Annotated in this window: 45 protein-coding genes and 1 pseudogene (1 of these 46 running past the window's edge); 22 read left to right on the forward strand and 24 right to left on the reverse strand. The window is 38.4% G+C overall.

Annotated features, from left to right (window positions below; genetic code table 11):
- Positions 1-231, reverse strand: a pseudogene (locus ACH63V_RS06835) (alpha/beta hydrolase); the annotation flags it as partial.
- A gap of 466 nt (positions 232-697) precedes the next feature.
- On the opposite strand from ACH63V_RS06835, the gene ACH63V_RS06840 reads away from it, so the two are divergent.
- The 12 genes from ACH63V_RS06840 to ACH63V_RS06895 all read left to right on the forward strand — a co-directional run bounded on the left by ACH63V_RS06840 (position 698) and on the right by ACH63V_RS06895 (position 17963).
- Positions 698-2446 carry an FAD-dependent oxidoreductase gene (locus ACH63V_RS06840; protein ID WP_396463063.1) on the forward strand — a complete coding sequence of 583 codons (1749 nt, stop codon included), beginning with the start codon at positions 698-700 and terminating at the stop codon, positions 2444-2446.
- 601 nt (positions 2447-3047) lie between these two features.
- The gene (locus ACH63V_RS06845; RefSeq protein ID WP_396463064.1) at positions 3048-7481 is read left to right on the forward strand and encodes an RHS repeat-associated core domain-containing protein; all 4434 of its coding nucleotides are present in this window, start codon (positions 3048-3050) and stop codon (positions 7479-7481) included.
- Entirely contained in the window at positions 7478-8014 is a 537-nt protein-coding gene (locus ACH63V_RS06850) for a hypothetical protein (RefSeq protein ID WP_396463065.1), read from the forward strand. Before ACH63V_RS06845 ends, ACH63V_RS06850 begins: the two co-directional genes overlap by 4 nt.
- 681 nt (positions 8015-8695) lie before the next feature.
- The gene (locus ACH63V_RS06855) at positions 8696-9574 is read left to right on the forward strand and encodes a MetQ/NlpA family ABC transporter substrate-binding protein (protein WP_396463066.1); all 879 of its coding nucleotides are present in this window, start codon (positions 8696-8698) and stop codon (positions 9572-9574) included.
- A 179-nt stretch (positions 9575-9753) separates the two neighbouring features.
- Positions 9754-10260, forward strand: a complete 507-nt coding sequence (locus ACH63V_RS06860) for a hypothetical protein (RefSeq protein WP_396463067.1) — start codon at positions 9754-9756, stop codon at positions 10258-10260.
- Positions 10261-10929: 669 nt separating this feature from the next.
- Positions 10930-11484, forward strand: coding sequence for a TetR/AcrR family transcriptional regulator (locus ACH63V_RS06865; RefSeq protein ID WP_396463068.1), 555 nt, complete (start codon positions 10930-10932; stop codon positions 11482-11484).
- 257 nt (positions 11485-11741) lie between these two features.
- Entirely contained in the window at positions 11742-14546 is a 2805-nt protein-coding gene (locus ACH63V_RS06870) for a type VI secretion system Vgr family protein (protein WP_396463069.1), read from the forward strand.
- Positions 14546-16234 carry a polymorphic toxin type 15 domain-containing protein gene (locus tag ACH63V_RS06875; protein ID WP_396463070.1) on the forward strand — a complete coding sequence of 563 codons (1689 nt, stop codon included), beginning with the start codon at positions 14546-14548 and terminating at the stop codon, positions 16232-16234. The genes ACH63V_RS06870 and ACH63V_RS06875 overlap by 1 nt, the downstream gene beginning before the upstream one ends.
- On the forward strand, positions 16234-16434 hold the full coding sequence (locus ACH63V_RS06880; RefSeq protein WP_396463071.1) for a hypothetical protein: 201 nt from the start codon (positions 16234-16236) through the stop codon (positions 16432-16434). Before ACH63V_RS06875 ends, ACH63V_RS06880 begins: the two co-directional genes overlap by 1 nt.
- Complete coding sequence (locus tag ACH63V_RS06885; protein ID WP_396463072.1) at positions 16412-16939, forward strand: T6SS immunity protein Tdi1 domain-containing protein; 528 nt, start codon at positions 16412-16414, stop codon at positions 16937-16939. The genes ACH63V_RS06880 and ACH63V_RS06885 overlap by 23 nt, the downstream gene beginning before the upstream one ends.
- 236 nt (positions 16940-17175) lie before the next feature.
- The gene (locus ACH63V_RS06890; RefSeq protein ID WP_396463073.1) at positions 17176-17529 is read left to right on the forward strand and encodes a hypothetical protein; all 354 of its coding nucleotides are present in this window, start codon (positions 17176-17178) and stop codon (positions 17527-17529) included.
- Positions 17530-17597: 68 nt separating this feature from the next.
- Positions 17598-17963, forward strand: coding sequence for a hypothetical protein (locus tag ACH63V_RS06895; protein WP_396463074.1), 366 nt, complete (start codon positions 17598-17600; stop codon positions 17961-17963).
- Positions 17964-18202: 239 nt separating this feature from the next.
- Here the strand turns inward: ACH63V_RS06895 and ACH63V_RS06900 are convergent, their stop codons facing one another.
- From ACH63V_RS06900 to ACH63V_RS06945, 10 genes are all read right to left on the reverse strand, one after another.
- Positions 18203-18673: a hypothetical protein gene (locus tag ACH63V_RS06900; RefSeq protein ID WP_396463075.1), complete on the reverse strand. Its 471-nt coding sequence runs from the start codon at positions 18671-18673 to the stop codon at positions 18203-18205.
- Between the two features lie 237 nt (positions 18674-18910).
- Positions 18911-19270: a hypothetical protein gene (locus ACH63V_RS06905; RefSeq protein WP_000416091.1), complete on the reverse strand. Its 360-nt coding sequence runs from the start codon at positions 19268-19270 to the stop codon at positions 18911-18913.
- A 387-nt stretch (positions 19271-19657) separates the two neighbouring features.
- Positions 19658-21016 carry an amino acid permease gene (locus ACH63V_RS06910; protein WP_396463076.1) on the reverse strand — a complete coding sequence of 453 codons (1359 nt, stop codon included), beginning with the start codon at positions 21014-21016 and terminating at the stop codon, positions 19658-19660.
- Between the two features lie 144 nt (positions 21017-21160).
- Positions 21161-22606 (reverse strand): NAD(P)/FAD-dependent oxidoreductase, encoded by a 1446-nt coding sequence (locus ACH63V_RS06915; protein ID WP_396463077.1) that lies wholly within the window; start codon positions 22604-22606, stop codon positions 21161-21163.
- A 19-nt stretch (positions 22607-22625) separates the two neighbouring features.
- Complete coding sequence (locus tag ACH63V_RS06920) at positions 22626-23957, reverse strand: APC family permease (protein WP_396463078.1); 1332 nt, start codon at positions 23955-23957, stop codon at positions 22626-22628.
- Positions 23958-24152: 195 nt separating this feature from the next.
- Positions 24153-24866, reverse strand: a complete 714-nt coding sequence (locus ACH63V_RS06925; protein WP_396463079.1) for a cache domain-containing protein — start codon at positions 24864-24866, stop codon at positions 24153-24155.
- A 65-nt stretch (positions 24867-24931) separates the two neighbouring features.
- Positions 24932-25651 carry a FadR/GntR family transcriptional regulator gene (locus ACH63V_RS06930; RefSeq protein ID WP_396463080.1) on the reverse strand — a complete coding sequence of 240 codons (720 nt, stop codon included), beginning with the start codon at positions 25649-25651 and terminating at the stop codon, positions 24932-24934.
- Between the two features lie 59 nt (positions 25652-25710).
- Complete coding sequence (locus ACH63V_RS06935; protein ID WP_396463081.1) at positions 25711-26481, reverse strand: nuclear transport factor 2 family protein; 771 nt, start codon at positions 26479-26481, stop codon at positions 25711-25713.
- 28 nt (positions 26482-26509) lie between these two features.
- Entirely contained in the window at positions 26510-27940 is a 1431-nt protein-coding gene (locus ACH63V_RS06940; protein ID WP_396463082.1) for a gamma-aminobutyraldehyde dehydrogenase, read from the reverse strand.
- A 319-nt stretch (positions 27941-28259) separates the two neighbouring features.
- On the reverse strand, positions 28260-28682 hold the full coding sequence (locus ACH63V_RS06945) for an Lrp/AsnC family transcriptional regulator (protein ID WP_191106786.1): 423 nt from the start codon (positions 28680-28682) through the stop codon (positions 28260-28262).
- 135 nt (positions 28683-28817) lie between these two features.
- Between ACH63V_RS06945 and ACH63V_RS06950 the strand changes: the two genes are divergently transcribed.
- The 3 genes from ACH63V_RS06950 (at position 28818) to ACH63V_RS06960 (ending at position 32941) form a co-directional block, all read left to right on the forward strand.
- A complete protein-coding gene (locus ACH63V_RS06950; protein ID WP_396463083.1) occupies positions 28818-30053 on the forward strand; it encodes an aspartate aminotransferase family protein in 1236 nt (411 codons plus the stop codon).
- Positions 30050-31144, forward strand: coding sequence for an arginine N-succinyltransferase (astA, locus tag ACH63V_RS06955; protein ID WP_311071940.1), 1095 nt, complete (start codon positions 30050-30052; stop codon positions 31142-31144). Before ACH63V_RS06950 ends, astA begins: the two co-directional genes overlap by 4 nt.
- Before the next feature lie 333 nt (positions 31145-31477).
- Positions 31478-32941 carry an amino acid permease gene (locus ACH63V_RS06960; RefSeq protein ID WP_396463084.1) on the forward strand — a complete coding sequence of 488 codons (1464 nt, stop codon included), beginning with the start codon at positions 31478-31480 and terminating at the stop codon, positions 32939-32941.
- Positions 32942-33024: 83 nt separating this feature from the next.
- Here the strand turns inward: ACH63V_RS06960 and ACH63V_RS06965 are convergent, their stop codons facing one another.
- Positions 33025-34485, reverse strand: coding sequence for a coniferyl aldehyde dehydrogenase (locus ACH63V_RS06965; protein WP_216174573.1), 1461 nt, complete (start codon positions 34483-34485; stop codon positions 33025-33027).
- Positions 34486-34614: 129 nt separating this feature from the next.
- Between ACH63V_RS06965 and ACH63V_RS06970 the strand changes: the two genes are divergently transcribed.
- Complete coding sequence (locus tag ACH63V_RS06970; protein WP_396463085.1) at positions 34615-35685, forward strand: AraC family transcriptional regulator ligand-binding domain-containing protein; 1071 nt, start codon at positions 34615-34617, stop codon at positions 35683-35685.
- Positions 35686-35700: 15 nt separating this feature from the next.
- Here ACH63V_RS06970 and ACH63V_RS06975 read toward each other — a convergent pair whose 3' ends face one another.
- The 9 genes from ACH63V_RS06975 to ACH63V_RS07015 form a co-directional block, all read right to left on the reverse strand.
- Positions 35701-36597, reverse strand: a complete 897-nt coding sequence (locus ACH63V_RS06975) for a DMT family transporter (RefSeq protein WP_013198539.1) — start codon at positions 36595-36597, stop codon at positions 35701-35703.
- 144 nt (positions 36598-36741) lie between these two features.
- Positions 36742-38493, reverse strand: coding sequence for a tannase/feruloyl esterase family alpha/beta hydrolase (locus ACH63V_RS06980; RefSeq protein ID WP_396463086.1), 1752 nt, complete (start codon positions 38491-38493; stop codon positions 36742-36744).
- A gap of 33 nt (positions 38494-38526) precedes the next feature.
- Complete coding sequence (locus tag ACH63V_RS06985) at positions 38527-38916, reverse strand: PaaI family thioesterase (RefSeq protein ID WP_396463087.1); 390 nt, start codon at positions 38914-38916, stop codon at positions 38527-38529.
- A 40-nt stretch (positions 38917-38956) separates the two neighbouring features.
- Complete coding sequence (locus ACH63V_RS06990; RefSeq protein WP_396463088.1) at positions 38957-39493, reverse strand: DUF3237 domain-containing protein; 537 nt, start codon at positions 39491-39493, stop codon at positions 38957-38959.
- A gap of 57 nt (positions 39494-39550) precedes the next feature.
- Positions 39551-40801, reverse strand: a complete 1251-nt coding sequence (locus ACH63V_RS06995) for an OprD family porin (protein WP_396463089.1) — start codon at positions 40799-40801, stop codon at positions 39551-39553.
- Between the two features lie 81 nt (positions 40802-40882).
- Positions 40883-42022, reverse strand: a complete 1140-nt coding sequence (locus ACH63V_RS07000) for an acyl-CoA dehydrogenase family protein (RefSeq protein ID WP_396463090.1) — start codon at positions 42020-42022, stop codon at positions 40883-40885.
- Between the two features lie 74 nt (positions 42023-42096).
- Positions 42097-43983, reverse strand: a complete 1887-nt coding sequence (locus ACH63V_RS07005; RefSeq protein WP_396463091.1) for a feruloyl-CoA synthase — start codon at positions 43981-43983, stop codon at positions 42097-42099.
- A gap of 83 nt (positions 43984-44066) precedes the next feature.
- Positions 44067-45518, reverse strand: a complete 1452-nt coding sequence (locus tag ACH63V_RS07010) for an aldehyde dehydrogenase (protein WP_272400590.1) — start codon at positions 45516-45518, stop codon at positions 44067-44069.
- Between the two features lie 37 nt (positions 45519-45555).
- Entirely contained in the window at positions 45556-46395 is an 840-nt protein-coding gene (locus ACH63V_RS07015) for a p-hydroxycinnamoyl CoA hydratase/lyase (protein ID WP_002040868.1), read from the reverse strand.
- Between the two features lie 248 nt (positions 46396-46643).
- On the opposite strand from ACH63V_RS07015, the gene mhpT reads away from it, so the two are divergent.
- The 3 genes from mhpT to ACH63V_RS07030 all read left to right on the forward strand — a co-directional run bounded on the left by mhpT (position 46644) and on the right by ACH63V_RS07030 (position 49217).
- A complete protein-coding gene (mhpT, locus tag ACH63V_RS07020) occupies positions 46644-47876 on the forward strand; it encodes a 3-(3-hydroxy-phenyl)propionate transporter MhpT (protein ID WP_017386392.1) in 1233 nt (410 codons plus the stop codon).
- A gap of 69 nt (positions 47877-47945) precedes the next feature.
- Positions 47946-48401 carry a MarR family winged helix-turn-helix transcriptional regulator gene (locus tag ACH63V_RS07025; RefSeq protein ID WP_396463092.1) on the forward strand — a complete coding sequence of 152 codons (456 nt, stop codon included), beginning with the start codon at positions 47946-47948 and terminating at the stop codon, positions 48399-48401.
- A gap of 123 nt (positions 48402-48524) precedes the next feature.
- On the forward strand, positions 48525-49217 hold the full coding sequence (locus ACH63V_RS07030) for a GntR family transcriptional regulator (protein WP_086376837.1): 693 nt from the start codon (positions 48525-48527) through the stop codon (positions 49215-49217).
- Positions 49218-49260: 43 nt separating this feature from the next.
- Here the strand turns inward: ACH63V_RS07030 and ACH63V_RS07035 are convergent, their stop codons facing one another.
- Positions 49261-50205: a PDR/VanB family oxidoreductase gene (locus tag ACH63V_RS07035; protein WP_396463093.1), complete on the reverse strand. Its 945-nt coding sequence runs from the start codon at positions 50203-50205 to the stop codon at positions 49261-49263.
- Positions 50206-50217: 12 nt separating this feature from the next.
- On the reverse strand, positions 50218-51294 hold the full coding sequence (locus ACH63V_RS07040; RefSeq protein WP_272308339.1) for an aromatic ring-hydroxylating dioxygenase subunit alpha: 1077 nt from the start codon (positions 51292-51294) through the stop codon (positions 50218-50220).
- Between the two features lie 518 nt (positions 51295-51812).
- On the opposite strand from ACH63V_RS07040, the gene ACH63V_RS07045 reads away from it, so the two are divergent.
- The 3 genes from ACH63V_RS07045 (at position 51813) to ACH63V_RS07055 (ending at position 56922) form a co-directional block, all read left to right on the forward strand.
- Positions 51813-53159, forward strand: a complete 1347-nt coding sequence (locus ACH63V_RS07045) for an MFS transporter (RefSeq protein WP_396463094.1) — start codon at positions 51813-51815, stop codon at positions 53157-53159.
- 31 nt (positions 53160-53190) lie between these two features.
- The gene (locus ACH63V_RS07050) at positions 53191-54471 is read left to right on the forward strand and encodes an OprD family outer membrane porin (RefSeq protein WP_396463095.1); all 1281 of its coding nucleotides are present in this window, start codon (positions 53191-53193) and stop codon (positions 54469-54471) included.
- 252 nt (positions 54472-54723) lie between these two features.
- Entirely contained in the window at positions 54724-56922 is a 2199-nt protein-coding gene (locus ACH63V_RS07055; RefSeq protein WP_396463096.1) for an OsmC domain/YcaO domain-containing protein, read from the forward strand.
- A gap of 65 nt (positions 56923-56987) precedes the next feature.
- On the opposite strand, the gene ACH63V_RS07060 is transcribed toward ACH63V_RS07055, so the two are convergent.
- Positions 56988-57671: the final stretch of a GMC family oxidoreductase gene (locus ACH63V_RS07060; protein WP_396463097.1), read on the reverse strand. The gene runs 987 nt beyond the window's last position; the window shows 684 of its 1671 coding nt (coding positions 988-1671); its start codon lies off the right edge, out of view; its stop codon occupies positions 56988-56990.

Consider the following 57671-nt stretch of genomic DNA (forward strand, 5'->3'; position numbering starts at 1 on the left):
ACTTAAATCAGAATTTCCGCCATGTATCAGTAAAGCAATTTTCTGTGGAAAACCATCGCAATAATTGAATTTAGCTTCTAATTTATAAGTACCAAAGTCATGTAGAAAGAAGAAAGAATTTTCATTTTCAGTGGGGTCGTTTTTTAGCTTATGTATTGGAAAATTTGTTAGATTAGAAATCGTATTGGAAAAATATCTATCTACAATCGATATCATGTCTTGCTTTTCCATAACTCATAATTCCTATTGATCGTGTTAATAAGATTCGTTTGTATAAAGTAAAATTGAGAACATAATGACTTCATAATTATATTTTTAAAAGTATAAATTATACTGTTTTAATAAATAAAAACCTTGTTTAAAAATAAAAATCTCTGAGAGAGATGGTACGCCGAAAAGATATATTGTGTAGGGATTTGCCAATGTCATAAACAAAACCTAAATGTTATATTTATTTTATGCTCTAGATTATTGGTTTTTTTAAACTTTACCTTATTTGTTGAAATAATAAATCTATAAAGATATAGGAGTCTGTTTTATATGTTTTATAGATTTATTGAAAATTAATATAGTAAAGACTTTGCCTTCAATTGGTCTAAAGAGTTTTTAAAGCAATATTATGTTTGAGATATTTATTTGCTTTAAATGTATGCAATAACTATTTAGCTGCTAAAAATATGTAAGTAATAGGATAAAAATGTTAGAAACTGATGTTTTAATTGTTGGGAGTGGTCCGGCTGGTTCTTCTGCTGCACTTATGTTAAGTACTTATGGAATCAGAAATATCATAATAACTAAATATAGATGGTTGGCAAACAGTCCGCGTGCCCATTATATCAGTCAAAGAACAATGGAAATTGTCCGAGACTTGGGGATCTCAGATGAAGTAATCGCAAAAGCAGCACCAAAAGAAGTTATGGGAGATGTTGTTTATTGCACATCTTTAACGGGTGATGAAATTGGACGCTTTCCTTATGGAATGAATCATCCAGAAAGAATGTCTGAGTATGCTAAAGCGAGCCCCTGTGAACAGTGCGATCTTCCTCAACATCTATTTGAACCTATTTTGCTTTCAAATGCTGCATCACGAGGTAGCCATCCAAGATTTGATACGGAATATCTATCTCATGTACAAGATGAGCATGGTGTAACAGTCACTGTTTTAGATAGATTAACTAAAGAAACATACTTAATCCGATGTAAGTATTTAATCGGAGCTGATGGTGCAAGCAGCCAAGTCGTAAAAGATTTAGATTTGCCTATGGCTGGTCAAATGGGAAAAAGTGGCAGTATCAGCATTATTTTTAAAGCCGATTTAACAAAATACGTTTCACATCGACCTGGCTACCTCTGGTGGATTATACAACCTGGGGCAAATATTGGAGGGATTGGGCTAGGGTTGTTGCGTATGGTCAGACCTTGGAATGAATGGCAGATTGTTTGGGGGTATGACATTGAAAAAGAAGAACCATCTCTTACCGATGATGAGGCAATTGCGATTTGCAAACAGCTTGTTGGCGATAACGACATTGAAATAAGCATAAGTAGTAAGTCGTTATGGACAGTCAATGAAATGTATGCAGAGCAATATTCGAAAGGACGAGTTTTCTGTATTGGCGATGCTGTCCATCGTCATCCACCTTCTAATGGACTCGGTTCAAACTCATCTATACAAGATGCTTATAATTTATGTTGGAAATTAGCATTTGTATTAAATGGCAAAGCGGGTCGTGGTTTATTAGACAGTTTTAATGAAGAAAGAGCACCCGTTGGTGAGCGAATTGTTAAACGAGCGAATCAAAGTGTTAGAGAGTTCTCTACTATATTTTCTGCTTTAGAGTTAGATGGAAAGTACAGTACAGAGACAATGCAAAAAAGCATTAATGCTTTAAGTGAGAGTAATGAGAAAGGTGCTGTTAAACGCCGTGATTTAAGATCTGCAATTGAATATAAAGCTTATGAGTTTGCTGCTTTAGGAGTAGAAACTAATGTACGGTATAATTCATCTGCAATTATTGGGGCAGAACATAATATTGAAAATGAATTAAATTCTTGTCGAGATGAAGATCTTTATTATTATCCCTCATTTACTTCTGGCCATAAACTTCCTCATGTATGGTTAGTCAAAAATCATAGAAAAATCTCAACTTTAGACTTAATTGGAAATGGAAAGTTTACGCTATTCTATTGGTTGCAAGGCGATAAATGGAAACTTGCTGTAGATAAAATTAATAAACAGCTTAACTTGGATATTAAAGTTATACAGGTAGGCCCAAAAAGAGAGGTCGAAGACTCTTATGGAGAACTTTCTCGCTCTTGGACTAATGATGAAAATGAATGCTTACTGATTAGACCAGATGGCTATATTACTTGGCAAAGTAACAAAATTGAATCGGCGAATGATGAGTTATATAGCGCAATTTCATCAATACTTAGTTTGAGTTAATTGGTTTTTATTTATATAAACTGCGAGTATTCTAGTTTTTAAAAATTATCGGAATTTTAAGAAAGCTAGAGTACTTCAAACTTACTATTCTTTTTTACCATTATCAGTTCAAATTTTTGACAGAATTGGATTAATGATTGATCTATACTTAGAGTAAATAAATCTTTCTTTATAGGTTGCTATGGAAAGATCTTTATTCTTGAAAATATGATTTCTCAGCATTGTAACACTATAGTCTATAGGTGCTATAGCGCATGGACAACTACCATACTATCTTAGAAGTTAGGGCGCTTGGAGTTATTTTTAATAATCTTAATAAGTCTTTAAAATAGATTTCTATAGTAAAGTTAATGTCATAAGAAAAATTATTTAAAAAATAATTTATAGGGCTTTTTAAAATATTTACTAAAGTTTACAATGTTGTAAATATTTCAATTTCTTCATAAAAATGAAAAAAAACCTTTTTGCGTTAATAATCTTTACTGGGGCAGTCTCTTTAAGTGATGCAGGTACATGTATGCAGAACTCAGGGACATCTGAGTGTATATCTCCAATACCACCACATTATACAGGCCCATGGAATTATTCTAGTGCGACTAATATGACGCCACCCGAAGGGCGTTCTACATTAGCTGAGGCTGTACAAGATTTTTTTAAATATCAAGCAAACTCAAATAACTGGGATTTGTCTGCAGTGGGTTCTTATTATATTAAAAGTGAGGATATTTTATCTGTTCTTGAGGTACCATTGAATGATCTTCCCTCTTTAGTTCGATTAAATACTTACGGCCCATTTGTCCATAAATCCTCGAATCCAAGTCAAACTTGGACTAATGAATGGGGGTGGGGATTTTATAAACGTAGACCGAAGGTGGGTTGGGAATGTCCTCAAGATTCAGCTAAGGTTGATATAGATTATAATAAGACGCCACCATTTTACTGTAGGCCTGTATCACCGCCTAGGCAATGTTCTCTAAGTGTTGGTAATCCTTGTTCAATTATGACTGGAAATAAATACCAGCGTGAAGTAGATTGGCAATCTCCTACAAGTGATTTTAAGTTTTATCGAACTTTTCAAAGCCTACCTAGTCGAACTGATTCTTCTCCTATTTGGACGCATAATTTCAATAGTCGGTTGGTGATGTATATGCCAAATCCTAACGATGGTGAGAAAATTGATCAATTTGAATATTTAAGAAAAGAAACTCAACCAAATATTAAATATACTTGGGGAGTGCTTGTTGGTGAAGATGGTTCTGAAACTACTTTTAATATTGAAAAAAATGCTACTGAAACTTTATTTAAAATAAATCAAAATAAAAAAATAACAATTAAACCTTTATTTAATAATTATTGGCAAGTTACTTATCTTGATGAGAAAAAAGAAATCTATAATGAGTATGGTAGACTTATCCGAGTTGAATATAATAATGGGAAAATTTATGACCTGAGCTATATAAATAATGTATTAAGCCAGGTTGTGGATAGATTTGGGCATGTACTTAAATTTAACTATAATTCCCAAGGTTCAATTGCCTCAGTTACTTTGCCTAATAATAAGCAAATTATCTATAAATATGATGATGCTAATCGCTTAACTAGTGTCACACGGCCAGGTTATGGTACAAAAATATACCACTATAGTGAAAATAGTACTGTAGCGCCCTCAGGTAATTTGAATCTGCTGACGGGAATTACGGATGAAACAGGAAAAAGATACGCTAACTATGCTTATGATGCTCGAGATCGTGGAATATTTACTGAACATGCTGACAATACTCAACGCTATACTTTAATCTATAATAACAGCTCAACTAAAGTAATAGATCCGAATAATACCGAATGGTACTATAGTTATAACTCTGCATCAGACATATCTAAAATTAATTACACGTTTAGGGGGAATGTTTTACAGCAGCAAAATACTTATGATATAGCAGGCAATGTTACCAAAAAAATTGAAAAAGGTTTAACAACTAATTATACCTATGATCTGTCTCGTAACCTTGAAATCTCTCGCATAGAAGCGGTGGGAACGCCACAAGAAAGAACAATTAATACCACATGGCATAGTGATTTTGCCAAACCAACTCAAATACAGGAAATCTCACAAGGATTGGTGATTAGAACAACTGCATATACTTATGATGCACAAGGTAATGCTTTAACTAAATCTATTATTGACTCAACTACTCAAGAAACTCGAACTTGGAGTTATGAATACAATAATTTCGGTCAGATGACTAAACAGACAATACCAAATGGGGAAATTACGACATATCAATATGATGGAAAGAATGGCAATTTGCTAAGCAGTACAGATGCTAAAGGTATTGTAACGACATATAGTCAACACAATGCAGATGGGCAGCCTACTCATATTGAAACTAGTACAGGATTAGTCACAGAACTGGTTTATGATGACGCAGGGAGAATAATTCAACAAAAACAAATAATCACTAGTGACAACTTACAACAACAAAATAGTGAAGATGGTTTGAGTTGGTGGCAAATTCTAGTGAATGCCATGTATAACTTATTTGACCAAAATATACCCTATAATGAGTCTGAGCAAAAATATATTGTTGTAGTAAACCCTGCCCCTGCACAGCAAGCAATCAAGAGTTATGAATATGACCAACGGGGGTTATTGACTGCTGCGACCATGCCAGATGGGGAACGAATTGAATATATATATGACAGTGCACACCGTTTAACAGAAGTTAAGGACCAATCTGGCAATCGTACAGTTTATACCTTGAATAATAATGGAGATATTATTCAAACCGATGCTTATGGAATCGCAGGGCAGTTAGAAGTCAAAAATCAGCAAGTCTATGACAACTTCGGACGCTTACAACAAACATTAGGTAATAACCAACAGATTCAAACCCTGTCCTATAATACCTATGACCAACAGATTAGTGATAAAAATGCCCTCAATCAAAGTTATAGTTATAATTATGATGTGTTGGGCCGCCAAATTAAAGAAACTGATCCACTGAACCAAAGCAGTCAATATGAATACGATGCTTTAGACCAACTTAAAAAAGTCATTGATGCTAAAGGTGGGACTACGACTTATCAATATAACGCCTTTGGTGAGATGACCCAACAAAATAGCCCAGATACAGGCACAAGTACTTACCAATATCAAAATGGCAAACTACTGGAAAAAGTGGATGCTAATCAGCGTAGACATCGATACCAATATGATGCCCAAGGACGAGTTACGTTACAGCAGGATCAATATAATGATGGTACAGACCAATATGAAGAGACCAGTTTTGCCTATGGGCAGACAGGTAAAGATCAAGGTAGATTAGCGCAGGCAAATAATAAACGGGCAGAAATATTTTTTAATTATAATGATTTGGGACAGGTTAGACAGAAAACGATTAAATATTTGACTACGCAGCAAAATGCCGCGCCTGAACTTAAGGTTTATTATGGTTATAGTTTGGGTGGAAAACTTAGTCAGGTAGGATTACCAAGCGGTAATATTGTCAACTATGACTATGATGACAAGGGACAAATAACTGGAATAAGGCTAAATAATCAGTCATTTATCAGTAATATTCAAACTTCAGTTAATGGTATTAAAGGTTGGAAATATAGTCAGGTAGGTGACCAAGTACAATTTCAATATGATTTGGATGGAAGAATTCAAAAGATATTCATGCCAAATGTCTATGAAAAGAACTATAGCTATGATGTTGCAGATCGAATCTTAGCTATTACTGATCCGAACAATAGTAATATTAGCAGCAGCTACAAGCATGATGCATTGAGCCGTTTAATTGAACAAAACTTAGCAACCAAAACTTTTAAATATAATTATGATGCTAATAGTAACCGTCTAGTTCGTAATCAAATCGAAAATAGTGTTAATACGACGGAAAATTATGTCATTCAGACAAGCAATAACCATATCAATAGCATTACCCAAGGAAAGAACAGTAGAGCATATACCTATTTGGCAACAGGTCAGATCATTAATGATGGGGTAAGAAGTTATACTTATAATGCACAAGGGCGAAGTGAAGAGATTAGTACTGGGACGAGTAGTAGTTTTAATATTTATGATGCTTTTGGACAACGTATTCAAAAAATTGGTAGTAATGCAGGTAACCAAACCCAAATTTTATTTGTCTATGATGAAAATGGACAGTTACTTGGCGAATACACACCACAAGGTGCAGTGATACGAGAATATATCTGGTTAGAAAATCGTTTAGTGGGCTTACGAAGTTATCAATATCCAAATGAAATCTTGAGAGTTCATACTGATCATTTAGGTACACCGAGAGCGATCTCTGATAATCACAATCAGATTGTATGGCGTTGGGAAGGTGATCAATTTGGTGATGTATTACCAACAGGAAATCTCATTTTCCCACTTAGGCATGCAGGACAGTACTATGATGCGGAAGTAGGCTTATTTTACAATTATTTCCGTGACTATGACCCGATCACTGGACGTTATATTGAAAGTGACCCGATAGGTTTAGATGGTGGATTAAATACTTATGGGTATGTTGGAGCGAATGCTTTATCTTTAGTTGATCCGGAGGGTCTGGCGGCAGCAATTCCAGTTCTTGGCTTAGGTGAAACCGTTAATTTGGGTTTGGCTATTAGTTTAATTTATAATATGCCTGATACTGGAGCTACTCCTGAAAGTAAGCCTAAAGAAGAAAAATGTGAAAAAGGAAATGATTGTGGTCCTTATAGCAGAGTACAAGCATATACTGTTGCACAGACTATGGCTCACATCTCTAGAAAGAACCGTTACAACAGACCCGTTAATGATTCTAGTTTAAATAAAACGAGTCAAGGGAAATGTTATGCAGGTCTAAAATCTGTTGGAGCTACACATTTAGGTTATGGTTGCGTATGGCAAAAGAGTTGGATAGAAGACCATCCTGATGGACATAGCCATCAGCCAGGGGTAGAGCATCATGATTGCCCCCATCTTCATGTATACAAAAATGGTATATCAGTAGGTATTGTTAAATATAAAAGGGGATCATTTTGATTAAAGCAATTTTGATAGAGGAAGAACTTTTCATAGAAGAAGAAAACAAGCCTGTTAATGCTTACAGGCTTTACTTCGAAGATAATAATGGTGAGCGAAGTATTGATAAAACATATGAGTACACAAATATAGAACTGAAAAAAGGGAAAATTTATTGTGGAAGAGAGACATTCTTTGATATTCCAAATGATATAATAACTGCTCATTTTGAATACAAATATGGTAATTATTTTAAAAATTTTTCAACATGTATAATGGGTCCAAACTTTTTTTTGAAAAATAAGATTTTAGATTTTACTACTTCAAATATGGGGAACATTCTTAGAAAAAGATATAATAGAGAACTACTCCATGTTCCTAAATTTTCATTATTTGAATTAATTGAGAATTCTGATCTAGTTTTTATTCAGGAGTTGTGCGTCATTGATTATGGAGCGACCTTTCTATTCTTTGATTCTCCTGTTTTTGATTCAAAGAAGTATATCAAAGACATATTTGAAGATTATGGGTTTAATATAATTGATAAAACATGATCTTATGTATTCAGTTATCTATTGTTAAATTAAATTTTCTTAAGGTAGGTGATCCAGTTTAATAATGCGTTGTTGATTGACTGGAATCTCATTCTCCTACATTACATGCTCATCAATATTATGAAGGAGAGGTAGGCTTATTCTACATTACTTCCGTGATTATGATCCGATCACTAAACGTTGTGTTGAACGTGACCCGATAGGTTTAGTTAGTGGGTTAAACACTTATGAGGATGTTGAGGAGAGTACTTCTCTTTGTTTGATCTGAAAGGGTTTGCAGTAACTTTTTTAACATTAGCGAATTCATTGCTGAGGGAATAATATTTAGCTTAAATATTGATAACAAATCCTGAAAATTTCATATAAATCAAATATGTATGTATTATTTGAAAAATGTTTATGTTTTCAATATGTTGCTGTGAGCATGACTATATATCAGAATTGAACAAGTTATTTGTAGAATATTCACTTGTTGATATATGATGATCCCATATTTAGAGACTGTTTCAAAACATAATTCTATTGTTTAGCGAGCAAGTTCAAGGAATGAATAGTGCTGAATTCAGGCTTCTAAACCCTATATCTGGAAATTATTTCCGGCCAAATATTGCATTTCGACCCAATGGTTGGAAATGTCTCACTCTTTTGTAGGGTAGGCGTTTCCTATTTTAGGATTTACCTATGAAAAAATTATTTAGTGTATTGTTCAGCGCATCTGTACTAACACTGACTGCATGTAATAAACAACCTGCACAAACTGAAAATACTGCACCAGCTAAAGACAAAGGTGAGTCAGTTCGAACAATTAAACTGGTTTCAACAGGTTCAGATACGGATGTATGGAAATACGTTGCAACGCTTCCAGAGACTAAAGAAGCGGGTATTAAACTTCAAGTTACCAATTTGACTGACTATGTTGTGCTCAATACATCTGTCGCAAATGGTGAACAAGATGTAAATGCGTTCCAGTCATTTAACTATTTGGCAGCTTACAATGCTTCAAATACAGCGAAAGTTGCAGCTGTTGCGACAACTTACTTGGAACCAATGGGTATTTATGCAAATAAAATTAAAACTGTTGATGAATTCCAACAAGGCGCGACCATTGCAATTCCAAATGATACTGCTAACGAAGCTCGTGCATTAATATTATTACAATCAGCTAAACTGATTAAACTTAAACCAAACTTTGATCCTGTAAAAGGGACTACGAACGACATTGCTGAAAACCCTAAAAATTTACAATTAAAACCAATTCAAATGACTACAGCAGTTCGTGTTAAAAACGACGTAGATGCAATTGTACTTGGTAATACATTGGCACTTGAGGGTGGTCTTAATGTAATGAAAGATGCTATCTTCCGTGAGCCTATTGACCAGTCTACTAAGCTTTATGTCAATTTATTGGGTGTAGCTGAAGCCAACAAAAATGACCCGATCTATACGAAACTTGGTGAACTTTACCACTTACCGAAAGTGCAAAAATTCGTAAGTGAAAAATTCGGTGGCACAAAAGTTGAAGTGAACAAACCTGTTTCTGAATTTGCAGACATCAAATAAGTAATTTTTTAATTAAAATTATTTTGCAAAGCAAAGCTAAGCTATGATAATCGGAGCTTAGCTTTGTTTTATTTAGTACATTGTATTTTAATTAAAATTTATTAAGTGAATTATTTATGGCTTTCTTTAATAATATATAATCATAATATAATTGTTGAATACATAAGAACATCAAGTTAATGAAATACTCAAGTGAACAAATTAAAAAAGCTTTATTGCTGACTCCATTGCCATTACTTTTATGGCATTTCTTTTTTAAATTTATGGATGTGGATAACGTTAGACTTAGCTTAGATATATTTTTTGCATTTTTTCTTGGTATTGTAGGTTATAGTCTTGTTTATTTAGCTTATTGTATTTTGACCGTACCCTTTAGCTTTATTTTTTCAATTCTTTTAAATCATTATAATTATCTAAACTTGTGGACCATCTGTATTAATTCGGCAATTATTATCTCGCTATTTTTCTTTTTCTTAGGATGGCTTTTTACAGGAGAAATTTCTCCAAAAATAAATTATATGGAATCTATGGAGGGAGAAGCACCTCTAAAATGGTGGATGATGTATACCGATATAACTTTTATTATATTTATATTATTTCCTGGTCTATGTTATTGGGGATTTTTAATTCTTCTTAAAAAGAAACAATCAAAGATTATTAGAGGTTGCTGTTCAAACTATTTCTAAAATCAACATAATCCTCCCTTATACAAAATACTTGTATAGTTTCAAAGCAGCCTATCACTAAGCTGCTTTATAAACCTCAAATTAACAATAACTTGTTAATTATTTATCCTTACTTTTTAATGATCTAATTTAAAACAAATGTCATTTTGTGTGCTTGACTGTGAGAAGGTTGGGAACTATTCTTTGCCTGCTGGCCACATTGCCAGTCGGTTTTGACGAACCGCAATCACACGAGTATCAGAATTATTCCTTCTGAGGGATAGTTTTGTGCAACTCCTCGTCTCCCTCTCGTAGCGGTAGGACGGAAGGGGGACACCTACGGGTGTGCTGGCCTCGTGTGACCAGTTCGTCAACCCCCTTTCGTTCTGCCACCATAATTTTAATGTTTTGGCAGAACTCCCAATAAAAAGGAGTTGGCTTTGCACATCCATCATTTCTTGGCAAACTTTGCCAAAAGCTATAACGACACAACTTAACAATTTAAAGCAGCTTGATGCCCTTTAGGGTTTTCAGGCTTTAAGTCATTACGGCTCAAAAAACTTGCATCAACAATAAAACTTGAGATGTGCCAAGCACAGTCTTTACGGCTTTGCTGTGCCTTTTTTCTCCCAGAAAGGGCACAGGCTTTTTCTCTTTTAGAAACAACAAGAATTTTATAACGGTAAAACTATGCGAAATTTAGAAACATCTTCCAAAAAATTACAGGTTATTCAAACTTCCATTCGCCTCTTTACAACCTATGGATTTCACACAGCAGGTGTAGACCTGATTGCTAAAGAGTCAGAAGTTCAAAAAGCCACGCTTTATAACTACTTTCACCCAAAAGAGGGTTTGATTGAAATGTGCATCGGCTTTCAAAAAAGTCTACTTAAAGAAGAAGTACTCGCTATTATTTATTCAAGCTATTACCGCACACCAACCGATAAACTGAAAGAAATTATAGTTTTACATGCTAACTCTAACAGCCTATACCACTTGTTACTTAAAGCCTTTTTTGAAATTAAGGTGACTTATCCTCAGGCTTACCGTATGGCACTTGAATATAGAAAATGGCTGCATCATGAAATTTTTGACTTAATTTTTAGTATTGAAACCCGTGACTTAAGGCCAAGTGCTGACATGGTTTTAAATCTAATCGATGGCTTAATGTTTAAATTTTTAAGTACAGATTGTTTAGATGAAAGAGATGCAGTGGTGGAGCGGTTTTTTATGTCAGTGTTATAACGGGAAAACTCATACTAATTATTCAGTATATGACTTTAGGGGAGATTTATTATGATTTGTTTTAATAATGATAATTTGAATTCTATGGCTAGGTCCTACTGAATTATTACTATTTACTTAAGTTTTAGCTTTATATTTTTTCTATAAAATAGTTATAAAACTAAGGTTAAAACTGAAGTTAATACAAACAAGATAGACAAATCTGTCTATTTTTAATAAAATATAGTCGATTATGACTCAAATTTATAAATAAAGTGATGTTTAATAATATTACCCAGATTTTAGAGAGTGTTGGTTTTCTCTCACAGCATCGTTCGGTGTATCTCCAGTTTTCAGATGCATCCCTGAATAGTCAGGTCTTTTTACAACGCATAGATGGGCAACATTATCTTAATCAGGGCATGACAGCAGAGTTGATTTGTTTATCAACAAATGCCCATATTCCACTCAAAACATTTATTGGAGTACAGGTTGCTGTTGACCAAGTAACAGACCGAGGAAGTTTTTTTCGTACGACTGGTATTATTACTGGAGCATCGCAGGGGCAAAGTGATGGTGCTTTAACTTTATATAAGCTCGCTGTAAGTGATCCAACTTATCTCTGGCATAACCGCAGAAATAGTCGTGTGTTTATGAACAAGAGTGTGAAAGAAATTAGTGAAATTCTATTTCAGGAATGGCAGGGAAAAAGTCCATTATTTGCTTCTAGTCTGACTCTAGATTTGAGCGGATTGAAACAGACCTACGATGTTCGCCCTTTTGTTATGCAGCTCAATGAAAGTGACTATGACTTCTTAACTCGCTTATGGCGTAGTGAAGGCATGAGCTGGCTCATTGACGAAGCTGAGCTCACTGTAGCGAGCAATACGGACCATATTCAGCCACAAAAATTACGTTTGATTGATGATAATAACCAATATCAAGCGCTGACAAGAAGAGCGATTCGTTACCACCGCAGTAGTGCAACTGAACAAACTGATAGCATGACCAGCCTAATGGCTGACCGTAGTTTACAGCCGACTTCTGTTTTTGTGCAGCGTTGGCAGCCAGATGTATTGCAACAAACTGATGGGGCGGGCAGTGTACAAAGTAAACACCAACATAGTTCAAACTATGACAATCAGAGCTTAAGCCTCGAAGAAGCATGGCACTATAGCCCGGCATGGATGCAGGATTTAAATGGCGAAGATGGGGCAACTTCAGCAAATAATCAACAATTAGAAAAGTTCAATCAGAACCTAAGTGCTTATTATGATGCTCAGTCTAAGCAGTTTATTGCTAAAACCACAGTACGAGATACCCAAGTCGGCTATTGGTTTGAACTCAATGAACATCCTGAAATAGATCAGCATGACGGTGCAGATAAAGAGTTTTTAATTGTAGGTAAGAACTACTATAACCAAAATAATTTACCTAAAGATTTAAACCAGCAAATCCAAAATTTAGTTCAACAAAGTGATTGGCAAGCGAGTAATAACGACGAGCGTCAAGCGAATCAGTTGATTTTACAACGTCGTCAAATTCCAACAACACCAGCTTATAACCCACAAACCCATAGTCCTGCCACTCATCCACAACGTGCGAAAGTAGTGGGTCCTGAAGGCGAAGAAATCTATGTAGATGAATGGGGACGTATTAAAGTTCGTTTCCTGTTTACCCGCAGTGATGATCATAGCCATGATGGGGGCGCAGGGACCAATAATAATGACACCGATTCAGCTTGGATTGACGTTCTAACGCCGTGGGCTGGAGAAGGTTACGGTGCACGTTTTTTACCGCGTATTGGTGAAATTGTTGTTATTAACTTCTTTAATGGCGATATAGACCGACCGTTTGTGATGGGTCGAGTGCATGAGGCACAGCGCCATCCAACCAAATTTGATAACAAAGGTAAACTTCCTGATACTAAAAAGCTCAGTGGTATTCGTTCCAAAGAGGTGTCGGGTGGTGGTTTTGGACAGCTCAGATTTGATGATACACCGGGACAAATTAGTACCCAACTACAAAGCAGTCATGGTGCAAGCCAGTTAAATCTGGGGAAACTGAGCCATCCTAAAGATAAAGCGGAAAGTGAAGATCGCGGAGAAGGATTTGAACTGCGCACGGACCAATGGGGAGCTTTACGTGCGGGGCAAGGTTTATTGGTAACCACCCATAAACAGGATAATGCCAAAGGTGAACACCTCGATGCCGAAGTTGCGAAAAAGCAACTTGAAGGTAGTCAAACCAACAGTAAAGCACTGAGTGACATTGCTAAAAACCAGAAAACCGATGAAATAGAATCGATTGAACAGTTAAAAGATTTTGCCTCACAAATTCAGCAGAACGTCGCTAAATTTGAAAAAGCTTTACTGCTTTTAAGTTCGCCAGATGGCATAGCCTTGAGTACGTCTGAAGATATTCATATCTCGGCTGATGCACAAATCAATCAGATTGCTGGAGACAGCATCAATATAAGTACTCAAAAGAATGTCATTGCCCATGCTCAAAATAAGATCAGCCTCTTTGCAGCGCAAAGTGGGCTAAAAGCTGTAGCAGCACAAGGCAAGGTAGAAATACAAGCTCAGGCAGATGCGCTGGATGTATTGAGCAAACTTGGAATTACAATTTCATCAACCGATGACAAGGTCATCATTAGTAGCCCGAAAGAAGTCAAAATTACGGGTGGCTCATCTCAAATTACCCTAAATGGTTCAGGAATATTTCCGAAAACTGGTGGGAAATTCCAAGTCAATGCTGGGCAGCATTTGTTTATGGGAGGAGCGAGTGTTCAGCCTAGCTTACCGTCATTACCTGTTTTTGAACCCAAGCCACAGGATTTATTTTTAGAATATTTTCATGCTGATGGCACGCCTGCAAAAGGTTCTAAATATACGGTAACACTCTCTGATGGTTCTAAAAGAACTGGATTTTTAGATGAAAAAGGGCAAGCTTTTATTCGAGATGTTCCCGTTGGAAAAGCACAAGTTCTTTATGAAACTGTATTTAATGAAAATGACAAATCAGGTGCAGTTGATGACAGTTGGTTTTCTAATTTTATTCAAACCAAAGGTGTTAAATAATGGTTGAACAAAATAAAACACCTGAAACAGGAAATGAACAGTTTTGGCAAGGTTTAAGTCGTAAATCAGGATATATACAACAAGAGTTTATCCAATCTTCTGAGTTTCTAAGCCTTGCATTAGGTGAGTCCGAATATGGTGTAGCGAAACATGCGCCTTTAGAAAAAAAAGATCAAACCCAGTATGCTTATGTATCTAGTCATTTTTCAATCGAAGCATTACCTGAATCTGCAGGGTTTCTAGATAAGTTTCAACATGCGATACAACTTGCATTTGCTGTAAAAGTACAAACAGATATTAATCTTGCAAATAATATTAATAAGATAATTGACGAAAATATAGAAGATATTCAATATATTTTTGGATTTATTAGTGGCGATTTTAATAAAGATCCTACAGTTGCCCAAGTGATTGTGGGTGGCCTCATCAGTATGATCCCTGTCGCTGATCAGATATGTGATATCCGGGATTTATTGGCCAGTGTTATTATTTTATCAGATGAAAAAGAAAGAACACCTGAAAACTGGATGAGTTTAGCCTTAGTAGGAATTGGTGTAATTCCATTCTTTGGTTCAGTTTTTAAAACGATTGCTAAGTTGATTACTAGTAAAATTATTAAAACAAAAGATGAGTTATTTAAGGCAATTGAGCAGTTGGAATCTTATTGTCGAAAGCTTGGTTATAAACCATTTTGGGGAGATAACCCTGAAAGGTGGCTGAAAACCAAACCTTGGACAGAAATAGGTACAAATGCAAAACTAGTCCTTAATCAATATCTTGCAAAACTACAATCACTTTTACAAATGTATGGTAGTCGTAATACTGCTAAAATGACTGGGTTTGATGCTCTGGCAGATAAATACGCGGCTGCACTTAAAAGTATCATGGCTCAGGTTGGACGGTATATTGATGACCTCTGTCGTCAGGTTGAGAATGCTTGTCATGAGATTATGGGGCAACCAAAATTGAGTGTTGCAGGTGGACATGGCAATGGGATGGATATCCATATTGGTGGGAGTCCAAGTCAACCGACTCGAGCTAGCCATACACAGCCATCTAATAAAATTGCTTTTGCCAAGATGAAAGAGCACAAGGTCGGATGTTTTGAGCCAGTAAATACTCCTAAAGCTCGAGCCAATGCCCGTAAAAATATTGATTTAGGGCATCCGCCACAAGCTAAGCGTGAAAATTGGTCAGAAGATCAATATTTAAAGTGGGAAACCGATCGCCAGTTAGAAATGCAACAGAATGCTTTAAATAATATGACTGCAAAAGATTACGAGAAAGGTCGGGAGCTTTTTAAACAAAATGGTCGGGGTAGTGGTGTAGATCAAGTTAAGGCTCGCACAGAATATGAAAGTGATTTACAAGAGAGATATGCTAGAGAATATTCTAAAACGATGAATCCAATTGATGCTGATATTAAGGCAACAAAAGATGCTAGAAGTGTAATGACAACTATGGCAGCCTTACATAATCCTGATCAAATTACTGGAGGGATTATGAGTGATGCAGCTATGGATATGGGTTTAAAAAATGTCAATTCTTCGATAGGGAGTGGTTGGGGAAATATAGCAAAAAATGAAAAAATCAGTCGTGTCCAATCAATTGATGATGCAGTTAGTGGTGTAGGTTTAAATACCAAAGAAACAACTAAACTTAATGTGAAATTAGAGAGATGTAAATAATGTTGCCGACAGATCAACTTAAAAAAATACAAGATTATCTTGATTATTTTAAAATTAAGTTTTCTAAGATTGAAATAGGTAAAAAACCAACGCCCGAATTTGTTGCTCAATATGAGCATACTTTTCCTGAATATCTATTTTATATTTGGGAAAAACTTGGTTTTGCATCGTTTGAAAATGGCGGTTTTTTGGTTGATTAATCCAGTGGATTATGAGGATATTTTAGAGCTTTGTTTAAAAGATACTGATTTTACGCAACATGATGATTTCTATGTAATAGCAAGAACTGCTTTTGGAAAATTATTAGTAACTAGTAAAGAAACAGATTCGAACTTGACCATTGATATTATTAATATGAGGATTTTCCCGAGTATTAATGAAAACAGAAATTTTAGCGAAGAAGATCATATGAGTTCTTTTTTATCAACAATTTTAATTAAAGGAAAAAAAGAATCGATTGATGCTTATGATCAAAATGGCAAATTACTTTTTGATCGCTGCTTAACAAATTTAGGTGAACTTACCGAAGATCAAATCTATGCCTTTGAACCACCAGCGGTTTTGGGTGGACCACAAATTATTGAGAATATGAAAAAAGTAGATTTATTCCAATACATTCCTTTTGTAGCTCAACTAGATAAGTTTCAAGTGATGTTGGATATTTCCAAAGAGGTTGATCGTTTGAGTATCAAACCGAAAAGTTAATCTTGCCTAACAAAATATATGCTGTGTAAGTAATTAGAAAAGGGAGTTAGGCTCATTTTTCTATATATAAATTCTTCAAATAAAATTTGATAGCAACCTTACATAATTCGACTATGTCATAAAAAAGTATAGTCCATATTTTTATATATTGCGGAAGCTTTACTGAGGGTTAGATGGTGATGAATAAGAAAATGGCCTTAAAATTTTTATTTAACTATTAAAAAGGAAAAATTCTAATGAAAATTAAACTTATTGCTATTTTCTCAATATTATTAATACTTACAGGTTGTGGTAAGAAATATACGATTACACCTGATGAATTACCAGTTGCTCATGTCAATCAGAAATATAATCAAGTGATTCATATTTTAGGTGGTAAAGTCGTTGATAACGATCAACCATTGAAAACAAATATTCCTAAAGATTTAGGAATAACAGTTCAACCTACTAATGATCTAGATGGTTATAATATTATTGAGGTCAAGGGCACTCCAAAGTATAAAGGTACATTTACAATTCATATTTGGGCTGGTTTTTATGCAGGAGGTAATAATGAGATCAATAAAATTTATAATTTTACAGTTCAATAAAAGAGATTTAGCTTGTAATAAGTTATATGAAATTTCTATCCATTTAACAGAAAGAAGATGGTCTAATAATGGGGAAATCTAACAATTATATTCGCTCCATTATTTTTTCAATTTTACTGACACTTACAGCTTGTGGTAAGAAATATACGATTACACCTGATCTACTTCCAACAGCTCATGTGAATCAGGAGTATAGACAGCTTATTCAGATTTCTGGAGGTAAGGTTGTAGATCAAAATGCTGAATTAACTACAGATATACCAGAGGATCTTGGCATCACAGTCAAGCCAGAAAATGATTTATCGAGATACAATATTATAGAAATTAAAGGAAAACCAAAATATGAAGGAACTTACAGTATAAGTATTTATGCTGACTTTTTTGGCGGTGGTAATAATGAAATTAAAAAAACCTATACTTTTAAAGTTGAATGAAAGAAACATCATTTAGTATCTATACTTTTATGTAAGCTTTTATAGAAAACTTAAAAATATAGTAATACATGGTATTTTAATTATGATTGATGGTACTAATTTTGTAGAACTTTCAGCAACAATAAGGACCTGATAAATAATTGAATTATGGCTTTTTATCGCTGAGTTAACTATGTATTCCTTTATTATTTTGAGCCAAACAACTTGTTTGGCTCTTATTTTCAGAATTTAATTTCTATCTATTCAGACTGAGCTAAGTCACGTTCGCGACATGATAATTCATAATAATTACCTTTTGGCAGAGAACGAATTTTAAAGCCATAGTAATCACTTGTTGACTCTATAGGGCCGACACTACATTGATTTGTTTTTGCAAATTTTTCAATCAATTTCAAATTAGAAGTTTGCTTAAATACAGCTCCCCAACCTTCACTCACACAACAGCCTATGTATTCAGACATATATTCATCCGAAATGAGTACAACGTTTTGTCCCATAAACTCATAAGGCCTTTTGAGTTTGTATATATCGTTATAGTCTGCTCGCGAAATATTAGGTTTCTTGGCTAAAAAGCCTTTTTGTTTGAGTATTTGAAACTTTAAAAAATCCTGAGGCCCAGTACCCATTCCTCTATAAACCGAATTATTATCTTCTGCAAAGCTATACGAGCTAAACATACTGACTAAACTTAAAAATAATATTTTTCTCATTTTAAATTTCAAAAGTTATATGAGGCCGCAATTCTTTCATATCTTATGAGTAGCGTAAAGTAAATGACTGATTTTTATAGTCTACACATAAAATATAGTGTCGATAAAAGATTGTTATTAAATTATTTTTCTTTGAACTAGATGAGATAAGAGGGGAAGGAAAGCAACCTAAATGATAACTTTCCTTTATTTTCAAATTATGAGAAAAGCTTTAAGACTAAGCTTAATGAAATAGGGTTATTTCTTTACTTTAAAACGGTATTTGCATTTTAGGCAGCGGTAGTCCTGAAATATATTTTTGTCGATCATTACACCTGCTTTTTTACCAAAGATATTACCCACTACACCGCCAGTAATACCTGCACTGATTGCACCGACAAATGTGCCTACAGTACCGCCAACAATTACACCTAATGGTCCAGCTACAGTACCAATCGCTGCTCCTATAGAAGCACCTGTTGCAGCACCGCCTACGGTACCCGCTGTTGTTCCCGCAGCTGTTAGTAAAACACCGCCAGTGGTTTTAAGTAGTTTGTCATGATCACGTGTTTCAATTTCTGTAGAACCACACTTTGGGCATTGCAGTGTTTTTTCCATAAAATTTTTCCTGTCTTTCATCATTAAGCGACGCAGTGAATGGAGCAAAATCAGTAAAGTGGGTAAAGAACACGACTTATGGCGAAGTGTCTCTTCCGGATTGGTGATCGCAACGATATACCTGGTCAGCCACGATTTTAGCTGAACATTGGCACAAATATTTATAGATCATGTAAACACTTGTACTTTAATAATCATCTCTTAAAAAGGTCTTAAGCACCATTTTTTAATGGATAACCTGTACCTAAAAGCGACTAAGTGATGTGTGATTGATCAGAAACAAGATAAATATTTGGCTTGATCAGATTTTCAGTAAGAGCAAGCTTGTTTATAGTTCTCTAAAATAAGAAAGGCTTATTCTGTGTTTGAATAAGCCTTTTAGGACGTTCAGAGTGATTTATCTAATCTTAAAACTTTATATAAACCAAGCATTAAAGTAATCCAGATTGGAATCAAAATTACCGATTCTTTAAAGCCTTGAGTCCACATAATGTATAAAATCATGCCGATAAAAACGAGCACAACATAGTTACTTAAAGGTGAAAATAGAGCAGGGAACTTGGCAACTTTGCCTTCAAGTTTCATAGCTTTTTTAAATTTTAAGTGGGTAAAGCTAATAATCGCCCAGTTCAAAACCAAAGCTGCAACAGCCATATACATAAGATGGCTTAAAGCTTCTTCTGGTACAAAGTAGTTGAGTAAAACACACCCAAAAATCAAAATAGAAGAGAAGACAACAGCAGCTGTGGGTACACCTTGTTTGCTTACTTGTCCAAAAACTTTAGGTGCATTGCCCTGTACTGCCAGTCCATACAGCATACGACTGTTGGCATACATGCCGCTGTTATAAACTGAAAGCGCAGCAGTTAAAATAATAAAGTTAAGTAAATGTGCTGCCCAACCAATACCAAGCTGGCTAAAAATCATGACAAATGGGCTTTTATCTAAACCACCAAGGTCCAGTTGGTTCCATGGGATAAGCGACATAATAATCGCCAGTGAAGCCACGTAAAAAATTAAGATTCGAAAAATAACTTGGTTAATGGCTTGCGGAATACTTTTTTCAGGATTTTCAGCTTCAGCAGCAGTCATTCCGATCAGTTCAATACCGCCAAATGCAAACATTAAAAAGGCGAGCATATAAAACAAACCCGAAAAGCCATGTGGGAAAAATCCGCCATGCTGCCATAGGTTTGAAAGGCTCGCTATAGAGTCGTTGCCTGCTGTAAGCAATAAATATAAGCCAAACACAATCATTGAAATGACTGCGGTAACTTTAATAATGGCTAACCAAAATTCAGATTCGCCATAAAATTTAACGTTGCCCAAGTTCAAACAAGTGACCAGTACAAAGAAAAATAAAACCGAAACCCACGCAGGTATATGAGGCCACCAATAATGTACATATTTCGCTACGGCGGTAAGCTCCGTCATAGCCACTAAAATGTACACTACCCAATAGTTCCAGCCCGATAAAAAACCGGGAAATCTTCCCCAATACTTTTGTGCAAAGTAGCTAAAAGAGCCAACCACAGGTTCTTCTACAATCATTTCACCCATTTGTCGCATAATTAAAAATGCAACCAAACCGACAATGGCATAACCTAAAATGATTGAAGGACCAGCAGATTGAATGACTTGTGCAGAGCCTAAAAAAAGTCCTGTGCCCACAGCACCACCCATAGCGATTAACTGGATGTGACGATTTTTAAGTCCACGTTTTAATTGGGAAGTTGAGTTACTCAAAATACTATGCGCTGTCTAAAAAAGCCGATGCTATTGTAATAGATTGGATAGGGATAACCTAGTTTGAAAAGTAATATTGGACTTATATAAAAGATTCGCACAAATCTGTACGAATCCTTTTTTAGAGAATGTCGTTTTTATAAATTAGAAAGACACCATTTTGCCCGGATTAATCATTGCTCCGATGCCATACATACTTTTAGCGAGTGGAATAACAACAGGGGCAAGGGTACGGCCAAAAATAATATTTTGATGGTCAATTTTAGATAACATTTCAAAGTCATTCGATTGCCCAATAAAGTCATTTGCAATGGCTTTACCAATACGTACTGTCTGTGCCACGCCGTGACCGCTCCAGCCGTGAACTGCATAAATCGGGAATTTATTGCCGAATTTACGACTGTCGACTGCACCATTTACAGTTAAATCAGTAGTGCCACTCCAGACGAAATCCATCTCTAGATTTTTAATTTGTGGGAAAACTGTATGAATTCGATGCTCTAAATAATTTAAAGTTTTCTCTGGTCCCCAGCATGTTCCAGTACCTTGTCCACCAAATAGTAAACGGTTGTTAAACACAGGACGGTAGTAATCAATCTGGAACTGAGTGTCATAAACCGGATGCCCAAATGGCAGAAGCTCTTTGGTATCCAGTTCTAATGGAGCAGTGGTCGCGACATAGGTATAAAACGGAATAGTGGTATTGTTCTGTTCAGATAAAAGTTTAAACGAGGCATGGTGTACTGCTAACACCACAGACTTTTTAGCTTTTACGACAGCATTTGCTGTTTGAACATAAATACCATCTGTTTTTTCTACTATTGAAATGACTTCAGTTTGTTCATAAACAGTACCGCCGTTTTGGCAAAAACCATAAATTAAGCCGCGGTTTAAAGCCAAGGGATGGATCTGTCCGCCTAACTCATCAATTAAACCGCCTGTATAGTAGTCAGATTTAATATAGTCCATGAGTTCGTGCTTACCTACAATACGGGTATGGTCTTCGCCTAAGTATTTTCGTGCATCAGCACCTTGTGTTAAGCCGACCAAATGTCCTTCATGAACGGCGGCAGTAATATGGCCATGTTTTCGGTCAAAGTTGAGTTGGTATTTTTCCGAGATGTCATCAATGAGTTGCATGGCTTCCGTAGAAGTAAAATGCCATAGTTTTTTTGCATCTTCATAACTTAATCGGTCAGCCATTTCTTGAGCTTCCCAGCGTGCTAAACCTGGGGTAAGTTGTCCGCCATTTCTGCCAGAAGCTGCACTACCAATGCGGTTTTTTTCTAATAAAACGGTATCTACGCCTTGTTCAGCTAAATGTAATGCACTTGATGAACCTAATAAGCCACCGCCAATAACTACCACATCGCATTCAATATCAGCTTGTAAACTGTCAAATGTATGCCAATCAGACAGTGAGCTTTCATAGTAGTTGGCTGGGTTATCTACCGATGCATCATTAACTGTGGCTGTATCAAATTTCGCATGTTTTGGATTTAACCAACTCCACTCTTTGCCCACTTGTAGAGATTTACTTGGTTTGTATTCCACATCTTTTAAAAGCTGAGGTTTAGAAATAATTTTCATAGAGAAGTTCCTTAAAAAATTAATAAGCATTACTAATCGCAATACTTTGTTTTTTAATCGTTTTATAAATAAATAGAAGAATGCCTAAAGATAACCAGAAGCATCCAAAAATGAGTGAAGATGAGTCGAGATTGAGCCATAAGCAAATAATGCTAATGACTGATAAAAGCGGTAAAAATAGGTTTAGAAATTTATTTTTAAAACCTAAGCGCTGTTTATCTTTAATATAAAATTTCATAAAAACTGAGAAGTTTACGGCCGTAAAAGCAACGAGCGCACCAAAGCTGATCAGGCTAACGACTTGAGCTAAATCTAAAAAAATAGCCGACATTGAAATAAGCCCGACAAATAAAACCGAGAAAAATGGCGTACCTAAAGAGCTATGGATGGTTCCAAAATACTTTTTAGGGAAAATATTGTCGGTGCCCATTATATACAGTAAACGTGAAGCACTGGCATGTGAGGCAAGACCTGAGGCGACTGTGTTCATAATTTGGCCGCACAAAAATATTGACTGGAATAAAGTACCACCCACATAAAGCACAATTTCTGGTAATGCTTCTGAAGGATGATGAAAGCGAACATTGTTTGGAAAATAAAGTTGAATAAACCAAGCAGCTGTGAAGAAAATAAGTCCACCCGCAAGTGTGGTTAACATGACTGCTCGGGGAATATTCTTGGTGGGTTGTTTGGTTTCATTTGAAAGGGTAGTAACTGCATCAAAACCTAAAAATGAAAAACATAAAACCGAAGCGCCAGCAACGAGCGGTAATAGCGATTGCTGACCGTGCCATAGCGGAGCCAAGGTCAGCACGTGTTCATAACCTTGAGTTGAGCCAATACCCCGAATTACTAAATATACAAAAATGACCATGAGTATGATCGGTGCAAACACAAACACGAGGCTTAGGTTGGCAAGTAACCGAATACGGAAACAGTTCACTAAGGTTACAAGGCCAGCCGATACAAGTACCCAAAACCAGTACGGTAAACTTGGAATAAGAGCGGTAAGATAAATTGCGGCCAGTAAAACATTAATAAGGGGTAATAACAGATAGTCGAGTAGAGAGCACCAACCGACAAAAAAACCACTTTTAGGCCCTAAGCTTTCAGCCGTGTAACTATAGGCTGAACCTGATCTTTCTGAGTTTTTACTAAATCTTGCATAGCTCCAAGCGGTAAGCAGCATCGCGCCTAAAGCGAGTAAGTAAGCTAGAGGAACATGACCTTGAGTAATTCCGGAAACAATACCGAAGGTATCAAAAACCGTCATGGGGGTCATATAGGCAATACCGATAATTGTGACTTGCCATAGTGATAGTTTTTTTAAGGAAGACGCTTTATTTTCCATGTCTTTTCAACCTCAAATTTCGTTGTTTTTGCTTTTCATCCAGAAAGGCGATGCTATTTTTAGGCCAAAACTTCCCCTAGACCTGAATAAACAAGTCTGATTGAAGAAAGTTTGAACAGTAGCTAGAGGCTTAAAGTGCTATTTCACCTTGGTGGCACACTAAAGCGAGAATAAAGAACCATTATTCTTTGCTTTTTAAATCACGACTAACTGGAAAGACTGACACGGGCGTGAGAAAAACTGTTGAGCAGTCTTTTCTTTAAATAATGTTCCAGTTCGGATGCTAATGTCATTTGAAGTAATGACCCGAGATGAATCATTCATAATGACTGCTTTTTGCTTGATATTTTTGAGTTTCGGCATAAGTAGCTTTTCGAGAGCCGAAACTAAAATATCGGTCGCAATGACACCAATAAACTGATCATGAATCATGACAGGGTGAGCAATGGTGATGGTGTAGGCACCGTTGCAAATATAATCAACGTAAGGGCCATGTATGCACAGGCTTTTATCTTGAGCAGGTTTATGGAACCATTCAAAAGAGCGGAAATCTAAAAAGCGCTGCGCATTTTGGTAGTTTTCAAGTTTCGCTTGGTGTAACTGGTCTTCTTTTTTATACCACCATTCGAGTGTCCAGTAGTCTTGTTCGTCTTGCGTTGCTGGACTATAACTCGCAAAACCAGTTCCTTGACTATAATGGCTCTGATTTAGGGCATTTTTAATTTCCTTCTGCAAAGCAGAGCGTTCTGAAGTTGAAAGTTTAATATCTGCATTTTTTTCAGATGTATGCTTTGACAGAATTTTGCTTGCTTTAGCCGCCAGTGTTTCCGTAATCGTTGTTGTTTCCTCAACAACACTTTTTAATAAACTTTGAAGCTCTTCTATATCTAAATCTAAGTGCTGGGTCATTCCGATAACTCCTAAAATTCCATATTTCTAACTTGATTATTGATAAGCCATCTTATTTATTATTTTTATTCACTCGATAACTTATAGCGAAGCATTTGGTCGGTGAGCATTGAAACTATTTTTCTGGCTTGAATCACAGCTTCATTTTCATTATTTTCAACAAAAGACGACAAAAGATGATGATATTGCTTTACAACTTCACGGTGAAAATCGTCGTCTTGATAAAGCACGGCAATAAGGGGAGCCCATTCCGCTTGAATGGTGAGTTCCTGATTTGCCAGTCTTGCAGATTGAGCAAATGAGGTGAGTGTCAGCAAACAACGTAAATCAAGCTGTGCGCGTGTGTCTGCCTCAATAGCTTGTTCAAATTGTTCAATCAACTCTTTTATTTTGCCTAGTTCATATTCTGTGGTTCTTTGAGCGGCCAAATATGCACTATGACTTAAAATTGAACTGTGAAACTCACCTAAATCGGCAAGATACTCATTTGATGCTTGGCGCAATGGGTGTTGGTTTAACAGTAAATCTGAAGGTAGCTCACAAACAAAACTTCCTCCATTTCTGCCGCGACGTGTATCAATTAAACCTTTTACACGTAAAGTATTTAAAGCTTCGCGAACGGTAATGGGTGAAACTCCCATTAAGCGTGCTAAGTCTGCTTCATTAGGAAGTTGTTCATTGCTTTTGAGCAAACCAGAGATAATTGCATTTTCCAAGCGTTCTACAACTTGTTCAGAACGAGTTGCTTGAGCAATAGGTGCAAAAATTATCGTATATGCTGACATGGCGAATTCTCTAAAAGCTAAGTCAAAAGACTTAGCTTAATGAAGCGGATAAATAATTATTAAAACACGCCATAACCATGGACAGCCTGTTCATCTTCAGGCACGGCTGGTATTGCATCCCAAAGTTCAACAATTTTGCCATTATCTACACGCCATAATTCAAAATAGGCATGTCGATTTCCGGCAATACTACCTTCGGAATGAGTCAATACAAATTGACCATCAGCAATGGAGCGATGTGTTTTTGAGTATACCAAACCTTGTCCTTCATTACGGATATTGTTCAAAAAATCAATGACGGCTTTAACGCCATCTCCAATATCTGGGCTATGTTGAATGAACTGATCGCCGTGGGTGTATTCTTTGAAGGCATCGTAATTTCCATCAATTAATGACTCCTTAAAGAAAGACGTCACAATCTCACGGTTTTTCTCTGGGTCATGGTGAGTTACGATTTCAGTCGGGCCATCTAATTGCGTTCTACCGCTTACATTCGGTGCAGCTTCTGCGACAAGACCATCCCAATGCTCTACAATTTTGCCGTCTTTTACTCGGTAAATATCAAAACCAACTAAAGGTTTTTCATCTAGGCCCTGAAAGCGGCCATGAATTGCAACCAAGTCGCCATCTGCCAATACACGCACAGCTTCATGTTGCATATCTGGGCAGTCTTCTACCAATTGACGCAGACCCGAAATACCATTTGCAACGAGTGGTGAGTGCTCTATAAAGTCTTCAGAAAAATAACGGTCTAGAGCAGTGGTGTCATGCAAATTAAATAACTCGTGATGGGCTTTAGTCACCAAGTCTTTCATTTCTTGCTTATTCATTTTGATCTCCTTTCAAAACTCATTGTTATTATTCGTTTGAACTCATCACATGTTTAACGCGGGTATATTCTTCAAAACCATAGCCAGATAAATCTTTACCATAACCTGATTTTTTGAAACCGCCGTGTGGCATTTCTGCGGTTAAAGGAATATGCGTGTTAATCCAAACTGTACCGAAATCAAGTTCACGAGAAAGACGAGTCGCACGGGCGTGATCTTTGGTCCACACACTTGAAGCTAGGCCATATTCAACATCGTTGGCTTTTTCAATGGCATCATTTTCATCGGTAAATTTTTGAACGGTAATGACTGGTCCAAAAATTTCTTTTTGAATGGCTTCATCATGTTGTTTTAAACCGCTAATAACAGTCGGTTCAAAATAGAAGCCCGGACGGTCTGCTTGTTTTCCGCCTGTTTCAACTTTGGCATGAGCAGGTAAGTTGTCGATAAATGCTTTAACATTCTTTAATTGGTTAGCATTGTTAAGTGGACCATAAAGAGCGTCTTGATCATCGGGATCGCCAAAACGAGTATTTTTGGCAGCTTCAACGAGTTTAGCTAAAAATTCATCATGAACAGCTTCAGCCACAATGACACGCGTCGCCGCAGTACAGTCTTGGCCTGCGTTGAAATAGCCTGTTAAAGCAATCATTTCAACGGCTTTATCAATGTCGGCATCTTCAAAAACCAGTACAGGAGCTTTACCGCCAAGTTCAAGGTGAGCTTTTGCTAAGTTCGCAGCAGCAGAAGCCGCAACTTGTAAACCTGCACGAACCGAACCTGTAATCGAAACGAGTGCAGGCGTTTTATGAGATACCACTTTTGAACCGACTTGCGCTTGGCCTAGCACTACATTAAATGCACCTTTAGGGAAAAATGGAGCAGCAATTTCTGCAAGTAAAAGGGTACTTTCAGGAGTGGTATCACTTGGTTTAAGTACTACAGTGTTACCCGCGGCCAAAGCTGGAGCAATTTTCCAAATTGCCATCATAAGTGGATAGTTCCAAGGAGTGACTTGGCCAACCACACCGATGGGTTCGCGGCGAATAGAAGAAGTTAAACCTTCTAAATATTCACCAGTTGCTGAGCCATCGAGTAAACGAGCCGCACCTGCGAAGAAACGAACTTGATCTGCCGATACACCCACTTCTTCAGATGCAATTAAGTGTTTTAACTGCCCTGTATTGCGGCTTTGAGCTTCAATCAAACGGTCAGCATTTGCTTCGATAGCATCCGCTAACTTAAGCAACGCTTTTTGACGCATTGATGGTGTACTGCGTCCCCAAATTTTAAATGCTTCTTTTGCAGCGGCATATGCTGCGTCAACTTCCGCATCGGTTGCATTGGGTGACTGTGCATAAACTTCACCAGTCACTGGGCTCACCAAGTCGAAGTAATCATTTCCGTTGCTAGCAACATATTCGCCGTTAATAAAGTGTTGTAGTTGAGTTTTAGCCATTTTTTTATACCTTGTCCTTAGGTTTTAACATATAACATATAATACTATATGTATTATGTTTTAAATTTTCTGTCAAATGCTTTGATGAGAGGAGCGAGTGAAAAAAATGGGAATTTAAATCAAATTAGATTTTAAGTTTTTGATTTTGATTATTTAAAAAAATTAAAAATTTATTGAGGATTTTTAGAATGGACTATGGTTGTGATGGTTTTTAATTTTAATAAAGGGTACTTAAGGAAATTTCTTTGTAGGAATGGGAGGGTGAGCCAAACTTTATGCTTAGCTCATCAATTCTTATTCTTTGAAGTTAAAGTGAATGTTAGGTCTTATGACTCGCAAGCAGGATGCTAGTTTCACTGTTATAAATACCTGAAATATTCCTGATTCTTTCTAGAACTTTGTCGAAGTTTTCTAAAGTATCAGAGCGTAACTCGACCAAAATGTCCCATTTGCCATTGGTTTTATGCAAACATTCCACCGCACTTTCTAGGCGTAGTTCTTTAATCACAGATTGCGCTTTGGTCCCTTCAACCATAATGCTCATCCATGCACGGATAACATTCCGTTCCGCATTCGGTTTAAAACGAACTGTATAGCCAGTAATGATGCCCGAAGTTTCAAGATACTCCATTCTCTTTTTAATGGTTGCTCTTGAGACGTGAACTTTTTCGGCTAATTCGGTAACAGACATCCGTGCGTTATCTTTAAGTAAACCTAAAATAATTTGATCAATATTGTCCATAATGTCATTGTCAATTATCAAATTGGTAAAAAATAATTCATTTTTTGCTGAATTACAAATTTTGTGAATCAATTTGATTTTGAATAATAGGGGCATTAGCTCACCCAAATAATTCAATTTAATGGACTAGATAAAATGAATAATTTTGCAGTTTCTCGTAGCGACTTTAACGAGTGGATGGTTCCAGTATTTGCACCGGCAAATTTCATTCCGGTACGTGGTGAAGGTTCACGTATTTGGGATCAAGAAAATAAAGAATATATCGATTTTGCAGGCGGGATTGCAGTAAATGCATTAGGTCATGCGCATCCAGTAGCAGTCAATGCGTTAACAGAACAAGCAAAAAAACTTTGGCATGTAGGTAACGGTTATACCAATGAACCAGTTCTACGCCTTGCTAAACAACTCACCGAAAATACATTTGCAGACAAAGTATTCTTCTGTAACTCAGGTGCAGAAGCGAATGAAGCAGCATTAAAGCTTGCTCGTAAAGTTGGGCTCGACAGCGGTGTTGCGGGTAAAAGTGGCATTGTGGCATTTAATAATGCGTTCCACGGCCGTACCTTATTTACCGTTTCAGCAGGTGGTCAGCCAAAATATTCACAAGACTTTGCACCACTTCCAAACGGGATTAGCCATGTTGCTTACAATGATTTAGAAGCTGCTAAAGCAGTCATTAATAAACAAACCTGTGCAGTGATTGTAGAGCCTGTACAAGGTGAGGGTGGGGTAATTCCTGCTGACATCGAATTTTTAAAAGGTTTACGTACGCTGTGTGATGAATTTGGTGCCTTACTTATTTTTGATGAAGTGCAAACAGGTGTTGGTCGTACAGGTGCACTTTATGCCTATATGAACTCTGGTGTTACACCAGATGTGCTTACTACTGCAAAAGCATTGGGTGGTGGTTTCCCTGTGGGTGCAATGTTAACAACTGATAAATTTGCGCCGCATTTTTCAGTGGGTACACACGGTACAACTTACGGTGGTAACCCATTAGCAAGTGCGGTTGCGGGGGCAGTCTTTGAATTTATTAATACGCCAGAAGTGCTTAACGGCGTTAAAGAACGTCATGACTACTATAAAAAAGCTTTAAATAAATTAAATGAAGAATATGAAGTTTTTGAAACAATTCGCGGTGAAGGTTTACTAATAGGTTGTGCCTTAAAAGATAAGTTTGCAGGTAAAGCAAAAGATATTAATAACCTTGCGGGTGAGGAAGGTTTACTAAGTCTGATTGCTGGACCAAATGTTGTGCGTTTTACGCCGTCTTTAATTATTCCATTTGCTGATATTGATGAAGGCTTAAAACGGTTTGAACGTGCACTTGCTCGCTTTGTCGAAATTCAAAAGGATGAACAAGCCGCATGATGATTATTCGCTACATTGAACCTAAGGATGTTAATGATCTTTACCTTTTGGCTCAAAAAGCGGGTTTTGGTTTGACATCTTTACAGCCAAATATGGAAAAGTTGGCTGCACGTATTGAACGCGCCTGTAAAACGGTTGCGGGTGAATTACCAAAAGCAGATCAGGTCTATTTATTTGTTTTAGAAGATACTGAACTCAACAAAGTTGTCGGTGTTTGCGGTATTGAAGTCGCGCTCGGTCTAAAAGAGCCTTGGTATAACTTCCATGTGGGTACTCAAGTTCACGCTTCGGAACCTTTAAGTGTTTATAACGCTTTACCGACTTTGTACTTGAGTAATGACCATACCAACTGTAGTGAGCTTTGTACGTTATTTTTAGACCCAGACTATCGTTTAAATAAAAATGGCAAGTTTTTATCTAAAGTACGCTTCTTGTTTTTGTCCGCATTTCGCCAATACTTTGAAGAAACGATTGTGGCTGAAATGCGTGGCTATTCCGATGTAAATGGACAGTCTCCATTTTGGAATGCGGTAGGTCATAAATTTTTTAATATTGAATTTACCAAAGCGGACTATTTAAGCGGCATAGGGCAAAAAGCTTTTATAGCCGAGTTGATGCCGAGGCATCCGCTCTATGTCGATATGTTGCCAGACGATGCTAAAGCGGCAATTGGAATGGTTCATCCAAATACACGGCCAGCCTACAATCTTTTGCTAGAAGAAGGGCTTCGCTATAAAGGCTATGTCGATATTTTTGATGGCGGAGCAACACTACAGGCCGATATTGAAAATTTAAGGGCTATCAAAGAAAGTCAGATTTTAACTGTACAAGTTGTAGAGTCTACTGATTTAAGTCTAGGTGATGAACCTTACATTATTGCTAATGATGATTATGAAAATTATCGGGCAATTGTAGTGTATAGCGCACCTTATCAAAATCAAATACAGCTAAGTTTAGAGCAGGCTAAACAGTTAAATGTTCAAAATGGGGCAGAAGTTCGAATATTGAGTATTAATGTTCAACAGGCTTCTAAATCGAAAGCTGTAAATAGGCTGGAAAATACTCAGCATTTGCAAATGGCGGTTAATTAGGCAGTGAGTTTTTACAACTCACCACATTTTATGAGGAATATTATATTATCCCTGAGTCAAAAAATTGATATGGATATACATCATCTTAATTGAATGAATGGGGCCTACAGTTTCATTTTAGATATTAAGATGGTGAGGCATAACGGGATAATTCTATGGTTTATATTTTATTGTTTTAAATAACTATTTTAAGATTTAAAAATGGAATTTACTAAATTATAAGTGGTTTTAATAATATTGGTAAGATGATTTATTCGGCTTAATCGAAGCTCAGGTCACTCATATTATTAAAACATATTTATAAGGGTTGCTATAAATTGGAGTTAATATTACATGAGTAATAATAAAGGAAAGCAGTTCCTGGAAGGAGACCTCCTAGGCAGTCAGCATATGACTGAGCAAGAAGAGGAAAAATTGCAACGCTCATTGACCAATCGTCATATTCAAATGATTGCGATTGGCGGTGCAATTGGTACCGGATTATTTATGGGTTCTGGAAAAACATTAAGTGTTTCTGGGACTTCAATTATTTTAACATATTTAATTATTGGCTTTTTCTTTTTCTTCGTGATGCGAGCAATGGGTGAGTTATTGCTTGCCAACACGAACTTTAAAACATTTGCCGATTTCGCAACCGCTTATTTAGGTCCATGGGCAGGTTTTTTTCTGGGTTGGTCGTATTGGTGTAACTGGATTATTACAGCGATTGCCGATGTGATTGTGATTGGAGGGTACATGCAGTTTTGGTATCCCGATTTACCGGTCTGGATCCCCGCATTTACCTCATTAGCCATATTAACCATACTCAACTTTGTGGCCGTTCGGCTGTTTGGTGAACTCGAGTTTTGGTTCTCACTCATCAAAATTACTGCAATTATTCTATTTATTCTTGCTGGTATTTATTTAATTGGGACCGGGTTTACTTCTCCAAATGGGGTTAAGGCCTCAATGAGCCATTTGTTTGAAACACAATCTATGTTTCCTTATGGGGTAACAGGTTTCTTAGCGGGCTTCCAAATTGCCATATTTGCATTTGTGGGTATCGAACTTGTTGGTACAACTGCTGCTGAAACCAAAGACCCGCATACCTCACTTCCTAAAGCCATTAATTCTATTCCTTTACGTATTTTATTGTTCTACGTAGGCGCATTGGTTTGTATTATTGCAGTTACCTCTTGGGCAAAAATTTCACCAGAAAAAAGCCCATTTGTGGAAATGTTTACGTTAGTTGGCTTACCAATTGCGGCAGGTTTAATTAACTTCGTTGTGGCAACCTCAGCTCTTTCTTCGGCAAATAGTGGAATCTTTGCAACCAGCCGTATGTTATACGGTTTAGCGTTAGACGATGATGCACCGAAAAGCTTTAGTAAGCTATCTAAAAGAAAGGTTCCAATTAGAGGACTCGTCTTTTCAATGGCTTGTGTAACGCTTGGAACATCCATTTTGTTTATTGTTCCAAATGTTATGACTGCATTTACGATTATCTCAGCACTGACTTCAATTTTATGTATTTTTACATTTATGCTGATTGTGCTTTCATATATTTATTATCGTAAGAAAAGCCCTGAATTACATATTCAGTCAAAATATAAAATGCCAGGTGGCTTATTTATGGCATGGCTGACGATGCTATTTTTAGTTTTTACGATCGTCATTTTAGCTTTAGATCATGATACGCTGATTGCTTTAGAGTTTTCACCAGTATGGTTTATTGGTTTGTTTATTGCCTATAAATATAAAAAGAAAAAAATGTTGCAGCTTGATATTTTAAAAGCACAAAAGGTTGATTATATTTAAATAAATTTTAGTGGTTTGATTAGAAATTTTATTATTTTAAACCCAATAAAAAAGCCTCATTACGAGGCTTTTTTCTATACTCTTTATTTAATATTTGGATCACCTTTTTTCAAGAAAAAGCGAATCGCTAATTTTTGTAGGAATGTTCCATAAGGAGGATGGAAAAGCTGAGTTGGAAAGAACCGATGACGAATAAAAACAGTTTTTGCATGAGAAAGTTCACGGAAACCTTCTTCACCATGATATGACCCCATGCCTGAGTTTCCGATACCCCCGAAAGGGGCATCATGGTTGACTACATGCCAACCCCAGTCATTGATGGTCACACCACCCGAATGAGTTTCACGTAAAATACGATCACGTTCTACCGAGCTATGTGTAAAGAAGTAAAGTGCTAAAGGTCGTTCGTCCGATTTCACATAAGTAATTGCATCATCTAAAGAATCATAAGCCACCACAGGCAAAATAGGGCCAAAGAGTTCTTCTTTCATAATCCGCATGTCTGGTGTGCAATTCAGCACAATCTGTACAGGCATTCTACGGCCTTGTTGGTCAAAGCTGTAAGTATCACAAGGAATAACGCGTGCACCTTTTGCTTGTGCATCGGTCAAAATCTCTTGAATACGTTTTAAATGACGGTCATTCACAATCGATGTGTAGTTTTCATTGTTCGTGATGTTTTGACCAAACATTTTTATAAAGCTTGATTTCGCAGCATCCACAAATTCATCAATACTTTCTTTAGGAACCAACGCGTAGTCAGGCGCTACACAGATTTGACCACTATTTGTTGCTTTACCATGCGTAATACGTTTTGCAGCATCGGCAAGCGGGTAGTTGCGGCTTACAATTGCAGGTGATTTACCGCCTAATTCGAGTGTAACAGGTGTTAGATTTTCAGCAGCAGCTCGCATGACGACTTTGCCAATGGCAGGGGAGCCAGTAAAGACAATATGGTTAAATGGCAACGAGGTAAACCTCGCTGGGTCTGTAATTTCTTCACCAAACACGGCTACTTCATCTTCATTAAAGACTTCTGCCAGCATGCGTCGTAGCATTGCGTTGGTATTTGGGGTAATTTCAGGCAGCTTAATCATGACTCGGTTGCCCGCAGCTAATGCGGCAATGAGTGGGCCAAGTGCTAAATAAACGGGGAAGTTCCAAGGAACAATTACACCAACCACGCCTTTAGGTTGGTATTGCACACTTAAACGGTTTGATAAAAATAAAAGCTCGGTACGGCGTTTACTTGGGCGCATCCAGCGGCGTAAATGATGAATCGCATGATCGGCTTCCAACACAGAGCCAAGCAAATCGAGTAGTTTAGATTCATCAAGTGATCTTGAACTAAAGTCAGCATTAATCGCAGCAGCTAAAGCATCTTGATAACGAATAATTTGTTTTTTGAGTTGATGCAGCTTTGTGCGGCGAGCCTCTAGACTTGGGTAGGGATCTGCCTCAAAATTGGCACGTTGTTTGGAAAAAATAAGTTCCATATGTTCGGTGGCAGAGCCGCTATATTCTTTTAAAGTGGAGCTTTCCATTATTGTTCCTTCCATACTTTTGCTTATCATACTTTATGCTTGAAGCGTTGTATGGTCGATGTTAAATTGAGACAACAAGAGGTAGTTTAGTGCCATTATGCACGTCACTCTAGGGATGGTGTGAGTTAAATGCCTAAAAATCTTTATAAAAATGCAAATAGTGTTATTGAAGGAAATTATGATAATACATCCTTAAGTGCTAATACATATTTGCTAGGTTTGACCAGTTTATTTGATGAAATGGGTTTGCAAGGCCATTCAATATCAAATGTTCTATCTGACACAAATATTTCGCCAGATACGATCAATCAATCCTCTTTATATATTTCTCAAGTCCAAAAAATTCAGCTATTTCAAAATATTCAAAAACTATCTCACGATCCTTTAATTGGACTACGCGCAGGACAAAAGCAGCGGCTGTCAGATTTTGGGGTGTATGGTTATGCGCTATATTCTTCGCGTAATTTTAGACAAGCGGTTGAGCTTGGCATCCGACACATTAAGCTTGCAGGACCTATTTTAAAGAAGTCTTTTTATATTCGAGATGATGTTGCCATTTTTGAAGGGCAGGACATTATTGCACTGGGTAAGCTTCTACCTTTAGTGTGCGAGTTTTGGTTTAGCTCTATGCAAACCTTAATTGAACGTGTGCTTGAAGGACCATTTCAAGCGAAGAAGCTTTTATTGCCTTATCCAGTACCTGACTATGCAGAAGAATACGAAAAAGTTTTTCATTGTCCTGTTCAGTTTAATACTGGGGTAATGCAATGGCACTTTGAATTAAAGTGGCTCGATGTACTTTGCCCAAATGCCAACCCGATTACTGCGGACATGTGTAAGTCCTTTTGTGAGCGGATGCTAGGTGCTGCTGAACTTGAAGAGCCTGAGTTGGTGAAAACAATCCGTTTAATATTATTGGATGGAACAGGGCTTTTTCCATCAGCTCAAGAAATGGCTGAACGGTTACATATGTCAAAGCGGACCTTACATCGACGCTTGGCAAGTTTTGATTTAACTTATCAGGAGTTATTAGATGAGACTCGGCGCCGTCTTGCGGATGAATATTTGCGGGAAACAACTTTAACTGTAGATGAAATTGCGGAGAGAATAGGCTTTTCAGATACTTCTAATTTTAGAAAAGCCTACCGTCATTGGACAGGCATTTCACCAAATGAGTATCGAATACAGTACCTAAATTAGATTAAGGTTTGTTTGTTATTTAAATCGAGAAAGTAACTTTTTCTGCAAAAATGGATTACAGAGCAAAATCGCAAATAAAATAATAAATATACCGATAATGCTAAACAGATCCGGTAATTCATGCCAAAAAACAAATCCCCATATTCCTGCAAAAATAATGGCAATGTAATTCATGGGGCCAATTTGTCCTGCTGGCGCTAAGCTATAAGCATAAGACATAAATAGTTGACTAATATTAGCTAAAAGTCCTGCGGCAATGAGTAGGCTTAATTCGTGCCAAGTAAAAATGCGCCAATGCCAGAACATTGGAATAGAGGAAATTAAACTACCAAAAATACAGAAGTAAAAAACAATACGTTCAGGCGGCTCTGTACTGGTTAAAGCCCTTACGGTCACAAAAGCCATTGCTGATAAAAAGCATGCACCCAAGCCAATAAAAGATAATGCGTTAAATAGACCTTGGTCGGGTTTAGCGACAAATAAAACTCCAACGAGCCCAATAACAGCAGCAAAAATCATCGATTTGGTAATTTTTTCTTTTAAGAAAAGCCATGCAATCAGTGGAATAAAGATAGGAGATGAATAGCTAAAAACCATAGCATTTGAGAGTTTTAAGTTCGCAATGGCATAGAAAAAACCATACATTGCAGCAAGACCGACTAGACTTCGCCAAGTGTGCATCCAGAGTTTATCGGTTTTAATAAAGTCTAAACCCTGTTTAAACAGCATCGGAATAAAAATAAATAAACCTACTGCATTTCTAAAAAACACGACAGTCGCATTGTCCACCGTTTGTGAAGCAAAACGAATGCACACTCCCATAATGGAAAATAATAATGCTGATGTCATAAGACAAAGCAGTGCTTTTCCAAGTTGGGTTGAGGGGAGATTTGGAGCAGTCTGATTTTGCATATCGAAATGAGTTTTTGGTTTTCGGTGTTATCTTAGCAGTGATGCAGGCATTGGATGAAATATCATTTGATAATGATTCAATAGTGATACTTAGTAAAATAAAAAAGAGAGCTTATTTAAGCTCTCTTTTAATTTTATAGGGGGTTATTTACAGCTAAAGTTTTCAGCTTTTTCACTATCGCCTTGACCGTTGTAACGAGCAATGAGTGGGTAAGGACAAAGTGGACGAGTGCGGTCTGGTGCCCAGTTTTTTGGAAGCTCCGTATTTACTTGACCACTTGGGTTACCTACGCCGCGTGCGGTCGCAATGATTTTGTCAGGGGCTTGCCCATATTCAACCCAGTTGACTAAAGCAGTCAATGCATCAAATTGGTCGGTTGCAATGCCATCACGGGTATGGTTCATGCCCGGAACTCTAAAGAAACGTGCAAATTCAGGTGCTGTACCTTTTGTATCATTTTTATAGTGTTGTAGCAGTTGATCGTACCAATTTTGGGTGTCATCCACAGAGAAAACGCCGTCTGCTGTGCCTTGTACCACAATCATTTTTCCACCGTGATTACGGAGTTTATCTAGGTTAAGTTCATCGGGTGGCATCATGAATGACATCGAACTTTCGGTGTATATATCATTAGTTGCCGATAGTTTTGGATAGTCGGTATCGAAGTTAAAATTAAAGGCAAATTGTCTAGAGTTTTGAGTCACAGTTGGGTCTGGTGGAACCTGAAAAAGAATGCCGACTGCAACGGGGTCACGTGCTGTTCCCACCGAAGATTCGAATTTCCAGCTTGCCCAGTTACTGCCAACTAAACCGGGGTCGAAAGGCTGGGTTGCATAGAGCGCTTGTCCAGCCGAATTTACAGGGCCGTGGTAAATGTTGGCTAATACATCAATTTGTTCGGTGCTTAAACAAGCACCATCTCTTGTGCTTGAGCAAACGGGTACATGCTTATGAATATCAAAAGCCGTACGGCAAGCCTCGACATCTTGAACCAAACCATCTGCAACATCGTCTAAAGCATCGCATCGATCTAAAATTGCTTTTGCTAATACTTTGCGCTCTGAAAGGGTAAGAGCCGTACTTAGGTCATTTTCATCTGTTGCGACACGACGAAGCTGCTGCGCTGTATAGAGTTGAGCCGCGGCCGCACGAGGTAAATGAAAACCTGGTGTGCTTGCTAAAATTCCATCATATTGGTCACCCAAACGGGTTGCGGCAATCATGGCATGACGTCCACCGTTAGATGTGCCGCCTGCATAGGAGCGGTCTGGCAATTTACCATATGCGGCTTTAATTAGGTTTTTTGCCATAGGCGTGAGTTTGGTAATTGCACCATAGCCATAGTTGATTCTGGCTTGAGGGTCTAAACCAAACATTGGATTTTGTGAAGCGTTATGTCCAGCATCGGAGGAAATAACAGCAAAACCATCATGTAGAGCATTGGTGAGTGGTCCACCGCTACCGACCTGACCTGTTGCAGGGACTAAATTACCATCGGTTCCGCCATTGCCTTGATAGAGAAAACGACCGTTCCAGTCTATTGGTAAGCGCATTTCAAAACCAATTTGATAAGTTTGTCCATCGATCGGGCTTACACGTTGGTCCATATAACCTTTAACCAAACAATGAGCGCCAATCGGTTTGTTGGCGACCGTCAATGTACCTGCTTCTTGAAGGGTAGCTGAGCTAATGACCGTATTGTTGTATTGAAATCCAAGTAAGTCTGAACAGCTTCCTGTCATTTTTACGCCAACAGCAGGAGATAACTGCGGTGGTTTGGTTGTTGAGGGAACCGTTGTGTCATCACTATCACTTCCACAGCCTGCCAAAGAACCAAGCATGGCAAGCACTACAGCGGAATGCATCAAAATTCGTTTATTGTTGGTGTAATTCATTTATTCATATCCTTATTGAATGAATGGTTGCAATTAATCTAAAACCAGAAAATTCGCTGTACTTCGTGCAATCATTTTGTTGTTTTGCCAAGCTTCACTTTCGAGATTCAGTACGGTTTTGCCTTGTTTAATGAATCGGCATTTTGTAATGACTTCACCCACAGCACAGGGCCTTAAAAAATCCATCGTTAAGTTGATGGTGGTAGCGGGTTTATGGTTATTGGCGAGATATGCAAAAAGTCCCATCACATCGTCGAGCATGGCGCAGATCATGCCGCCTTCAACGGTGCCGCGTGGATTGGTAAAGCTTTCTAGCGCCGTGTAGTGGATGGTGAGTTCAGTGTTTTTGTCATTCCAATGGATATTATGTCCACCCAAATGCTGATGGATGGGCGGTAAGTGTTCTAAAGTTTTTTGATCCATAGTGAAGGGTCCATCCTTTTTGTAAGTGTTATAAAAATTATTATTTCAGGGTATAGGCATCATAAATAACCGCTTTGCCCAAGCGCATTGCACTGCCTACAGCAACGGTCTGATTGAGCCATGAATATTTTGGTGAGCTGGTTTCAAACTGCATGGTAATTTTGAAATAGTAGTTTTTCGGGTCGACATCTTTGCCTTGGGCAAGCTGTTTTAGCGTCTCTGCCGAGCCATGGCGGTAACCTTTGGTTTGAAGGTAAATAAGCGCACCGTCATCGGTTTCTAACAAATATCGCGTATCAATAATGGCCAGTCCTTTACTGTCAACGATTTGCCAATCTGCACCATTATTTAAAATGCGCCCTTTAAGTGATTTGCCTTCGAATGACCCTCCTGTAATAGGAATAATTCGGCGTTTACCTGCATCACTGGTCGTGCCTAATTCCCAAACAGGCGCATTTAGATCAACACTAAATTTTGCTAAAGGCTCAAGCTGAATAGGTGGTGGGTTATATTGCATTTCGGCATGAGTTAGGCCAATGAAACAAATTCCGCAGAGTAACGTTACAACTTTCTTCATGATGAATTTCCCGAAATAAAAAGAGGTTCTATGTGTGACAGAACCTCTGGTTTTGAATTATTTAAATTGCCATGTGTAGTCGATGTTGAGACGGGTTTCATTTACAGGTTTGATATTGGCTGTAGAGAGCATGTTGTTGTCATAAATGGCGTAGCGCGCGCGTAGCCCTAGATTTTTTAACCAGCCACTTTGAACGGTGTAGCCTAAATCAAAGTCTGTTTCGCGTTCTTTTAAATTGGTCCCACCTAAGTTAGGTGCATAAATATTGTGACCTGTGGTGTAACGAGTCATAAAACGTAAACCCGGTACATAATCTTTAAAGTCATATTCATAACGGAAGCTATAGGCTTTTTCTTTTGGGTTTAAAAACTCGCCCGGCCATGTATCAATGAGTAGACCCGTTTCACCTCCCGTTAAATACGGAAACGCGGTGTCGCCATGATGTTGGAAAGTCCCAAAAATAAATTTATGGTTTTGATGTTTGAGTTCGAAATGCGCATGATAGAGGTCATTATCGACTAAGCCTGCTTTTGCTTGTCCATCATCTCGGCTGCGGTAGTAACGTAATTGAGAGCTAAAATTAGTAGTGTCATTAATTTTGTGTTGGTGTAAAGCACCGACCATGGTTTGGTTATAAAGATCATCAACATCCATATAAAAAGCGGTGAGTTTGAGTGCAGGATTAAACTGATAGTTTCCACCTAAATAATAAAGTCCATCAGTTTCGGCACTTTTAAATCGTCCATTTACGCCTGAAATTTTAATTTTTTCATAGTTAGTCGAATCCCGATGATTCACTTTATCGAGGTAGGCTGCCTGTAAATCAAAATCTTTAATATCTTTACTGGTCAGTGAAATTCCTCGATAGGTTTGAGGAAGCAAACGGGCAGGTGAAGCCACTAAAACAGGGTTCATTGGCATTAATGTACCGATGCGTAGTTCGGTCTGGCTCATTTTCGCTTTTGCTGTGACCCCAATTTCGCCATAAGAGTCGGCAGGTTCATTGGTACGCGTGTCTCTAGGTAAGTTTCCTGTACCGCCATGCTCGGCATCAGCATCGAGTTTAAAGCCTGCCGTTGCAAGTATATCCAGCCCAAAACCGACAGTCCCTTCGGTATAGCCTGAATTGGCTTTAAGAATAAACCCTTGTGTCCAGTCCTTGGCAGCAGGGTAAGTGGATTGCTCTTGGTAGTCGCGGTCAAAATAGAAATTTCGCGTGGTGAGTTCTACTGAACTGTTGTCAATAAAATTGCCAGCCCACACTGAACTTGAGAGCATAAGGGTAGAGTACATCCATAATTTCGACATAGCATTTCTTCCTGAAATATCATTTTTTGTTTTCAACAAGGCATAATTGTTGTGTCTGCCTTGTTCGGTTTTTAAATCGAATTATTTTCCGAGCAGTTCTCGGGCCACGATTTCTTTCATAATTTCATTGGTTCCCCCATAAATTTTTTGTACCCGCGCATCCACAAAAAAGCGTGAAATCGGGTATTCCTGCATGTAACCGTAGCCACCAAAAAGCTGAAGTAATTGATCAATCACTTCACATTGGACATCGGTAATAAAGCATTTCAGTGCGGCAACTTGAGTCACGCTTAGCTGGTGTTGTTGATACAGCGCTGCACATTGGTCTACAAAAGCTTGAGCGGCTTTTGCTTTAATTTGCGCGTTTGCGAGTACAAATCGTGTGTTTTGCATTTGGCTTAAAGGTTGTCCGAAAGCTTTACGCTCTAATACATAGTCTTTGGTCAGTTCGATGGCGCCTAAAATTGACCCCAAAGCCATCATAGAAATACTCAAACGTTCGCGAGGTAACTCTTGCATTAAATAGGCAAAGCCTTGTCCTTCTTCACCCAAACGCTGAGTTACAGGCACACAGACATCATCAAAAAATAGTTCGGCTGTATCTTGGGCATGCAGCCCGATTTTTTGTAAAGAGTGACCTTTTTTAACGCCGTCTAATGCAGCATCAACTAGAAAAATCGAAATGCCTTTTGCTTTAGCATGAGGGTCAGTTTTTGCCACCAAAACAATCAGGTCGGCATGCAAGCCATTTGATATAAATGTTTTTGAACCATTAATACGGTAATGATCATTTTCTAAAATGGCTTGAGTGCGTATGGCTTGTAAGTCTGAACCCGCGTTGGCCTCTGTCATGGCAATTGCAGTGACGACTTCACCTGTCACCATTTTCGGTAACCAATAGCGTTTTTGCTCTTCGGATCCGATATTTTGCAGATAAGGAGAGACCAGCTCATTTTGCCCACCAATGGCAACCGCCAAAGACGCAAAGCCCGCTTGAGCCGTTTCTTGAACCAGCATGAGGGAGTAATGAACAGGAGCGCCGTAACCGCCATATTCCTCAGGCACATCAACACACAAAAAACCATTTTCCCCAAGACGAAGCCATAGATCACGTGGGATAAGGCCATTGTGTTCCCACTGTTCGTAATACGGGGCAACTTGTTCTTTTAAGAACCTGCGATAGCTGTCCCGAAATAGTTCAAATTCTGTATCGTGTGGCATGTTGAACCTTTTTTAGGCAAAAGTGAGGCTGTAGCTCAAACCGAAGTTTGAGCTTCCTTTTTTATTTCAATTGCTTATTGCTTTAAGGTGGGCACCCGAATAATCAGTGGGTTATCAGTCTGCTTTTGATAAAGCTCATCAATTAAAGCGGCACGACGTTTCGTAATACTGCTTTGATTGAGGTTGCCTTTATCGGTCACTTCGCCGGCATCGAGTTGAGGTGGCTCGGTCATTAAATAAAGCATTGAGACTGTATTTGAACTGCCAGTCGCATCTTTATTAAAGGTCGTTAAAAATTGGCGGAACCATTGCTGGACTTTAGGATGCTGTAATATTTCTGTTGCAGAATGCTCACCAAGCTTACGACCTGCATATTGAGCACACGCTTCTAATTTTGGAAAAATCAGAAAACCAACAGCATTCAGGTTTGAACCTGTAATGCAGACATCTTGAACCAGTAAATTACCTTGAATGAGCACTTTGTTGCGTAGTGTGCCCACATTCACAAAAGTGCCTGTATTGAGTTTAAAGTCTTCGGCAATTCGTCCGTCGTACATCAGTCCTTTGGTTGGATCATTGACATCGACTAAACGAACGGCATCGCCTGTATGGAAAAAACCTTCATCATCAAAAATAGTGCTTTGCTGGTCTGCCTTTAAGCGCCAATAGCCTTTCATGACATGTTTGCCACGAACGCAAAACTCAAGTTTGTCACCACATGGCACCAGCTTAATTTCGCATCCCGGAGCAGGGTAACCAATAAAGCCAGCCATCACGCGTGGGCCAGTTGTAAAAGCACAAGAGGGAGCAGTTTCGGTCATGCCCAATCCGCTCATAATGCGGATTTTTTCTCCGCAATGTTGCTGAGCAATTTTATCGAGTCTGTTCCAGCCCGCTTCTGAAAGTGCAGCACCGGCAAAGAATAAAATTTTAACTTTGGCAAAAAAGCGCTCTCTTAATTCTTCATCTTTTTCTAACGCTTCGGTGAGTTCTTCCCAACCTTTTGGCACATTTAAATAAACAGTTGGAGAAATTTCTTTGAGATTACGAATAGTTTCGTCAAATTTTCCTGCAACGGGTTTGCCATCATCAATGTAAATCGTACCGCCGTTATAGAGTGCGATGCCGACATTGTGACTGCCGCCAAATGTGTGGTGCCAAGACAGCCAGTCGAGTAGGACAGGCGGTGTTTCTTCAAACTCAGGGAAAGTCTGCAATAACATTTGCTGATTAACACACAACATTAAATGTGTGGTCGGTACAGCCTTAGGTAATTTAGTTGAACCTGATGTAAACAGAAATTTAGCAATCTGGTTTTCATCAAGGGTTTGATAAAATTCTTGAACATTTGAAACTGGTGTATCTAACAGCGATTGAAAAGACGTGCAGATCTGATCGCCTACAATACCTTTATTGGTTACCACTTCAATATCGGATGTAATGCATGCCTGAATGGCTTTGGCAAAAGCTTGTCCATCGCTGGCATAAACCATACCAGGTGTGAGCACTTCAAACACATGTTTGAGTTTGCCGAAGTCTTGAGAAATAAGAGAGTAGGCAGGGGAAATAGCCGAGAAAGGTACACCTGCCAGCATAGCACCCATAGAGAGTGTTAAATGCTCAAGATCATTACCACTTAAAATAACGAGTGGTCGTTCTTGGCTTAAATTACGGTCATGCAAAGCCTGAGCAATGTGCCATGCGCGTTGTAGAACTTCTGCATAACTCAGTTTGACCCATTCGCCTTGAGCATTGCGTTTTGCTGCAAAAATATGTTCGGGTTTGGTTTGTGCAAAATGAATTAACCGATCTGTCAGTTTTTGTGGATACGGTTTTAATTGCTCTTTTGGGCTGATATAGAGCGTTTGATCTTTATAGTGATAATGAATATCGTGTTGCCCTAATTTTACGAACCGTTCGCGGTCTTGTGATTGAGTGGCATTCATTTGCATTTCTTTCACTCCATGGAAAGCGCATCACTGCGCTTTATTTTTTTTGCATCATGCAATTTTTATTTAATCTGTTTGTCTTCGTATTAGCCTGACTAAATCGGGTAATGACGTGATTGTGTTTGAATGGTGATCCAGCGTAGGTCGGTAAATTCGGCAATAGATGCTTTACTACCAAATCGTCCGTAACCACTCGATTTTGTTCCGCCAAATGGCATTTGAGCTTCGTCATGTACGGTTGCGCCGTTAATGTGACAAATACCCGAATCAATCTGTTTAGCGACTTCTAATGCTTGTGAAATATTCTGGCTAAACACTGCCGAAGACAGACCAAACTCGCTGTCATTTGCCAGTGCTATGCCTTCTTCAATGCTTGAAAAACGTTGAACTGTGCATACAGGTCCAAATGATTCTTCGCGGTAAAGCAGCATGTCAGGTTTAATATTGAGCACCAGCGTCGGTTGCATGGTGGTATCTTCAATATGGATGCCTAAAGGTAAGTCAGCCCCTTTGTTTTGAGCATCTTCCAGCAAATGCTGAATACGGTTTGCAGCGCGGCGACTTTCTAATACGCCGAGTACATTGTCTTTTGAGGTTGGATTACCTGCCCGAATAGAGCGGGTTTTCTCAATCAACTTTTCAATAAATTGGTCGGCAATATTGTCTTGAACCAAAACACGTTCGGTCGACATACAAATTTGTCCCTGATTGAAAAACGCCCCGAAAGCCACAGCATTTACGGCTTCATTAATATCAGCTTCATTTAAAACCACAACCGGGGCTTTACCACCGAGTTCGAGTAAAACAGGTTTTAAATATTTAGCAGCAGTCTCGGCAATAATTTTGCCGACTTTGGTTGAACCCGTAAAATTAATGCGCTTCACAGCTGGATGAGACACTAAGCGCTCTACGATTTGTGGTGCATCTTCGGCGGCATGTGTAATCACATTCACCACACCTTCACCTAGACCTGCTTCATGTAACACTTCACCAATGAGACGATGCGTTGCTGGACAAGCTTCAGATGCTTTTAACACAACCGTGTTACCACAAGCCAAAGGCATGGCAAGCGCACGTGTTGCTAAAATCACAGGCGCATTCCAAGGCGCAATGCCAACAATGACACCGCAAGGAACCCGTACACCCATTGCAAGATTGCCCGGCACATCTGACGGGATTAGGCTTCCGTCAATTTGTGTGGTCATTGCTGCTGCTTCACGTAACATGTTGGCAGCAAGGTGAACGTTAAACCCATACCATGTTGCAGTTGAACCTGTTTCTTGCATTCCAGTTTGAATGAATTGCTCGGTTTTTTGGTCCATTAAATCGGCTGCTTTTAATAAGCGTAAACGGCGCTCGGTAGGCGAGAGTTTCGACCATACTTTAAAAGCTTGCTGTGCCGAATCGATTGCACGATCAACATCTTCCAATGTTGCAGCAGCAGCTTTAGTTGCCACTGATCCATCAATGGGACTAATACGCTCAAAAGTTGCCTGATTTGATGCATCAACAGATTGACCGTGAATAAGTAACTGTACATTTTGCATGGGTTGCGTCCTTACATTGCCATTAAAGAATCAAAAGTTAACCAGTACGTTTATAGCTCTGTAAACCCGGTTTAATTGATTTTTCATCTAAGAATTGTTTCAAACCTTCTTGGCGGCCATTTTCGGTATCTCGGTGGATACATTGATCAAGCTTGGCATATAAGTAGTCTTCGTTTTGGTCCCATGTCAGTTCGCGGCAACGCTTAAAGCCATTTTTAGCTGTACGAAGAACTACTGGGTTTTTCTCAAGTAAGCAATTTGCAAGCTCAGTCACTTCTGCTTTTAATTGGGCAAGCGGTACGCTTTTATTCACAAGACCCATGGTTTCAGCTTCTTTACCACTAAAGGTTTTACCCGTCATGATGTAATACAAAGATGCACGGTGACCTACGGTATCTGCCATTGCTTTACTTACAAGGTTGCCCGGTGGGATACCCCAGTTAATTTCAGATAAACCGAAAGTTGCTTCATCTGCTGCAATTGCTAGGTCACACGCCACTAAAGGTGAGAAACCGCCTCCAAAGCACCAGCCGTTGACCATGGCAATGGTTGGCTTTGAATACATCCGAAGAAGTTGCCACTGCCAGCGACATGAGTCACGACGAATACGCTCTTGGAAAATCTCTGGTTGAGTATCGACTTCACGGAAATATTCCTTCAAATCCATACCCGCTGTCCAAGAGTCGCCTGCACCAGTCAGAACCAAAACTTTAGCATTTTGATCAAGCTCAAGGGTTTCAAGCACATCAATCATTTCACGATTGAGGGTTGGACTCATGGCATTTTTCTTTTCAGGGCGGTTTAAAGTGACCCATGCAATTCCATCTTCAACTTTAACATCTACTGTTTCCCAGCGGTTTTCATAACTCATCTTCATACTCCTTGAATGATTTCTTGCTGTTCTGGGATTTAATCTAATATCAGTTAAACTTACATTCAAGTCTTTTTTGGAAAATTTTATAAATATTTTATAATTTGTTGTATTTTAAATATTAATTATTTTAAAAATTAATTTTAAATAAAAATATGTTGATTTTTTAATAAGTTTAACTGATATTTTTTGGTGTGTTTAAAAATAATACACAAAGGGCTAAATGGAACGACTAGTCAATAAAGGACAACACAATGGAAAAAATATCAGGACAGCCTTCAAGGGCAAAAATCACGTTGCTACTGTGCTTTGCCATAGCAATTTTTGAAGGGTTTGATCTTCAATCAATGGGGGTAGCCGCTCCACGAATGCGGGCTGAGTTTATGTTGGACAATGCCCAGATGGCGTGGGCGTTTAGTGCTGCAATTTTAGGGACGTTACCAGGTGCAATATTAGGCGGTCGGTTTGCTGATATTGTCGGGCGTAAGAAAATTCTGATTTTTAGTATTTTACTTTTTGGAATTATGTCTTTGCTAACGGCTTATGCTGCTAACTTTAGTTTGCTATTGCTCATTCGTTTTTGTACAGGTTTAGGAATGGGTGGGGCACTCCCGATGATGATTACACTTGCCTCTGAAGCTGTACCTGACCAGCACAAAGGCACCGCAGTGAGTATTATGTATAGCGGCATTCCTTTTGGCGGATTACTCACTTCTGTGGTTGCGATGTCGTTGGCAGGCGATGCAGAGTGGCGTCATATTTTCTATATTGGTGGGATTGCACCTATTTTACTCATTCCACTGATTATGCGCTTTTTACCTGAGTCAAATGATTACCTGCAACGTAAAGTTCAAGCGCAAAAAACGACACCATTCTTGGAAGTTTTATTTGCGAAAGAGCGTCGTATGTCAACCATTCAGCTTTGGGTCAGTTTTTTCTGCACGCTAGTGGTACTTTATTTCTTGTTGAACTGGTTGCCATTGCTGATGGGTGCGCAAGGCCTATCAAAACTACAGGCAAACTATGTACAGATGGGCTACAACGTTGGCGGAATTTTAGGTTCAATCTTAATGGGTGTATTGCTTGATAAATTACGCATGAGCTTTGTGATTAAATTAATTTATCTCGGCATTTTATTCTCACTGTGCTGTTTAGCAATTTCTCCGACAGTGGCTTTACTTGCACTTTCGGCAGTGGGTTGTGGCCTATTCATTGTGGGTGGACAATCGGCGTTGTATGGCCTGGCAGCCATGTATTATCCAACCGAAATGCGTGGAACTGGAGTAGGTGCAGCAGTTGCAATCGGGCGTATTGGTTCTTTTGCAGGGCCTTTAATGGCTGGTTTTTTACTCTCGCTTGGACAAAGCTCGACCATCGTGATTGGTTCAAGCATTCCAGTGATTTTAATTGCAGCGATCTCTGCATTACTTCTTGTCAAAAAACCTAAACAGCCTGTACATTTAGTACAAAGCTCAGGTGCTCGCTAAGTTTTAACGAAAGTATGGGGTAGATCCTCATACTTTCACTACAGTTTTTCTTATGATGATTGAAAGGTTATGGTACGTTCGAATTTAGTTCCAAAAAAAGTAGAAGATGAGCCTAAGTTAAGTTATATGATTGCTCGTGTTGACCGAATTATTAGTAAACATTTAACAGAACATTTAAAAGAGCTTGAAATTACCTTACCGCAATTTACTGCACTTTCTGTTTTAGCTTCAAAAAGTAATTTATCCAATGCCAAGCTTGCTGAGCGCTCTTTCATAAAGCCGCAATCTGCCAACAAAATTTTGCAAGATTTACTGGTCAATGGCTGGATTGAGAAAAAACCAGACCCAACACATGGCCGCCGTATTTTAATTACGCTGACCGAAAGCGGTGTTGATAAGCTAAATAAGTGTAATGAAGTGGTTTTAAAAGTTGAAGAAAAAATGCTTGAAGGCATTGATATTAACTTGGCTTATTTAATCCGTAATAATCTCGATATTATGGTCAATAATCTTAAAAACCTTTGATAAAAGGTGGTTGGTAATTTAATTTTTTAAAATCTACAGAAATGCTTAAGCACTGATTCACACAGAAAATTTATTTCATTTTACAAATGAACTTGCTAGCATCGAAGTGACGTTTTTGGTGATGTGTGGCAGCGAATGTCTTCAGGACAACAAGTTTTACTTAAACTAAGAAAAATGATTATTTCAGGGGAACTTGAAGGCGGTGCCAGAATTGCCGAAATTCCGACTGCCGAGTTACTTGGCGTTTCAAGGCAGCCTGTTCGTATTGCTTTTAGGTTGCTCGAGCAAGAAGGTCTCCTCATTAAAAACCCAACTCGTGGTTACACGGTTCGTGAAATTTCAGAACAACTAGTACATGACGCACTTGAAGTACGCGGTGTTCTGGAAGGTTTGGCTGCGAAAACTTTGGCAGAACAAGGCCTAAGCGAAGAACAAAAAAATACACTGCAACATTGCATTCAAGAAACTGAAAAACTATTTAATGATAAAGACGAGTTTGGCGACGCTGAATTAGAACGTTATCACCATTTTAATGTCATCTTTCATGACACGATTATTGAAGGCGCGCAAAACGTTGCGCTCATCCAAGCCTTAGCGAAAAATAATCAATTGCCGATGGCTTCTGCTCAAGCCATTACCTATGACCAGAATCAAGCTTTGTCGGAATATCGCCGTTTGCACTATGCGCATTTACAGCATTGTTCGATTTTCGATGCATTGGTACATCGTCAGGCAGGGCGTGCTGAAACTTTAATGCGTGAGCACAGTAGTGTGGTGATTTTGGGTGAAACGCTAAGAAATGTTCTCAGCGCTTAAGGTGAAAGAAGTTCCTTTATTTTCGAATAAAGGAACTTGAGTATTAAAGCTCAATCACAAGATTTTTAGTTTTTGCACGAGAACAGCAGGGCGTAAACTGGTCATTCAATGCATGTTCCTCATCGGTCATAAACAAATCGCGATGATCTGGAGTGCCTTCTACTACGCGGGTAATACAGGTCCCGCAAATGCCTTGTTCACATGAAACAGGGATATCAAAACCATTTGCAATTAATGCTTCAGTAGCAGTCTGCTCTGGTAACACTTCAATTCGGTGGCCCGTACCTTTCACTTCAATCGTGAAAGCTTCATCATTAGACGTATCTACTTTTTGGGCGACAAAATGCTCTTGATGTAACTGTTCACTATACCACCCAGCTTGTTCAGCCGAGCTCATGACAAACTGCATAAACCCTGTAGGTCCACACACATATAAGTGTTTATCAGGTGAAGCTTGGCCCAAAACCTCTGCCATATTACATTCGGTGTCGGGTTGGTCTTGAATATGAAAATGGACTCGATCACCAAAATGCTCGGTTAAGTTGCCATAGAAGGCAATCATTTCATGACTACGAACGAAGTAATGTAATTCAAAAGGAATATTGGCTGACTTAAGCCGATATGCCATCGACAAAATAGGGGTAATACCGATACCACCAGCAAATAAAACCGCCTGTTTTGTCTGAGGATGGATTTCAAATAAATTGCGAGGTTCACCAATCTTTAAATGGTCACCTTCACGATATTCGGTGTGGATGCAACGTGAACCACCGCGTGAATTGGCATCATGTAAAACACCAATGACATAGCGATGTTTTTCAGTGCAGCAGTTTGAAAGTGAATATTGACGGGTGAGCCCATTTTTCAGATGCACATCAATGTGTGCACCTGCTTCAAAACTCGGCAGCTCCGTACCATTTGCTGCAACCAATTCAAATGCACGAATAGTCGGGGTGAGCTGATGAATTTTTTGAATAATAACGTCCATGTTCATGCTCCTTTAAATAATCCGAATGTTTGGAAACTTCTGTGTGGACGTTTCAGGAGGTGTTTTATTTTCTTCGGCAAGTAGTCGCTCAATCACCTTACGAGACTGTACACCGCCTGCGTCGATGTTGAGCATCAGTAACTTGCGATGTGGATTGTTTAAAATATTTTGTTGTTGTTGCTCCAGCATTTCTAAATCTTCAGTAAAGATTTTGCCTTGGCCTTCACGAATTTGATCGGTGAGTTCAGCATTATCTGGCTGGAAGTTACGTGCCATTCCCCAGAAATACCAGTGAGAGGTTTCAGTTTCTGGTGTAATAAAATCGACCACAATTGAGGAAACTTTTTTGTCACTTGGTGCGTGATAACCACCATGTCCAGCATGCGCTACACCCACTTCAATGTGAACATTACTTGGAGCAAAGAAGTGGCAACGTTGCCAACGGTCAACAGGTACATCATCCGCCAAGTGATTACCGCGAAGGGCCATTTGCCAAAATGGAGGTGCGATCACATTTTCCATATAGCGTTCGGTAATCACATGGTCACCGTCAACTTTAGTCACAGGCAATGATTCATCAATCTCTTTTTGCCCAATACTGCTTGAGTGAACATAGGTCTCGTGGGTTAAATCCATCAGGTTGTCGACCATCAGGCGATAGTCACACTGAATGTGAAACAGGCCTCCGCCATAGCTCCATTCAGGATGATCTGCCCATTCTAAAGTTGGCAGTTTTGCTTCATCTGCTAAAGCTTTCTCGCCTGGCCATACCCAAATAAAGCCGAATTTTTCGACAACTGCATATGCTTTGTTGCAAGGGAAACCATTTACACGTTGGGCTGGCATTGAAACAGTCTTTCCGTCACAGCCCATCACTAGTCCATGATAACCACATACGAGGTTGCCATCTTCTACATAGCCAAGTGAAAGTGGGGCGCCACGATGTGGGCAAAAATCTTCAACGGCTGCAACTTGGTTTTCTTTACCACGATAAAAAACGATTTTTTCACCACAGATGGTGCGACCTAATGGTTTGTCTTGGATTTCTTCTGGACGGCAGGCAACATACCAAGCATTTTTAATAAACATTGTGACGACTCCTTATCACTTATTGGATCCAATTTATAATAAATAAAAATATTGGTCAATTGATAAGCAGTATATTTTTTAAAAAATATTGATCTATGTGTTTAGTTGTTATGTATGTATTTTTATGTTGTTGAAGGCTTTTTGTATTTCTTTTAAATTTTATGTTCGAAATTTTTATTAGCTTTTATTTGGATCCATACTTCTTCAATCCTATACTAGATTTGGATAGCTCTTGAAGTTACAAATTTAAAAATGGATAAATAATTTATGGATCCATATTTTTTATTTCATAAATTTAAAATAAATTATAAATAAATTTTTCAATTATTTAATCCGTTGTTAATTAAATTTTAAAAATATTGTTGATTTTTTGGATCCAAATATTCAGTATAGAAAAAGAGCAGGATGCTCAAAAAACAAATATTCCTCTAGGTCATTATGGATACGGATGTGCATAACCACCCAATCGCTCATATTAGCAATGTCGTGTGTATGTCTTATCCAAGGGAGATACACAAATGGAAAGAGACGTTCTAAGTGAGATCAATCAAAACAACATGAGCCGTTACCAATGGTTCGTCATTTTGATCTGTATTTGTCTCAATATTATTGATGGCTTTGACGTGATGGTAATGGCATTTACCGCTCCATCTGTGTCAGCAGAATGGTCACTTTCAGGGGCACAAATTGGTTTATTGCTGAGTTCTGGTCTTTTTGGAATGGCTGCAGGTTCCATTTTTCTCGCGCCTTTAGCCGATAAAATCGGTCGCCGTTTACTCATCTTAGTTTGTCTTGTCATTGCAGGTCTTAGCATGTTGGGCTGTGCTTTTGTACAAAGCCACGGCATGTTGGCAGCACTTCGGTTTATTACCGGAATTGGAGTGGGCGGCATTCTTGCGAGTAGTAATGTTTTGGCAAGTGAATATGCCAATGCTCGCTGGCGCAGTCTTGCTGTGAGCTTAATGTCTACAGGCTACGGAATTGGCGCGACACTTGGCGGAGTGCTATCACTGGCATTGATTGAGCATTTAGGTTGGCGTTCAATCTTTTTAGCAGGTGGGGTGACTACCATTGCAATGCTACTGGTCAGCGCATGGTTATTACCAGAATCTTTAGATTACTTACTCGCGAAACGACCAAAACAGGCACTAGAACGAATTAATACAGCTGTAAATCGTATGGGGCTAAACGAATTACCAGTTATGCCGCATTATGAAAAAATCAGCACGCAAAATGGTAGTGAACTGGGCAAGTTATTTGCTGGACGACTTGGATTTCAAACACTTTGTTTGTGGTTTGCATTCTTTTTAGTGATGTTTGGCTTTTACTTCGTGATGAGCTGGACACCAAAAATTCTTATTTCAATGGGGATGTCGCCACACCAGGGCGTAAGTACAGGCATTTTAATTAGTATTGGCGGTATTTTCGGGGCAGCTATTATTGGTTTATTGGCATCACGCATGAAAATCTTCTATGCCTTGAGTTTGTTTTTAGGGTTAACCTCGGCATGTGTTTTCCTATTTGTCGCAGTCTCATCTCAAGTCAGTATTGCACTCATGGTGGGTTTATTACTCGGCACTCTCATCAATGGCTGTGTAGCAGGTTTATATTCGATTTCTCCAACAATTTATGATGCTGAAATCCGTAGTCGCGGTGTGGGTTATGCCATTGGTTTTGGTCGCATTGGAGCAATTTTATCACCAACGGTTGCAGGCATCTTCCTGGATAAAGGTATAGCACCCGCAACGCTTTATGCCTATTACGGTGTGGTGTTTATTTTGGCTATTTTCCTGATTTTAAGTTTGGGTAGTGCTTTTTACCGCAGTCAAAAAGAGCAAAACTACTCTCTTAAAACAGCACCTTAATCCATTAAAAATTAAATAGTTGAGATAAAAAATGAAAAAGACACCATTGTGGGTGGGGATATGCTTGTGCCCATTATTTAGTCAAGTTGTGCATGCCGAGTTTATTGCAGACAGTAAAGCTGAGCTGACATTACGTAATTTTTACTTTGACCGAGACTATAAAAAAGATCCATATCCCTATACAGCAGCCAGAGATTGGGCGCAGGGTTTAATTTTTAAAGGACAGTCTGGTTATACTGAAGGGACAGTTGGTTTCGGAGTTGATGTACTGGCAATGGCAGGTTTTAACCTGATGGGAAGCCGTGCTGATGACTATGCACGTAGTGGCTTATTACCAGTGAATACCGATAACTCGCGTGATGATTATTATGGAAAAATAGGCATTACAGGGAAGGCTAAATTTAGAAAAAATGAGCTTTTTGTGGGGGACTTGGTTCCGCAGTTACCAACCATATTTTCATCGCCAGCGCGTTTGTTTCCACAGACTTATCGTGGTATTCGCTTTGTTTCAAATGAAATTCCAAATCTTCAACTTGAAGGGTTTTACGTCGACGAAGTACGTCAACGTGATTCGATTCGTTATACCGATGTTGGAACAGACAATATTAACCATCGTTTTAACAAAGCGGCAACTACCGATTCTTTTTATACATTAGGTGGAAGCTATCAGTTAAAGGAGTACCGTTTGCGTGCTTATCATGCTGAGCTCAAAGACATTTACCAGCAACAATTTTTAGGTTTTAACGGCAAACAACCTTTAAATGATCAACTTAATTTTTTAAGTGACGTGCGTTTTTTTAATAGTGAAGAAACTGGAAGTAAAAAAATAGGAGAGGTCGATAACCGACATATTAGTGGCTTATTTGGTTTGAACTATCAAAATCATACGGTTTCTTTGGGCTACATGCAGTCGTTTGGCTCGACCGGTCTGCCATTTTTGTCGGGAACTGAAAGTCCGGTTGTGCTTGATTTTATGAGTTCGGACTATTCAAATAAAGATGAAAAAGTCTACTCAATTCGTTATGAATATGACTTTAAAAATGCGCGGGTAGGTGATGTTTCATTAAACGGACTGCGTTTTATGACTCGCTACGCAAAAGGTGAAGACATTGATTTGTTGCAATATGGCGATCAGCGTTTTAAAGAAGAGTCGATGGAATTTGATTTAGGCTATAAAATTCCTGAAGGTAAGTTAAAAGGTTTGGGAGTGCGAGCTCGTTTTTCTCACTATCGCAATGATATGCCAACGAATATGACCTTTCACTCGACAAATGAAACGCGGTTGAATGTTGACTATACCTTTAAATTTTAACGTTCAATATTTAACTAAATTCAAGACCAGTTAAAACATTGTAAGCAGCAATGTTTTAACTTTAGTTATCAACTGCACAAAATCCCTCTATAATACCGCCAATCTTATTAAAGCCACTTGAGTCGTTCATTAAACACATGGCTTTAATCTCTCATTTTTTTAAGTCAATTTCTTCGCTGTGATTCGGCTTATTTTTCAATATTTAGAATTTTATGTGTCTGTGCTGACACATAAAAATATTTAGGTGCCAGCATGGAAATCAAGGTTAATTATCTCGACAATCTTCGACAGGAAGCTAAGTTCGATGACTTTACGGTAATTGCCGATCAACCAATTCGCTACAAGGGTGACGGTTCGGCACCGGGCCCATTTGACTATTTTTTAGCATCGTCAGCATTGTGTGCAGCGTACTTTGTAAAAGTGTATTGTGCCGCTCGAGATATCCCAACCGATAATATTCGTTTATCGCAAAATAATATTGTTGATCCTGAAAACCGCTATAAGCAAACCTTTAAAATTCAAATTGAATTACCAGCCGATATTTCAGAGAAAGATCGCCAAGGGATTTTACGTTCGATTGACCGTTGTACTGTTAAAAAAGTGATTCAAACTGGTCCTGAATTTATTATTGAAGAAGTGGAAAGCATCGATGCAGATGCACAAGCATTGTTATTGCCAAGCTTAACTTCAGAAAGCCATACCTATATTCAAGGTAAAGACCTGCCATTAGAAGAAACCATTGCCAATATGTCTGCTATTTTGGCAAATTTGGGCATGAAGATTGAAATCGCATCTTGGCGTAATATTGTCCCGAATGTATGGTCATTACACATTCGTGATGCACAGTCTCCGATGTGTTTTACCAATGGTAAAGGTGCAACTAAAGAAAGCGCTTTAGCGTCTGCATTAGGCGAGTTTATTGAACGTTTAAACTGTAACTTCTTCTATAACGACCAGTTCTGGGGTGAAGAAATTGCCAATGCCGAATTTGTGCATTATCCAGATGAAAAATGGTTTAAACCGGGTCCAAATGGTGAATTACCTAAAGAAATCTTAGATGAATATTGTCTTGAGATTTATAACCCAGATGATGAGTTACTCGGCACACATTTATATGACACCAACTCAGGCAACGTAGAACGCGGCATTTGCTCGTTACCTTTTGTGCGCCAGTCTGACGATGAAGTTGTCTATTTCCCATCAAATTTAATTGAAAACTTGTACTTAAGTAATGGTATGAGTGCAGGCAACACTTTGGCAGAAGCCCAAGTTCAATGCTTGTCAGAAATTTTTGAACGTGCTGTAAAACGTGAAATTTTAGAAGGTGAAATTGCACTTCCAGATGTTCCTGAAGAAGTATTAGCAAAATACCCAAGTATTATTGCTGGTATTAAAGGTCTAGAAGAGCAAGGTTTTCCTGTATTAGTTAAAGATGCATCACTAGGCGGCCAGTTCCCTGTAATGTGTGTGACTTTAATGAACCCACGTACGGGTGGGGTGTTTGCATCTTTCGGTGCGCATCCAAGTTTTGAAGTTGCATTAGAGCGTAGTCTGACTGAATTACTTCAAGGTCGTAGTTTTGAAGGCTTAAATGATTTACCGCAACCGACTTTCCAAAGTAATGCAGTCACTGAACCGAACAACTTTGTTGAGCATTTTATTGACTCAAGCGGTTTGGTATCTTGGCGCTTCTTTAGCTCTAAATCTGACTATGACTTTGTTGAATGGGATTTTTCTGGCGAAGGCGAAGAGTCGAATGCAGAAGAAGCTGCAACATTGTTCGGCATTCTCGAAGAGATGGGCAAAGAAGTATATATGGCAGTCTATGAGCATTTAGGTGCGACCGCTTGCCGTATTTTAGTACCAGATTATTCTGAAATTTATCTGGTTGAAGATTTGATTTGGGACAATACCAACAAGGCACTTTCATTCCGTGAAGATATTTTAAATCTGCACCGTTTAGATGATGAACAGCTTGAGGCATTGGTTGAGCGCTTAGAAGAATGTGAGCTAGATGATTACACTGAAATCACCACACTCATTGGTATTGAGTTTGATGACAATACAGTTTGGGGACAGCTCACCATTTTAGAACTGAAATTGCTGATTTATGTTGCTTTACAACAGTTTGAAGAAGCAAAAGAGCTTGTTGAAACTTACTTGCAATATAACACCAACACCGTTGAGCGTGGCTTGTTCTATCAGTGCATGAACGTGGTGCTTGAAGTGATGTTAGATGAAGAACTCGAGCTTGAAGACTATCTGACTAACTTCCGCCGTATGTTTGGTGATACACGAATGGATGCAGTATTAGGTTCTGTCGATGGTAGCGTTCGTTTCTATGGTTTAACACCAACAAGCATGAAACTAGAAGGACTTGATCGTCATTTACGTCTGATCGAGAGCTATAAAAAATTGCATGCAGCTCGTGCTAAAGCCGTAGCGATGTAATTTAAAAAGCGAAATAAAAAAAGCCTATTTTTAAATAGGCTTTTTTTATAAAACAAATTTCTAGTTTAAGCAGAAGCTTTGGTGATCTCTATGGTTTCTGCATCTGCTCTATAATCTTGTTGCTCATCCAAAGTATGTTTAGCCGGAATATAAGACATAGCGCGTTCTGCAAGAGCTGTAATGGTAAGACTTGGGTTAACCCCCAAATTTGCACCTAACATTGAACCATCTACAACGTATAAGTTTTTATAGTTAAAGACACGGTTTTGTCCATCTACCACGCCGCGTTCTGGACTTGAAGCAATTGCGCAACCACCCATACAGTGAGCTGTAAAAGGCACGTTAAACAAAATTTCAGTAATAGTCGTCATTGGGTGACCATTAAACATTTTGGCAACTTTTTCGGTAAATGCATTGGCCTGCGGAATATAGACAGGTAGCTTTTTACCTTCGCTCGATAACACCTTGCCAAAAGGCCAGAACCAATTACGTTTCAAGCGCATGTTAATTGAGGCATCAGCTGTTTGCATCACCAAGAAAATTAAAGTCTGACGTGCAAAACTGACAGGGTTACTCATGCGAAGGAAAATAAATGGATGGCAAATAAGTGCCCATAACCAAAAGAAGATACGCGTCCAACCCGGTTTACCTTTAGCCATGTAAGTACACATGAGGCCCATGGCATCTGAACCAGTTTGGTAACGAGTCGCTTCAATGTGAGTGTCATGGTCAAGGTAAATACTTGAACC

This window comes from Acinetobacter sp. ABJ-A23_2 (assembly GCF_044538765.1).
GTDB lineage: Bacteria > Pseudomonadota > Gammaproteobacteria > Pseudomonadales > Moraxellaceae > Acinetobacter > Acinetobacter nosocomialis_A.

Coding starts and splice junctions, on each gene's coding strand:
- ACH63V_RS06840 (WP_396463063.1), top strand. CDS start 698: ATGTTAGAAACTGATGTTTTAATTGTTGGGAGTGGTCCGGCTGGTTCT.
- ACH63V_RS06845 (WP_396463064.1), top strand. CDS start 3,048: ATGACGCCACCCGAAGGGCGTTCTACATTAGCTGAGGCTGTACAAGAT.
- ACH63V_RS06855 (WP_396463066.1), top strand. CDS start 8,696: ATGAAAAAATTATTTAGTGTATTGTTCAGCGCATCTGTACTAACACTG.
- ACH63V_RS06860 (WP_396463067.1), top strand. CDS start 9,754: ATGAAATACTCAAGTGAACAAATTAAAAAAGCTTTATTGCTGACTCCA.
- ACH63V_RS06865 (WP_396463068.1), top strand. CDS start 10,930: ATGCGAAATTTAGAAACATCTTCCAAAAAATTACAGGTTATTCAAACT.
- ACH63V_RS06870 (WP_396463069.1), top strand. CDS start 11,742: ATGTTTAATAATATTACCCAGATTTTAGAGAGTGTTGGTTTTCTCTCA.
- ACH63V_RS06875 (WP_396463070.1), top strand. CDS start 14,546: ATGGTTGAACAAAATAAAACACCTGAAACAGGAAATGAACAGTTTTGG.
- ACH63V_RS06880 (WP_396463071.1), top strand. CDS start 16,234: ATGTTGCCGACAGATCAACTTAAAAAAATACAAGATTATCTTGATTAT.
- ACH63V_RS06885 (WP_396463072.1), top strand. CDS start 16,412: ATGGCGGTTTTTTGGTTGATTAATCCAGTGGATTATGAGGATATTTTA.
- ACH63V_RS06890 (WP_396463073.1), top strand. CDS start 17,176: ATGAAAATTAAACTTATTGCTATTTTCTCAATATTATTAATACTTACA.
- ACH63V_RS06895 (WP_396463074.1), top strand. CDS start 17,598: ATGGGGAAATCTAACAATTATATTCGCTCCATTATTTTTTCAATTTTA.
- ACH63V_RS06900 (WP_396463075.1), bottom strand. CDS start 18,673: ATGAGAAAAATATTATTTTTAAGTTTAGTCAGTATGTTTAGCTCGTAT.
- ACH63V_RS06905 (WP_000416091.1), bottom strand. CDS start 19,270: ATGGAAAAAACACTGCAATGCCCAAAGTGTGGTTCTACAGAAATTGAA.
- ACH63V_RS06915 (WP_396463077.1), bottom strand. CDS start 22,606: ATGAAAATTATTTCTAAACCTCAGCTTTTAAAAGATGTGGAATACAAA.
- ACH63V_RS06920 (WP_396463078.1), bottom strand. CDS start 23,957: ATGGAAAATAAAGCGTCTTCCTTAAAAAAACTATCACTATGGCAAGTC.
- ACH63V_RS06925 (WP_396463079.1), bottom strand. CDS start 24,866: ATGACCCAGCACTTAGATTTAGATATAGAAGAGCTTCAAAGTTTATTA.
- ACH63V_RS06930 (WP_396463080.1), bottom strand. CDS start 25,651: ATGTCAGCATATACGATAATTTTTGCACCTATTGCTCAAGCAACTCGT.
- ACH63V_RS06935 (WP_396463081.1), bottom strand. CDS start 26,481: ATGAATAAGCAAGAAATGAAAGACTTGGTGACTAAAGCCCATCACGAG.
- ACH63V_RS06940 (WP_396463082.1), bottom strand. CDS start 27,940: ATGGCTAAAACTCAACTACAACACTTTATTAACGGCGAATATGTTGCT.
- ACH63V_RS06945 (WP_191106786.1), bottom strand. CDS start 28,682: ATGGACAATATTGATCAAATTATTTTAGGTTTACTTAAAGATAACGCA.
- ACH63V_RS06950 (WP_396463083.1), top strand. CDS start 28,818: ATGAATAATTTTGCAGTTTCTCGTAGCGACTTTAACGAGTGGATGGTT.
- astA (WP_311071940.1), top strand. CDS start 30,050: ATGATGATTATTCGCTACATTGAACCTAAGGATGTTAATGATCTTTAC.
- ACH63V_RS06960 (WP_396463084.1), top strand. CDS start 31,478: ATGAGTAATAATAAAGGAAAGCAGTTCCTGGAAGGAGACCTCCTAGGC.
- ACH63V_RS06965 (WP_216174573.1), bottom strand. CDS start 34,485: ATGGAAAGCTCCACTTTAAAAGAATATAGCGGCTCTGCCACCGAACAT.
- ACH63V_RS06970 (WP_396463085.1), top strand. CDS start 34,615: ATGCCTAAAAATCTTTATAAAAATGCAAATAGTGTTATTGAAGGAAAT.
- ACH63V_RS06975 (WP_013198539.1), bottom strand. CDS start 36,597: ATGCAAAATCAGACTGCTCCAAATCTCCCCTCAACCCAACTTGGAAAA.
- ACH63V_RS06980 (WP_396463086.1), bottom strand. CDS start 38,493: ATGAATTACACCAACAATAAACGAATTTTGATGCATTCCGCTGTAGTG.
- ACH63V_RS06985 (WP_396463087.1), bottom strand. CDS start 38,916: ATGGATCAAAAAACTTTAGAACACTTACCGCCCATCCATCAGCATTTG.
- ACH63V_RS06990 (WP_396463088.1), bottom strand. CDS start 39,493: ATGAAGAAAGTTGTAACGTTACTCTGCGGAATTTGTTTCATTGGCCTA.
- ACH63V_RS06995 (WP_396463089.1), bottom strand. CDS start 40,801: ATGTCGAAATTATGGATGTACTCTACCCTTATGCTCTCAAGTTCAGTG.
- ACH63V_RS07000 (WP_396463090.1), bottom strand. CDS start 42,022: ATGCCACACGATACAGAATTTGAACTATTTCGGGACAGCTATCGCAGG.
- ACH63V_RS07010 (WP_272400590.1), bottom strand. CDS start 45,518: ATGCAAAATGTACAGTTACTTATTCACGGTCAATCTGTTGATGCATCA.
- ACH63V_RS07015 (WP_002040868.1), bottom strand. CDS start 46,395: ATGAAGATGAGTTATGAAAACCGCTGGGAAACAGTAGATGTTAAAGTT.
- mhpT (WP_017386392.1), top strand. CDS start 46,644: ATGGAAAAAATATCAGGACAGCCTTCAAGGGCAAAAATCACGTTGCTA.
- ACH63V_RS07025 (WP_396463092.1), top strand. CDS start 47,946: ATGGTACGTTCGAATTTAGTTCCAAAAAAAGTAGAAGATGAGCCTAAG.
- ACH63V_RS07035 (WP_396463093.1), bottom strand. CDS start 50,205: ATGGACGTTATTATTCAAAAAATTCATCAGCTCACCCCGACTATTCGT.
- ACH63V_RS07040 (WP_272308339.1), bottom strand. CDS start 51,294: ATGTTTATTAAAAATGCTTGGTATGTTGCCTGCCGTCCAGAAGAAATC.
- ACH63V_RS07045 (WP_396463094.1), top strand. CDS start 51,813: ATGGAAAGAGACGTTCTAAGTGAGATCAATCAAAACAACATGAGCCGT.
- ACH63V_RS07050 (WP_396463095.1), top strand. CDS start 53,191: ATGAAAAAGACACCATTGTGGGTGGGGATATGCTTGTGCCCATTATTT.
- ACH63V_RS07055 (WP_396463096.1), top strand. CDS start 54,724: ATGGAAATCAAGGTTAATTATCTCGACAATCTTCGACAGGAAGCTAAG.